The sequence below is a fragment of the Xenorhabdus doucetiae genome, assembly GCF_000968195.1.
GTDB classification, from domain to species: domain Bacteria; phylum Pseudomonadota; class Gammaproteobacteria; order Enterobacterales; family Enterobacteriaceae; genus Xenorhabdus; species Xenorhabdus doucetiae.
In genome coordinates this window covers 4,092,372-4,150,042 of the sequence record NZ_FO704550.1, presented here as the reverse complement: position 1 = coordinate 4,150,042, position 57,671 = coordinate 4,092,372, and the positions used below count along the sequence as shown (strand labels likewise).

General features: G+C 44.3%; 56 protein-coding genes and 3 pseudogenes (2 of these 59 cut by a window edge). 15 read left to right on the top strand and 44 right to left on the bottom strand.

Annotated features, from left to right (window positions below):
* Positions 1–958: the 3' portion of an MFS transporter gene (locus tag XDD1_RS18150; RefSeq protein ID WP_197540996.1), read on the top strand. Its footprint begins 185 nt before the window's first position; only the last 958 of its 1,143 coding nucleotides appear in the window; the start codon falls outside the window, past its left edge; its stop codon occupies positions 956–958.
* Between the two features lie 357 nt (positions 959–1,315).
* Here the strand turns inward: XDD1_RS18150 and paaK are convergent, their stop codons facing one another.
* From paaK to paaA, 11 genes are all read right to left on the bottom strand, one after another.
* Entirely contained in the window at positions 1,316–2,644 is a 1,329-nt protein-coding gene (gene paaK, locus XDD1_RS18145; protein WP_045973219.1) for a phenylacetate--CoA ligase PaaK, read from the bottom strand.
* 118 nt (positions 2,645–2,762) lie between these two features.
* Entirely contained in the window at positions 2,763–3,977 is a 1,215-nt protein-coding gene (gene pcaF / locus XDD1_RS18140; RefSeq protein WP_045973218.1) for a 3-oxoadipyl-CoA thiolase, read from the bottom strand.
* On the bottom strand, positions 3,974–4,426 hold the full coding sequence (gene paaI / locus XDD1_RS18135; protein WP_045973217.1) for a hydroxyphenylacetyl-CoA thioesterase PaaI: 453 nt from the start codon (positions 4,424–4,426) through the stop codon (positions 3,974–3,976). The genes pcaF and paaI overlap by 4 nt, the downstream gene beginning before the upstream one ends.
* On the bottom strand, positions 4,410–6,053 hold the full coding sequence (locus tag XDD1_RS18130) for a 3-hydroxyacyl-CoA dehydrogenase (RefSeq protein ID WP_045973216.1): 1,644 nt from the start codon (positions 6,051–6,053) through the stop codon (positions 4,410–4,412). The genes paaI and XDD1_RS18130 overlap by 17 nt, the downstream gene beginning before the upstream one ends.
* A gap of 2 nt (positions 6,054–6,055) precedes the next feature.
* Positions 6,056–6,853 (bottom strand): 2-(1,2-epoxy-1,2-dihydrophenyl)acetyl-CoA isomerase PaaG, encoded by a 798-nt coding sequence (gene paaG, locus XDD1_RS18125; RefSeq protein ID WP_045973215.1) that lies wholly within the window; start codon positions 6,851–6,853, stop codon positions 6,056–6,058.
* A 3-nt stretch (positions 6,854–6,856) separates the two neighbouring features.
* Positions 6,857–7,630, bottom strand: a complete 774-nt coding sequence (gene paaF / locus XDD1_RS18120; RefSeq protein ID WP_045973214.1) for a 2,3-dehydroadipyl-CoA hydratase PaaF — start codon at positions 7,628–7,630, stop codon at positions 6,857–6,859.
* A 19-nt stretch (positions 7,631–7,649) separates the two neighbouring features.
* On the bottom strand, positions 7,650–8,753 hold the full coding sequence (gene paaE / locus XDD1_RS18115) for a 1,2-phenylacetyl-CoA epoxidase subunit PaaE (RefSeq protein WP_045973213.1): 1,104 nt from the start codon (positions 8,751–8,753) through the stop codon (positions 7,650–7,652).
* A gap of 17 nt (positions 8,754–8,770) precedes the next feature.
* Entirely contained in the window at positions 8,771–9,304 is a 534-nt protein-coding gene (gene paaD / locus XDD1_RS18110) for a 1,2-phenylacetyl-CoA epoxidase subunit PaaD (RefSeq protein ID WP_045973212.1), read from the bottom strand.
* Between the two features lie 28 nt (positions 9,305–9,332).
* A complete protein-coding gene (gene paaC, locus XDD1_RS18105; protein WP_045973211.1) occupies positions 9,333–10,124 on the bottom strand; it encodes a 1,2-phenylacetyl-CoA epoxidase subunit PaaC in 792 nt (263 codons plus the stop codon).
* An 11-nt stretch (positions 10,125–10,135) separates the two neighbouring features.
* A complete protein-coding gene (paaB, locus tag XDD1_RS18100; RefSeq protein ID WP_045973210.1) occupies positions 10,136–10,423 on the bottom strand; it encodes a 1,2-phenylacetyl-CoA epoxidase subunit PaaB in 288 nt (95 codons plus the stop codon).
* 12 nt (positions 10,424–10,435) lie between these two features.
* Entirely contained in the window at positions 10,436–11,380 is a 945-nt protein-coding gene (paaA, locus tag XDD1_RS18095; RefSeq protein WP_045973209.1) for a 1,2-phenylacetyl-CoA epoxidase subunit PaaA, read from the bottom strand.
* Positions 11,381–11,708: 328 nt separating this feature from the next.
* Between paaA and paaZ the strand changes: the two genes are divergently transcribed.
* On the top strand, positions 11,709–13,781 hold the full coding sequence (gene paaZ, locus XDD1_RS18090; RefSeq protein ID WP_045973208.1) for a phenylacetic acid degradation bifunctional protein PaaZ: 2,073 nt from the start codon (positions 11,709–11,711) through the stop codon (positions 13,779–13,781).
* Between the two features lie 114 nt (positions 13,782–13,895).
* Here the strand turns inward: paaZ and XDD1_RS18085 are convergent, their stop codons facing one another.
* Entirely contained in the window at positions 13,896–14,582 is a 687-nt protein-coding gene (locus tag XDD1_RS18085) for a glycosyltransferase (RefSeq protein WP_167541641.1), read from the bottom strand.
* Positions 14,583–14,765: 183 nt separating this feature from the next.
* A complete protein-coding gene (locus XDD1_RS19585; RefSeq protein ID WP_156979669.1) occupies positions 14,766–14,930 on the bottom strand; it encodes a glycosyltransferase family 32 protein in 165 nt (54 codons plus the stop codon).
* A 386-nt stretch (positions 14,931–15,316) separates the two neighbouring features.
* On the opposite strand from XDD1_RS19585, the gene XDD1_RS18080 reads away from it, so the two are divergent.
* Positions 15,317–15,796, top strand: coding sequence for an Hcp family type VI secretion system effector (locus tag XDD1_RS18080; protein ID WP_045973206.1), 480 nt, complete (start codon positions 15,317–15,319; stop codon positions 15,794–15,796).
* 33 nt (positions 15,797–15,829) lie between these two features.
* Here XDD1_RS18080 and XDD1_RS18075 read toward each other — a convergent pair whose 3' ends face one another.
* The 12 genes from XDD1_RS18075 to XDD1_RS18020 form a co-directional block, all read right to left on the bottom strand.
* Positions 15,830–16,267 carry a DUF1240 domain-containing protein gene (locus tag XDD1_RS18075; protein WP_167541640.1) on the bottom strand — a complete coding sequence of 146 codons (438 nt, stop codon included), beginning with the start codon at positions 16,265–16,267 and terminating at the stop codon, positions 15,830–15,832.
* 88 nt (positions 16,268–16,355) lie between these two features.
* On the bottom strand, positions 16,356–16,799 hold the full coding sequence (locus XDD1_RS18555) for a DUF1240 domain-containing protein (protein ID WP_052705750.1): 444 nt from the start codon (positions 16,797–16,799) through the stop codon (positions 16,356–16,358).
* A 133-nt stretch (positions 16,800–16,932) separates the two neighbouring features.
* Entirely contained in the window at positions 16,933–17,817 is an 885-nt protein-coding gene (locus XDD1_RS18065; protein ID WP_052705749.1) for a hypothetical protein, read from the bottom strand.
* A gap of 57 nt (positions 17,818–17,874) precedes the next feature.
* Complete coding sequence (locus tag XDD1_RS18060; protein WP_231854436.1) at positions 17,875–18,075, bottom strand: hypothetical protein; 201 nt, start codon at positions 18,073–18,075, stop codon at positions 17,875–17,877.
* A 224-nt stretch (positions 18,076–18,299) separates the two neighbouring features.
* On the bottom strand, positions 18,300–19,385 hold the full coding sequence (locus tag XDD1_RS18055; RefSeq protein ID WP_045973826.1) for an aminotransferase class V-fold PLP-dependent enzyme: 1,086 nt from the start codon (positions 19,383–19,385) through the stop codon (positions 18,300–18,302).
* Between the two features lie 34 nt (positions 19,386–19,419).
* Positions 19,420–20,769, bottom strand: a complete 1,350-nt coding sequence (locus XDD1_RS18050; protein WP_045973204.1) for a YhfT family protein — start codon at positions 20,767–20,769, stop codon at positions 19,420–19,422.
* A gap of 10 nt (positions 20,770–20,779) precedes the next feature.
* Positions 20,780–21,157 (bottom strand): DUF2620 domain-containing protein, encoded by a 378-nt coding sequence (locus XDD1_RS18045; RefSeq protein ID WP_045973203.1) that lies wholly within the window; start codon positions 21,155–21,157, stop codon positions 20,780–20,782.
* Positions 21,158–21,173: 16 nt separating this feature from the next.
* A complete protein-coding gene (locus XDD1_RS18040) occupies positions 21,174–22,124 on the bottom strand; it encodes a phosphotriesterase-related protein (RefSeq protein ID WP_045973202.1) in 951 nt (316 codons plus the stop codon).
* 126 nt (positions 22,125–22,250) lie between these two features.
* The gene (locus tag XDD1_RS18035; protein ID WP_045973201.1) at positions 22,251–23,441 is read right to left on the bottom strand and encodes a YhfX family PLP-dependent enzyme; all 1,191 of its coding nucleotides are present in this window, start codon (positions 23,439–23,441) and stop codon (positions 22,251–22,253) included.
* Between the two features lie 103 nt (positions 23,442–23,544).
* The gene (locus XDD1_RS18030; protein ID WP_045973200.1) at positions 23,545–23,907 is read right to left on the bottom strand and encodes a hypothetical protein; all 363 of its coding nucleotides are present in this window, start codon (positions 23,905–23,907) and stop codon (positions 23,545–23,547) included.
* Positions 23,908–23,952: 45 nt separating this feature from the next.
* Positions 23,953–24,861, bottom strand: a complete 909-nt coding sequence (yhfZ, locus tag XDD1_RS18025; protein ID WP_084721083.1) for a GntR family transcriptional regulator YhfZ — start codon at positions 24,859–24,861, stop codon at positions 23,953–23,955.
* A gap of 536 nt (positions 24,862–25,397) precedes the next feature.
* Positions 25,398–26,069, bottom strand: a complete 672-nt coding sequence (locus XDD1_RS18020; protein ID WP_052705748.1) for a lipase family protein — start codon at positions 26,067–26,069, stop codon at positions 25,398–25,400.
* A gap of 52 nt (positions 26,070–26,121) precedes the next feature.
* On the opposite strand from XDD1_RS18020, the gene XDD1_RS18015 reads away from it, so the two are divergent.
* Positions 26,122–27,159 (top strand): IS630 family transposase, encoded by a 1,038-nt coding sequence (locus XDD1_RS18015; protein WP_045973823.1) that lies wholly within the window; start codon positions 26,122–26,124, stop codon positions 27,157–27,159.
* On the opposite strand, the gene XDD1_RS18010 is transcribed toward XDD1_RS18015, so the two are convergent.
* Positions 27,151–27,393: a hypothetical protein gene (locus XDD1_RS18010; RefSeq protein ID WP_045973199.1), complete on the bottom strand. Its 243-nt coding sequence runs from the start codon at positions 27,391–27,393 to the stop codon at positions 27,151–27,153. The two genes, XDD1_RS18015 and XDD1_RS18010, sit on opposite strands and share 9 nt — an antisense overlap.
* Before the next feature lie 342 nt (positions 27,394–27,735).
* On the opposite strand from XDD1_RS18010, the gene XDD1_RS18005 reads away from it, so the two are divergent.
* On the top strand, positions 27,736–29,070 hold the full coding sequence (locus tag XDD1_RS18005; RefSeq protein WP_167541639.1) for an adenosine deaminase family protein: 1,335 nt from the start codon (positions 27,736–27,738) through the stop codon (positions 29,068–29,070).
* A 2-nt stretch (positions 29,071–29,072) separates the two neighbouring features.
* Here the strand turns inward: XDD1_RS18005 and XDD1_RS18000 are convergent, their stop codons facing one another.
* The 8 genes from XDD1_RS18000 to gntX all read right to left on the bottom strand — a co-directional run bounded on the left by XDD1_RS18000 (position 29,073) and on the right by gntX (position 35,751).
* Complete coding sequence (locus XDD1_RS18000; RefSeq protein WP_045973198.1) at positions 29,073–29,633, bottom strand: GNAT family N-acetyltransferase; 561 nt, start codon at positions 29,631–29,633, stop codon at positions 29,073–29,075.
* Positions 29,634–29,647: 14 nt separating this feature from the next.
* The gene (locus tag XDD1_RS17995) at positions 29,648–30,205 is read right to left on the bottom strand and encodes an RBBP9/YdeN family alpha/beta hydrolase (protein WP_045973197.1); all 558 of its coding nucleotides are present in this window, start codon (positions 30,203–30,205) and stop codon (positions 29,648–29,650) included.
* A 226-nt stretch (positions 30,206–30,431) separates the two neighbouring features.
* Entirely contained in the window at positions 30,432–31,925 is a 1,494-nt protein-coding gene (glpD, locus tag XDD1_RS17990) for a glycerol-3-phosphate dehydrogenase (RefSeq protein ID WP_045973196.1), read from the bottom strand.
* 259 nt (positions 31,926–32,184) lie between these two features.
* Positions 32,185–32,943, bottom strand: a complete 759-nt coding sequence (locus tag XDD1_RS17985; protein WP_045973195.1) for a DeoR/GlpR family transcriptional regulator — start codon at positions 32,941–32,943, stop codon at positions 32,185–32,187.
* Positions 32,944–33,038: 95 nt separating this feature from the next.
* Complete coding sequence (gene glpG / locus XDD1_RS17980) at positions 33,039–33,878, bottom strand: rhomboid family intramembrane serine protease GlpG (protein ID WP_045973194.1); 840 nt, start codon at positions 33,876–33,878, stop codon at positions 33,039–33,041.
* A gap of 66 nt (positions 33,879–33,944) precedes the next feature.
* Entirely contained in the window at positions 33,945–34,268 is a 324-nt protein-coding gene (gene glpE / locus XDD1_RS17975) for a thiosulfate sulfurtransferase GlpE (RefSeq protein WP_045973193.1), read from the bottom strand.
* A gap of 164 nt (positions 34,269–34,432) precedes the next feature.
* Entirely contained in the window at positions 34,433–35,008 is a 576-nt protein-coding gene (nfuA, locus tag XDD1_RS17970; protein ID WP_045973192.1) for a Fe-S biogenesis protein NfuA, read from the bottom strand.
* A 59-nt stretch (positions 35,009–35,067) separates the two neighbouring features.
* Positions 35,068–35,751 carry a DNA utilization protein GntX gene (gene gntX / locus XDD1_RS17965; RefSeq protein WP_045973191.1) on the bottom strand — a complete coding sequence of 228 codons (684 nt, stop codon included), beginning with the start codon at positions 35,749–35,751 and terminating at the stop codon, positions 35,068–35,070.
* Between the two features lie 43 nt (positions 35,752–35,794).
* On the opposite strand from gntX, the gene bioH reads away from it, so the two are divergent.
* From bioH to XDD1_RS17950, 3 genes are all read left to right on the top strand, one after another.
* On the top strand, positions 35,795–36,577 hold the full coding sequence (gene bioH, locus XDD1_RS17960) for a pimeloyl-ACP methyl ester esterase BioH (RefSeq protein ID WP_045973190.1): 783 nt from the start codon (positions 35,795–35,797) through the stop codon (positions 36,575–36,577).
* 79 nt (positions 36,578–36,656) lie between these two features.
* A complete protein-coding gene (locus XDD1_RS17955) occupies positions 36,657–36,935 on the top strand; it encodes a type II toxin-antitoxin system TacA family antitoxin (protein ID WP_045973189.1) in 279 nt (92 codons plus the stop codon).
* A complete protein-coding gene (locus XDD1_RS17950; RefSeq protein WP_408068298.1) occupies positions 36,935–37,432 on the top strand; it encodes a GNAT family N-acetyltransferase in 498 nt (165 codons plus the stop codon). The genes XDD1_RS17955 and XDD1_RS17950 overlap by 1 nt, the downstream gene beginning before the upstream one ends.
* A 119-nt stretch (positions 37,433–37,551) precedes the next feature.
* On the opposite strand, the gene XDD1_RS17945 is transcribed toward XDD1_RS17950, so the two are convergent.
* From XDD1_RS17945 to XDD1_RS17930, 4 genes are all read right to left on the bottom strand, one after another.
* The gene (locus XDD1_RS17945) at positions 37,552–37,995 is read right to left on the bottom strand and encodes an OsmC family protein (RefSeq protein WP_045973187.1); all 444 of its coding nucleotides are present in this window, start codon (positions 37,993–37,995) and stop codon (positions 37,552–37,554) included.
* Positions 37,996–38,793: 798 nt separating this feature from the next.
* The gene (locus XDD1_RS17940; RefSeq protein WP_084721079.1) at positions 38,794–40,092 is read right to left on the bottom strand and encodes an aminotransferase class I/II-fold pyridoxal phosphate-dependent enzyme; all 1,299 of its coding nucleotides are present in this window, start codon (positions 40,090–40,092) and stop codon (positions 38,794–38,796) included.
* Between the two features lie 349 nt (positions 40,093–40,441).
* Positions 40,442–40,978, bottom strand: coding sequence for an IS630 family transposase (locus tag XDD1_RS17935; RefSeq protein WP_084720900.1), 537 nt, complete (start codon positions 40,976–40,978; stop codon positions 40,442–40,444).
* A complete protein-coding gene (locus tag XDD1_RS17930; protein WP_045973186.1) occupies positions 40,972–41,445 on the bottom strand; it encodes a helix-turn-helix domain-containing protein in 474 nt (157 codons plus the stop codon). Before XDD1_RS17930 ends, XDD1_RS17935 begins: the two co-directional genes overlap by 7 nt.
* Positions 41,446–41,751: 306 nt before the next feature.
* Between XDD1_RS17930 and XDD1_RS17925 the strand changes: the two genes are divergently transcribed.
* The 6 genes and pseudogenes from XDD1_RS17925 to XDD1_RS17900 all read left to right on the top strand — a co-directional run bounded on the left by XDD1_RS17925 (position 41,752) and on the right by XDD1_RS17900 (position 49,083).
* Positions 41,752–42,300 carry an AMP-binding protein gene (locus XDD1_RS17925; RefSeq protein ID WP_084721077.1) on the top strand — a complete coding sequence of 183 codons (549 nt, stop codon included), beginning with the start codon at positions 41,752–41,754 and terminating at the stop codon, positions 42,298–42,300.
* Positions 42,301–42,366: 66 nt separating this feature from the next.
* Complete coding sequence (locus tag XDD1_RS17920) at positions 42,367–42,840, top strand: helix-turn-helix domain-containing protein (protein ID WP_045968011.1); 474 nt, start codon at positions 42,367–42,369, stop codon at positions 42,838–42,840.
* 80 nt (positions 42,841–42,920) lie between these two features.
* Positions 42,921–43,368, top strand: a pseudogene (locus XDD1_RS19575) (IS630 family transposase).
* Complete coding sequence (locus tag XDD1_RS17910) at positions 43,337–45,655, top strand: non-ribosomal peptide synthetase (protein WP_045973184.1); 2,319 nt, start codon at positions 43,337–43,339, stop codon at positions 45,653–45,655. Before XDD1_RS19575 ends, XDD1_RS17910 begins: the two are co-directional and overlap by 32 nt.
* 85 nt (positions 45,656–45,740) lie before the next feature.
* On the top strand, positions 45,741–47,411 hold the full coding sequence (locus tag XDD1_RS18550) for a formyltransferase family protein (RefSeq protein ID WP_052705746.1): 1,671 nt from the start codon (positions 45,741–45,743) through the stop codon (positions 47,409–47,411).
* A gap of 629 nt (positions 47,412–48,040) precedes the next feature.
* Positions 48,041–49,083, top strand: a pseudogene (locus XDD1_RS17900) (IS630 family transposase).
* 104 nt (positions 49,084–49,187) lie between these two features.
* On the opposite strand, the pseudogene XDD1_RS19265 reads toward XDD1_RS17900, so the two are convergent.
* Positions 49,188–50,345, bottom strand: a pseudogene (locus XDD1_RS19265) (IS3 family transposase).
* Between the two features lie 244 nt (positions 50,346–50,589).
* On the bottom strand, positions 50,590–51,705 hold the full coding sequence (locus XDD1_RS17885; protein ID WP_231854530.1) for an MFS transporter: 1,116 nt from the start codon (positions 51,703–51,705) through the stop codon (positions 50,590–50,592).
* Positions 51,706–51,974: 269 nt separating this feature from the next.
* Here XDD1_RS17885 and XDD1_RS17880 point away from each other — a divergent pair, with 269 nt between their 5' ends.
* Positions 51,975–52,862: a LysR family transcriptional regulator gene (locus tag XDD1_RS17880; RefSeq protein WP_045973182.1), complete on the top strand. Its 888-nt coding sequence runs from the start codon at positions 51,975–51,977 to the stop codon at positions 52,860–52,862.
* A 388-nt stretch (positions 52,863–53,250) separates the two neighbouring features.
* On the opposite strand, the gene XDD1_RS17875 is transcribed toward XDD1_RS17880, so the two are convergent.
* The 4 genes from XDD1_RS17875 to XDD1_RS17860 all read right to left on the bottom strand — a co-directional run.
* Positions 53,251–53,490: a FeoC-like transcriptional regulator gene (locus XDD1_RS17875; protein ID WP_045973181.1), complete on the bottom strand. Its 240-nt coding sequence runs from the start codon at positions 53,488–53,490 to the stop codon at positions 53,251–53,253.
* Positions 53,491–53,512: 22 nt separating this feature from the next.
* Positions 53,513–55,825: a Fe(2+) transporter permease subunit FeoB gene (feoB, locus tag XDD1_RS17870; protein ID WP_045973180.1), complete on the bottom strand. Its 2,313-nt coding sequence runs from the start codon at positions 55,823–55,825 to the stop codon at positions 53,513–53,515.
* A gap of 110 nt (positions 55,826–55,935) precedes the next feature.
* Entirely contained in the window at positions 55,936–56,163 is a 228-nt protein-coding gene (feoA, locus tag XDD1_RS17865; protein ID WP_045973179.1) for a ferrous iron transporter A, read from the bottom strand.
* 581 nt (positions 56,164–56,744) lie between these two features.
* Positions 56,745–57,671, bottom strand: partial view of a Tex family protein gene (locus XDD1_RS17860; protein WP_045973178.1) — the 3' end only. 1,419 nt of this gene lie beyond the right edge of the window; the window shows 927 of its 2,346 coding nt (coding positions 1,420–2,346); the start codon falls outside the window, past its right edge; the stop codon is at positions 56,745–56,747.

Here is a 57,671-nt window from a genome sequence, read left to right as displayed (position 1 = left end):
CGCATTATTATCTCACATCGAACGTAAGCGTTTGTTTATAGTTATCTTGCTGATCTTTGCGGTTTCTAATGCTCTGGCCGCAGTTGCTCCTAATATTTGGGTACTTGCTATCGCCCGTTTTATTCCTGCGTTGATGTTACCCGTATTTTGGGGGACAGCGAGTGAAACGGCTGGACAAATTGTCGGCCCACAACGTGCAGGCCGAGCCGTTTCACAAGTTTACTTAGGCATCTCAGCCGCACTACTATTCGGTATTCCATTGGGCACTCTTGCCTCAGATTCCATTGGTTGGCGAAGCACATTCTGGGGGTTAGCCGGCCTGTCTCTTTTGATGGCAATTCTCATGTTTATCTTTATGCCTACCGTTGCACGACCGGAGAAGATAAAAATTAAGGAACAAACACGTATCCTAAAAGATCCTCGATTTGTAGCTAACGTGGCGTTATCTGTTGTTGTTTTTACTGCAATGTTCACCGCTTACACTTATTTAGCGGATACATTAGAACGCATTGCCGGGGTGCAACCTGCCTATGTCGGATGGTGGTTAATGGGCTTTGGTGCTATTGGCTTGATGGGAAATTGGCTCGGTGGTCGATTTGTTGATCGCAATCCACTAAGAGTTACTGCGATATTCACGTTACTGTTAGGTCTAGGAATGATTTTCAGTGTGCCACTGGCTAGCTCTTGGTTCCTTCTCGGAATATCGTTAGCGCTATGGGGTATTGCTTACACCGCGTTATTTCCCATTTGTCAGGTACGTGTGATGAAATCAGCGTCACATGCTCAAGCATTGGCAGGCACGTTGAATGTCTCCGCCGCTAATGCAGGGACGGGGTTAGGTGCAATCATTGGTGGGGTAGCAATCACACAATGGGGTCTGGGCAGTATTGGCTACGTGGCTACCGGTATTGCGGTTATCGCTATTCTTATGGTGCCGTGGATTGCGCGGTTAAAATAGTTGCAGCTTTATATCCGGTTTTATTGCAGACTGACAGCTGTGATGTGCGTTCAGAGAATGAGGTCATTCTGTTTCACCACAAATAGAGATGCGCCCGTCTGAGCAATATTCGGTAGTCAGTTTCTTATCGCCACGATGAATGTCGATTTTGCCATCTGCCGGTATAATGACCATAAGTTGTTGTTCTCAGAAATACACTGCGAACCGATAGGAATTCCAGAATATATATTTGTGACGTTCTGTGTTGAAGAAGATTGTTCCTGAATTAGACATTTTTGAAGGCACGATTTTATTTTCTTTAGCAAAAATTTTAATCGTGCTCTCAGACAATGGGGGCTTTCTTAGGTGAATTTCAAGTTAACCATGTGGCCGATTATCAATCACCCGCACCGCTTTCCCTTCTGAACGCGGGATAGTTCCGCAGTTGACAAGGCTGACTTCGGCATTGAGTCCTGTCATGGATTTAATGTTATGGCGCAACTGCTGGCAGATGTCGCTGCGTTGTTGCTCGTTCAACCGATCGGGATCTTTCAGTTCGACCTTGATGGATAATTGGTCATAATTACCGATACGGTTTACTTCTATTTGGTAGTGCGGTGAGAGCGCTTTGATGCGCATGATCTGTTCTTCTACCTGTGAGGGGAATAGGTTGATGCCACGGATAATCAACATGTCATCGGAACGTCCGGTGATCCGGTCCATACGGCGCATGTTGCGTGCCGTACCCGGCAATAAGCAGGTCAGGTCGCGGGTGCGGTAACGGATTATCGGCATGGCTTCTTTGGTCAGCGTCGTGAGAACCAGTTCGCCCGTTTCGCCATCTGCCAGATTATGCAGGTGGTCAGGATGAATCACTTCAGGGTAGAAATGATCTTCCCAAAGGGTAGAGCCGTCGGCGTGTTCCAGTGATTCCATCGCAACGCCCGGCCCGATGACTTCGGACAGGCCGTAGATATCCAGTGCCTTGATGCCCATGCGTGTCTCAATTTCAGTACGCAACGCGGCGGTCCACGGTTCTGCGCCAAAGATACCAATCCGTAAGGAGCATGTGCTGGCATCTCCACCCATTTGGCGTTCCAGCTCATCCAGTAAGGTCAGACAGTAAGAGGGTGTCATCATGATGACATCCGGCTGAAAATCCATAATCAGTTGCGCCTGCCTTACGGTGTTGCCGCTGGACATCGGAATGACGGTCGCTCCCAGCCGTTCGGCACCGTAGTGTGCGCCTAAGCCCCCCGTGAACAGTCCGTAACCGTAGGCAACGTGAACTTTGTCTTTGGCGCTGGCACCGGCAAAGCGCAGGCAACGGGCGATGATGTTCGCCCAATTGTCGATATCCCGTTGGGTATAACCGACGACAGTCGGTTTTCCTGTGGTGCCGGATGAGGCGTGAATGCGTACTACTTGCTCCATCGGGACGGCAAAGGTGCCAAAAGGATAATGTTCCCGCAGATCTTGTTTGGTGGTGTAAGGAAATTGGCTGATGTCATCGAGTTGCCTGAAATCACTCGGATGGATACCCGCTGCATCAAACTTGTGGCGGTACATGGGGACGTTATTATAAGCGTGGTTGAGCGTCCATTTTATTTGTTGAAGTTGCCATGCCTGAATCTCATCACGTGAAGCAAACTCAATGGAATCCGGGTGTTCAGAGGATTTTTTTAGATGTTGTACGCGGTTGCTCATCGTTTCCTGTCCTTTTGTTGATTTGTTTGTAACAGGTGGCTTTTGTCGTTATGTGCACGTCGTTGTCGGTCGTTATAGGTCGTTATTGCCGGTGTTGGTGAAGTCAGATCAGTGTGTATCAGTTAATGCGTTCAATAATCATGGCAATGCCTTGCCCTACGCCAATGCACATGGTGCACAAGGCGTAGCGTCCGGCGCGGCGCTCCAGTTCAAGGGTGGCGGTCAGTGCGAGGCGGGCGCCGCTCATCCCCAGAGGATGCCCCAAGGCAATTGCGCCTCCGTTCGGGTTGACGTGTTCGGCATCATCCGGCAGTCCCAGTTGGCGCATGACCGCCAGTGACTGCGCGGCGAATGCCTCGTTCAGCTCAATAATATCCATTTGGTTTAGGGTTAAGCCGGTGAGTTCCAGCACCTTGCGGGTCGCAGGCAGTGGCCCGATCCCCATGATGCGTGGTTCTACGCCACAGGTTGCGGTTGCGACGATGCGTGCCCGTGGTGTCAGCCCTTGGCGTACTACCGCCGTTTCTGAGGCGATAATCAGTGCCGCCGCGCCATCGTTGACGCCGGAAGCGTTGCCGGCGGTAATGGTGCCACCAGCCCGGAATGGGGTTTTGAGCCGTTGCAGTTGTTCGAGCGTGGTTGCTGGCCGGGGATGCTCATCCTGTGAGATGAACGTGGCTACGCCTTTTTTGTTGATTGGCGGCAGAGTCACCGGGAGGATTTCTTCGGCCAGTACGCCGCGCAGTTGGGCGCTGGCGGCACGTTGCTGGCTGCGTAGGGCGAAGGCATCCTGGTCAGCACGGCGAATGTGAAACCGGGCGGCGACATTTTCTGCGGTTTCTGGCATGGAGTCTGTGCCGAATTGCTGCTGTATCAACGGGTTAATAAATCGCCAGCCCAGCGTGGTATCAAAGATCTCAGCCTGTCGGCTGAATGCACTGTCTGCTTTGCTCATCACAAAAGGGGCACGGGTCATGGATTCAACGCCACCGGCCAAAATCAATTGGGCATCGCCGGATTTAATGCTGCGTGCGGCGAAAGCCAGTGCATCCAAACCGGAGCCGCACAACCGGTTGATGGTGGTGCCGGAGACCGAATCGGGTAATCCCGCCAGCAATACGGCCATGCGTGCGACGTTGCGGTTATCTTCCCCGGCCTGATTGGCGCAGCCGAGGATCACGTCATCAATTTGCGCCGAATCCAGTGCCGGATAACGCGCCATCAATGCCCGCAGCGGCAAGGCGGCCAGATCGTCAGCCCGCAGGCCGGCCAGCGCCCCGCCATAACGCCCGATAGGGGTGCGTATCCCATCACAGATAAATGCGTGGCTCATGATTGCTTTCCTTTGGTCAAAATAGGCTGACTGAGGCGATGGGAATGGCCGCGAAAAAAAGCCACCGGCTTGCCGTTTTGATTGGTGATTTCCACATCGTACAAGCCCGTGGTTTTCCCCTGATACTGCACGGACGCGGTAGCCGTAAGGCGATCGCCCGCTAAGGCCGGACGAATAAAATCAATGCTGCCACTGGACGCGACGGCGGCCAGCCCCTCGCTGTTGCAGGCGTAGGCGAAAGCGGTATCCGCCAGACTGAACAGAATGCCACCGTGACAACTTTGGTGGCCGTTGAGCATGTTGGGCGTGATCTTCATGCTGAGCCGGGCGAACCCGGTATCGATATGCTCGATGTGCATTCCCATCTCTTGCGCACAGGCGTCCTGGGCATACATGGCTTCAATATGGCGGCGAGCCTGTTGACTTGCCGTGTTATCGCGGTCTTGCATGGTCGTCCCCTTTCTGGTGTTTTGGGGTCTGGGGGAGGAGTAATTGGGTATACCCCGCCGCGAGCTGGCGTAGCAAGGGCGCAGGGCGGTAACGAGGCTCCCCGTAGAATTTTTGTAAGTTTTCCAGCGTGGTGAGAATGTGCTTCCAGCCCAATTGCTCTCCCCATGCCAGCGGGCCGAGGGGATAGTTCACACCGTAGCGCATCGCCAGATCGATATCTTCAGCACTGGCAATGCCTTTGTTGACGGCATCCAGTGCTTCATTGCACAGCATGGCGACGGTGCGCATCGTTAACAGGGCGGGGTAATCCGGCAGGAGGATCACTTGCTTACCGAGGGATTGCAGGAACCCGATTACTTTTGCGGTCTGTTGGGGCGTATTCTGGCAAGCGGCACTGAGCGTGATGATGGAAGCCGATTGGTGATTAGCAGAAAGATCGAACTGCATCACGGGTGACCTGATTTCATCAGCAATTTGGGCACAGGTTCTCCCTTTGGTCAGCCTTAAGAGAATGTCATCAATCTGCAACGTCGGGCAGTGGAATCGGTCATTGTTGTTTTCTTCGAAGGTGATCCCATATTGCTGTTGCAGCTCAGGTTTTTGTAACAGGGCAACAAAGTGCGGCAATGCGGCCCAATGTCCGGTCGCTTTGATCCGCATGGGTGGTTTCTGGGTTTTGGCATGGAGATATTTCGGCGCTATTTTGGGTTGTAGCTGAGTCTCTTTTTTGCCGTTGTTTCCTTTTGTGTCATGGGGGCTTATGTCATAGAGGTAAAAACCACGGCCGCGTTTTCGTCCGAGATGATTGGCGTCCACCAGTTCTTTCTGCCGCAGTGAAGGCTGGAAACGAGGATCGCAATAGAAAGCCTGGAACAGGGATTGCGTGACGGTGTAGTTAATGTCATGGCCGATCAAATCCATCAGTTGTAACGGCCCCATCGCGAACCCCCCGGACTCTTTGAGAACGGCATCCAGCGTAGCGGGATCGGCAATTTGCTCTTCCAGTGCGCGCAGGGCTTCGGCATAGAATGGACGGGCGATGCGATTGACGATAAACCCCGGTGTAGAACGGCAAATCACGGGCTGTTTTTTCCAGTGGGTCACGAGGGTGTTGAGCATTGCCACGGTTTGCGGCGAGGTTTCCAGCCCCTGCACGATTTCCACCAGTTTCATCAGCGGGGCGGGGTTGAAAAAATGTAATCCTGCCATGCGTTGTGGTGCCGACAGAACACCGGCAATGGCGGTAATCGATAATGATGAGGTGTTGCTGGCAAACAGGGTTTGGGGTGAACAGATAGATTCCAGTTGTTGGAAGAGATGCTGTTTGGCGTCCAATTGTTCGACAATCGCTTCAATCACCAGACCACACGGTGCCAGGGCATGTAACGAATTCACCGGTGTGATGCGCCGTAACAGGGCTTTTGTTGCATTGGCGTCGGCTTTGCCTGCTTCCACACGGCGATGCAGTCGGGCGCGCAAATTGTCCAGTGTCTGACCTGCCGCTTCGCGATTGGCATCAAACAGCAGGACGGAATGTCCTGCTTGCGCTGCGACCTGAGCAATGCCGATACCCATTGTTCCCGCCCCAATAACGGCGATGGGGCCGTGAAGGTGAGGCGTGTTCATGATCATTTCCCCTTAAACGTCGGCTGGCGTTTTTCAATGAACGCATTAACCCCTTCACGAAAATCTTCGCTATGCCCGCACCGCTGTTGTAAATCACATTCGAGAGCAAGCTGTTGTTCCAGTGAATGGGTTGCGGCGGCATACGTGGCCTGCTTGATGCAGGCAAGCGCGAGGGTCGGTTGGGTGGCAAGGTGTTGTGCCAGTTGCTGGGTTTTGTCTTCCAATTCTTCCGGCTCCACCACCTGCCAGATCAGCCCCCAGCCCAGTGCCTGTTCAGCGCTGATTTTGTCGCCCAAGAGCGCCATGCCCATGGCCCGTGCGTGCCCAATCTTATGCGGCAGAAACCAGCTACCGCCGGAATCGGGCATCAGGCCAATGCGACAGAAAGCCTGAATAAAGCTGGCCGTGCGGGAGGCGATAACGATGTCACAGGCCAGCGCAAGGGAGACGCCGGCACCGGCGGCTACGCCGTTGACGGCGCAGATAATAGGCTTAGGCAAGGCCGTCATGCGCCGGATGAGCGGATTGTAGTAGCGTTCAATGGATTGGCTGAGATCGGGAATACCCCCATCTGAAATGATGGCATTGCGATCATGTAAATCTTGTCCGGCACAGAAGCCGCGCCCGGCGCCGGTGAGCCGGACACAGCGTACCGATTCATCCTGTTCGGCAATGTTCATCGCCTGACTGAGTTGTTGATGCAGCTCCTCGTTAAAGCTATTGAGGCATTCTGGACGGTTGAGAGTAATGCTTAGGACACCTGCTGTAATATCAGTGAGTACCATTGACATGTTTTCCATCTATCAGAACCCCTTGAAGGTTGGTTTACGTTTTTCCAGAAAAGCGGTGATGCCTTCCTGACGATCGGTGGTGCCCGCCAAAGCAACAAAGTGCTGGCGTTCGGCGAGTAGCCCTTGTGACAGGCCGGTTTCTTGTGCGGCGTTGAGGGCGGCTTTGGCTGCCCGCAACGCCAGGGGAGAAAATGCACTGATGCGTTGTGCAATCTGTTCTGCACGTTCTAATGTCAGGGCATCAGTGCAAACTTCGCTGACCAGCCCCGCTTCTTTGGCGCGTTGGGCATTAATAGCCTCGCCGGTCAGTACCATTTGATAAGCCAGTGCCTTGCCGACGCTGCGGATGAGGCGTTGCGTTCCCCCCGCCCCCGGCATCAGCCCTAAGGTGATTTCTGGCAGGCCAAAACGGGCATTTTCGCCACAAATCACCAGATCACACGCCAGGGCCAGTTCGCAGCCAGCGCCCAGTGCGTAACCATTGACGGCGGCGATCAGCGGCTTGCTGATATGGTTTAAGCGCTGCCAGAGTTGGGGACGGCGATCCGTCATGGCGGTGGCAACGCTTTGTTGTTGCAGCTCTTTCAGGTCGGCACCTGCCGCGAAACAGTGTGACGATCCCGTGATAACCATAGCGCCGGTTTCGTTATCTGCTTCCGCGTGTTCCAAGTGCTGCACGAGTTGTTCCAGACAGTCATTGCTGAGGGCATTGCGGACTTCTGGACGGTTTAGGGTTAATGTCCGCACTCTTTGTTGCTGGTGGCATAAAATCCATTCCTGACTCATGGTAGCTCCTCACTTTTGACTAGACATCGAAATCCACAACGACGCCATCCCCTTTCGGCCATGACTGGCAACTTAAGAGGTAGCCCGCCGCCAATTGTTCGGGTTCGAGGCTGTAGTTCAGCCTCATGTCTACTTCACCGGATTTAAGCCGGCATTTACAGGTCGCACATACTCCTCCCTTGCAGGCGTAGGGCAAATCAGCCCCTTGGCGTAGCGCGGCATCGAGGATGCTGTCATCGTCGGCGAGCATGACAATGTTGAGGGTGCGACCATCCAGATGGATCTCAACACGGGTTTCACTGCGTTCTGCAAGATTGGCAGGATGGGAACCCATCGCGGTTTTTTGGGCTTGTCCGGTATTGAAACGTTCACTATGAATGCGTTCGGCAGCGATTCCTGCCTGCTCCAGCGCAGAATGAGCATGATCTAACATGGCTTCCGGCCCGCAGAGAAAAGCCTGATCAAATTGGGCAAAATTGAGCAAGGTTTTGCCGATGCGGTTCAGGTGTTCCGTATCAATGCGTCCGTTAAACAGCGGGCTGTCGGTGGCTTCCTGACTGAATAGGTACAGCACCTGAAAACGGCACAGGTAGCGATTTTTGAGATCGGCCAGCGCTTCTTTGAACATCACGGAGCGGCTGGTGCGATTGCCATAAATCAGGGTAAAAGTGCTATCGGGTTTCAGTGCCAGCGTACTTTTGATGATTGATAAAATAGGGGTGATACCCGAACCGGCGGCGACAGCCAGATAATGCCCCGGTTGGCCTGTGTTAGGGGGATGGCTATGGGGGTGATGTCCGAAACTGCCCTGTGGCGGCATGACGTCCAGTTCATCCCCCACTTTTAATTGCTGGTTGATAAAGGTTGAAAAACGGCCCTGAGGGATAGCCTTGACGCCAATTTGTAATACGCCCTCCAGCGGTGAGCTACAGATGGAGTAGCAACGGCGTAGTTCTTCGTTATTGACGGTCGCCTTGAGTGTCAGGTGTTGGCCGGCGTGATAGCAGAAATGGTTTTTCAACGCATCGGGAACATACAGGGTGACGGTCACGGCATCCGGTGTTTCTCGTTCGATGGCAGCAATCGTTAATCGATGAAATCTGTGTCTATGAAAACCAGACATCTTCTTCTACTCCCTAGCTAGAGACATTTGAAATAATCAAACGGTTCCAGACAAGCGCAACAGCGATAGAGCGCTTTGCAGGCTGTGGAACTGAATTCGCTGATTTTTTCGGTTTCATGGCTGCCGCAGTACGGACAGGTGATGGGTTCCATGTCCGCCGTTTTTTCACACACCCATCCCTGTGGGGGCGCAATGCCGGATGCGCGTAAGCGTTGCCTGGCCTCGGCATTTATCCAGTCTGTGGTCCACGCAGGGGTGAGACTCACTTCAATGTACACCGGAGAAAAGCCGGCTTGTGCCAGCGTTTCCTGCATGATTTCGATCAGGTATTCCGTTGCAGGACAGCCGGAATAGGTGGGGGTAAATGTCACCTGCCAGCCGTGTTGCAATGGCGTCACCGCCCGTATCATGCCGAGATCGGTAATGGAGAGCGCAGGCAGTTCAGGATCAGCAATTTGCTGGAGACATTGCCAGATTTGATGAATTTCCGGCGGCTGTATTGCTGAATGCAAAATTGCCGAATGAAAGCGTGTATTGCCTTGCTGTGCCATGATCGCCTCCCATTATTCTCTGTTTTTATTACCAATTGCAGTTTGGGTAGGTGCGTTGCAGGTACTGCATTTCCGCCAACAGGTAGCCCAAATGTTCCGTATGCAGCCCTTGTTTGCCGCCTTGTCGATAGGGCGATGCCTGTGGCACGGCTAACGCGGCTTCGGCGAACGTTTTGTTGATGATTTGCAACCAAGGTTCATGCAGGGTGCCGGGATCAACGGCGATGCCTTCTTCTGCCAGTTGTTGCTCAATTTCGTCGCACTGGAAGAGTTCACCGGTAAAGCGCCACAGTTGATTGACGGATTGCTGGATTTTTTCGTGGCTCAGTGCGGTGCCACCCCCCAATCTGATCATCCAGCCCCGGCTGAATCTCAGGTGATATTCCACTTCCTTCAACGACTTGGCGCTGATCGCCGCCAACTGGGGATCACGGCTTTGGCTTAGCGCCTGATGCAGCAGGACGTGATAGGCATCGATAAAAAACTGGCGTACCAGTGTGTCGTTAAAGCCGCCATTGGGCTGTTCCACCAGCAGCAGGTTGAGGAATTCGCGCTCATTACGCCCAAACGTCAGATGATCTTCATCCCGCCCGGTTCCAGCAAGGGTGGCGGCGTAGCTGAGGAAATGGCGGGCTTGCCCCAACAGGTCGAGGCCGATATTGGACAGAGCGAGGTCAATTTCCAGCTCCGGCGCATGTCCGCACCACTCGCACAGGCGCTGTGCCAAAATCAGCGGCGTATCTCCCTGGCGGAGAACATACTGGCGGAGAACATCGTTGAACCGAGCCTGTTTGGGGGATGAAACGCTGGGTATATTCATCTTCTTGTCCCCTACATATTCTTGATGCCGTCAGGAATGGCGTAGAAAGTCGGATGACGGTAAATCTTGTCCTCCGAGGGGTCGAAGAAAGCCCCGCGATCTTCCGGTTGTGAAGCCACCAAATAGCGGGATTTCACCACCCAGATGGAGCAGCCTTCATTGCGCCGGGTGTAGGCATCGCGTGCGTTCTCCAGCGCCATTTGATCATCTGCCGCATGAAGACTGCCGACATGACGGTGCGCCAGTCCTTGTTTACTACGGACAAACACTTCATACAGTGGCCAATCGGTATTGTTCATTGGATGACTCTCCTAATCCCGGCGCTGTTTCAGGGCGTGAACCAAAGCCGCCTCTCGTACCCAACTCCCGTTCTCCCAAGCCCGGCGTTTGGCTTCCAGACGTTCGTGATTGCAGATCCCCTGTCCTTTCAGCACTTGGTAAAATTCATCCCAATTGATTTCACCAAAACGGTAATGCCCGGTTGTTTCATCCCAGGCCAGTTCAGGATCGGGGGCTGTCATGCCCAGCGCTTCCAACTGTGGCACGGTGTTGTCGATAAATTTTTGCCGCAGTTCATCATTGCTGAATCGCTTGATTTTCCATGCCATGCTCTGGGCGCTGTTGGGGGAATCACTGTCATTGGGGCCGAACATCATTAGTGTCGGCCACCAGAAGCGGTTAATGGCATCCTGTAACATGGCGCGTTGGGCTTCGCTGCCCTTTGCCAGCACGGTGACTGCTTCATAACCTTGCCGCTGGTGGAAACTTTCTTCCTTGCAGATTTTTACCATCGCGCGGGCGTAGGGACCGTAGGAGGCACGGCACAAGGCAACCTGATTAACAATGGCTGCGCCATCCACCAGCCAGCCAATCACCCCAACATCCGCCCAACTGAGGGTGGGATAGTTAAAGATTGAGGAATATTTCATCTTGCCATCTAACAGGTTTTGGTAGAGATCCTGTCGGGAACAGCCGAGTGTTTCGGCGGCGCTATAGAGATACAACCCGTGCCCGGCTTCATCTTGTACTTTCGCCAGCAATACCGCCTTGCGGCGCAGTGTCGGGGCACGGGTGATCCAATTGGCTTCCGGTAACATGCCGACCACTTCCGAGTGTGCGTGTTGACCGATCTGGCGTATCAGATTTTGGCGATAGGCTTCCGGCATCCAGTCTTTGGCCTCTATCGCAAGATCTGCAGCTATTTTTGCGTCAAAACGCTTTGTATCAAGATCTTCCTGACATGGATCAGTTGTCATAGGTGACTCCATTATGATTCTTAATTGTTTAAATAAAACATAAAAATGAATCACTTTTTATAACCACAAATCTACAAATTAGTAACAGAAATGGCAAACACCAAAGTTGTATATTTGTTGTTCATGTCACAATATGAATATTTATTCTTTATAAAACAATGGGTTTATTATTTTTATTGAGTAGCGGAAAGAATATTAATAAGTGACTAGGTGCAAATGTTTTTATTTTGTTAATTTTATGGGTGGTTTTGTCAATCCTATATGTGATACATAAATAGCATTTTGTTACCTCATGATTGTTTCATTGATTAAATCGGTGGAGAAGAAAATGCAACAGTTAACGAGTTACCTTTGTGGCGCTTGGGCTGATGGGCAAGGCAACACAAGGACGATCCATCATGCCGTCAGCGGCGAAGCCTTGTATCAGGTCTCTTCAGAAGGCTTACCCTTGGCCGAAAGTTTAAAATATGCCCGTGAAAAAGGAGGAAAAGCGCTGGCTGCGATGACATTCCAGCAACGCGCGCAGATGATGAAAGCAGTGGCAAAACACCTGCTCGCTAACAAAGAAGCCCTGTATGCCATTTCCACGGAAACGGGCGCAACCCGTGCGGATAGTTGGGTGGATATTGAGGGGGGAGTCGCAACGCTTTTCTCCTATGCCGGATTAGCCGGGCGTGAGTTGCCGGATGATACCCTGTGGCCGGAGGATGAGATGATCCCGCTGTCTAAGCAGTCTCAGTTTGTGGCGCGCCATGTGCTGACTTCCCGTTCCGGTGTGGCACTGCATATCAATGCGTTTAACTTTCCGTGTTGGGGGATGCTGGAAAAATTGGCACCCACGTGGATGGCCGGTATGCCGGCGATTATCAAACCCGCGACGGCATCCGCCCAACTGACACAGGCGATGGTGAAAATGATCATCGACAGCGGTCTGGTGCCGGAAGGGGCATTGCAATTAATCTGCGGGGGTATTGGTGATCTGTTTGATCATCTCGATTATCAGGACGCCGTGACATTTACCGGCTCGGCACAGACAGGATTGAAGTTGCGTGCCCATCCCCGGCTGATAGAAAAATCCATCTCTTTTACGATGGAAGCGGATTCGCTCAACTGCTGTATTTTAGGCGAGGATGTGACGCCTGATATGCCGGAGTTTGGTGTTTTCATCAAGGAAGTTACCCGTGAAATGACCGTGAAAGCGGGTCAAAAATGTACCGCTATCCGGCGTATTATTGTGCCCGCGAACCAAATCGAAGCGGTCAAGCAAGCGTTGCTCAAACGGCTGGCAGGCGTGACAGTCGGTGATCCCGCTTTGCCGGAAGTGCGCATGGGGGCGTTGATTAATAGAGAACAGCGTGATGAGGTGCAGGCGAGGGTTAACGAGTTGCGCGATAGTGGTTGCGAGGTTTTGTGTGGCGGTTCACTGGATAAATTGGTGCTGGCAGGCAATAGCAACCGCAATGGGGCATTTTACCCGCCCACGTTGCTCTATTGCGCTGATCCCGTGACAAATCAGGCGGTACATAGCACGGAAGCCTTTGGGCCGGTTTCCACATTAATGGCGTATCAGGATACCGGGCAGGCGATTGCCTTGGCGATGATGGGACAGGGGAGTTTGGTGGGTTCACTGGTGACGGCAGATGAGCAGATTGCGCTACAGGTGATCCGTGCGACAGCGTGCGCTCATGGACGTATGTTGGTGTTGGATGAAGCGGCATCGGCGGAGTCCACGGGGCACGGTTCTCCGCTGCCTATGCTGGTACATGGTGGGCCGGGGCGTGCCGGTGGCGGAGAAGAATTGGGGGGCTTGCGTGCCGTGAAACATTATATGCAGCGCACCGCGATCCAAGGCAGCCCAAGTATGCTGGCTGCGATTGGCCGTGAGTGGGTTCGTGGCGCAAAAGTGAAAGAAGAGCCGATACACCCATTCCGCAAATATTTTGAACAAATTGACATTGGTGAAAGTTTGCTGACTGCCCGCCGGACGGTGACGGAAGCGGATATTGTGAATTTCGCCTGCCTGAGTGGCGATCATTTTTATGCCCATATGGATAAAATCGGTGCGGCGCAATCCCTGTTTGGTGAACGTGTCGCACATGGTTATTTTATCGTATCGGCAGCAGCGGGCTTGTTTGTTGATGGTGCGGTTGGGCCGGTGCTTGCCAACTATGGGATGGAAAATCTGCGCTTTATTGAGCCGGTCAAAATCGGGGATACCATTCAGGTGCGTTTGACGTGCAAGAAGAAGGTCAAGAAAGTTCAGAAAACCCCGGAAGATAAGCCACATGGTGTTGTCATGTGGGATGTACAGGTATTGAATCAGGAGCAACAGCCGGTGGCGCTTTACAGCATTCTGACACTGGTGGAGCGGCAACCGGGGGATTTTGTGGCGTCGGTGTAACTACGGTCATAGGTTTAGGATAAACCCATTGAGATTTGCTAAGCCGAAAGAACAGAAGAGCCTGGGGATATTAAGGGTTGCGGTAATCCTCAGGCTGTTTACTCCCATCAGATGCTAAGTGAATGGATCTTCATCAAAATCAGGCCCTGTTATGTCAGTCGTATAATCAATTCGCCTAATCTCACGACTATATGCAACATTACGTTGATGAGGATCAATACCTGTTCTCCATACAGGATCTTGTATACCGCATCTTGTATCCAGATTGATTTGGTTAGCGTTGTTTAATTTCAATGCCAAATCGACCCTCTTATCGACCTCATGATATTTATTGAATCTTTTGACTCTACAGATTTCATCCGCTTTAGGTGATTCATACATTTGAATAGACAGATGATGTTTTTTTATCTGAATCGCCATTTTTAATAAAATTTTAAAAATCTCTTTTGATTGAGCAAGGGAGGCAATAATGGCATTGCCAAACCTATTATATGGCGCACCAAAATGCTGCCAGCCTTGCCCACTACAATCACCAATTCCTATACCAGACTTAAGGCGTAAATCGGCAAATCTAGCACTGCCTCTGCCAAGCATATTTTTTATGCTTGTATCACTCAATTCGACATCAGCATCCAGATATATTCCTCCTTCCATATATAAGATAACCAAGCGGGCAATATCACTGGATGAGGCATAATTATGATAATTACCTTTCAGATTAATACGATATATATGTTGCAGATAATTCATTAAATCAACATATTCCCCATAGCGCCTGGCGTTATCACTTTTCTTCTTCATTTTAGTAAAATAACTGAAACAGTTTAACATGGGATCTTGAATGGAACCCAAGTGATGGGCTTGCCTGGATAGAAATTTGAAAGCAACGTCAACATTTTTATAATTGAAATTAATGGGTACTTCACCAATATCAAATTCAGTTCCATGATATCCAAGTTTTATTTTCCTTAATGTATTAATGTATTAATGTATTAATGTATTAATGATTAATGCGTTGCTATCGTTTTCTCCCCAAATATTGACTTCAAAACCTGGATTGGCACATTTGATGGTGATAATCTTTTTCAAATCTTCTTCTGGTATGTTATTGCCAGCCCAGAAATAATGGATTTTTTTAGGGATATCCATAAGTTACCTCCTAATTATCCTAAGTTTAGGAAAAATCCCATAATGTATATTATTGTAATGTCATTATATTATTGTGATATTTATCACATTATAAATTATCAATGTTATTGATGCTTTATGACAAAATTGTCATCAAAACTTGTATGTTTCATTTTTCAATACAACTTTCAGTACAACTACGGTATGGAAAATCTGCGCCTTATCGCATTCTGACACTGGTGAGTGGGTGTGGCATCGGTGTGACTATGGTCAGGGTTAAAAGATGATTTAAATAGCTATTTTTTATCTTATTAATGCTATTAATATATTTTTTATATGATAAATTGCTTTTTCTGGCTTAGAGACTTAAGCCGTTGCGTTTAAATAAAAACTAGGATGGTGATATTATGTCATATATGATTTATTTATCGTTAAATGGTAAGAAGCAAGGTTTAATATCAGCAGGGTGTTCAACTCTCGATTCGATAGGAAACCGATACCAAAAAGGACACGAAGACCAAATACAGGTACTTAGTCTAAATCACTCAATATCGCGTCAGCAGAATGTAAGCCATCAACCGATACAGTTTATCAAACCTGTAGACAAATCTTCTCCACTATTAGAAATGGCCATTGATTCTAATGAATCGCTAGATGGTAAATTTATTTTTTACAGAACCAGTCAAACAGGACAGTTAGAACTATTTTATAAAGTAAAAATCACGGAAGCAACTATCACGGAAATTTCCTGTACTTATCCGAACTCTATAAATGATTTTGATGCCATGCCATATGAAAGAGTTATACTTAACTATAAATCAATCTCATGGAACCATGTGACGGCAGGTACATCTGCCTATAGCATATGGGAAGACCGAGTTTATTAAAAAAATATTTCTAAGCATATATCTAATATATGCTTAGTGACATAAACTTGGATCTTTTACATATTTACTCGGTGCATTCCATGATGATTTATAACAAGTGGAATATCCTAGGTTCTTTAATTTATAATCAGCATACCAAGACACAGGGAAACTAATAACAAAACCTAAAATTCCAATAAAAGTGAGGATCTTAAAAATTGAATTATTGTTTTTTGGCATTTCTAGAAAAAACAAATAATAAATTGGGGCAATACAAAAATAACATACCAAAGGATAAGAGAACAATATTACAAACATCCTCCATGAACACACAACAACATTCGAAAGATTATACACAGATAAAAAATCATCAATAACAAAAAAGAGCACCGCATTCATTATTAAAAGTAAAAACAATGAACTTATTGCTACAATTGCTTTGTTTTTATTGTCCACACTTACCTCTTTAACAATGGTTTTTTCTACATTCATAGTAATATTACAAAAAATTATAAATATCATGTTAATCTACAAACGCTATTTCAAGTTGAAAACTAAATATATATATTAAATATATATTTTAGTTACATAACTTTGAATTTTTCACATATTCATTTGGTGCAATTAAAGACTTTTTACTGCACGTTATATAGCCAGAATATTTTAATTTATTATCAACATATAAAGACACAGGAACACTCAATAATAAAGCCACAAAAAATATCCATACCAGAAAATTAACGACACGCCCCCTATATGGACGAGGACTATCTGAAAAACAAGCACACATAATGGAAAACAACAAATGAAAACTTATCGGAAATCCAAAAGAAATAAAAAACACTCGCCAAGAAAAATACACTTTTTCTTTTAAATTGATGAGTGACATAAAATCATGCCATGAAAATAAAACCACTATGGACATAATAATCATAACCAACAACAACATTAGTATATAAAACACCCTGCTCCAAAAAGGAAGAATAACTGGTTTTTTACATTTATTTTTAACCTTATTTGACATACGGAAACCCCATCGTAATAACAATAAAAAACACCTAAATACGTTTTCATAATAGTGATAGTTTGCAATCTTGTCCTGAGCGACATGTGGGACAAGATTTATTCTTATCATGTTGAAACGATATTTAGAATACTTAATTCCATGGCCAAATAGCTGGAGTACTCAACGCCATAGCTTGACGATTAATCTCATAATAATCCCCCTGTATTTTTTCATCCACTTCTCTAATACTTTTTATAACTTTATCCGTTATCCCGAACTCATTATCAAGATAATATAAAGCGACTGCTATTCCAACACCAATAAAAAATAATCCAACAGAAATGCCAATTATACTTACACCAGCAGCTAAGAAATAACTTGACGCTACTTTACCAACAGCGGTAGTTACTAACGTAGTAATTAACAACTTGGCTGTATCAACTGTTATATTTCCCAAAAATTCAGCAAGAGCGTATTCATCTTTTGTCATCAACTCAACAGCTCTATAAGCAAGAGAAAAAATTATACAAAACTTAGCTCCTGCAACTATGCCATTTGCTATACTTTTTGAACCAATACCTATTTTTAATATTTTTTGATTATCAAGACGATAATTTGTTCCTGTGATAAATTTTCTCACACTTTCTTTACCTGTTATCTTAATGTATGTAGCTCCTCCTCTTCCTTTATACTCTTTAGCTTCAACACCCAGGCTCTTAAACTCCTTTATTATTTTCATCACACCAATAGACTCAAGAATATTTCCCACAAACGAAGATGCAGGGTCAGTACATGAAAATACCTTATCCTTCCATGCCTTATGTTCACCATTTTTACAAAATGCAGATTTTAAAAACCCAAGAGCCTCCTCTAAAGTAATTAGAGCGTAATGCTCTTCATTTTCATTTAACTTTCTTTCAAGCTCAGCAAATTGGTTCTTTCTGTATTCTTCTAACTGTGAAAAATGCTTTAATTTTCCATCGTCACCATCAAATATAACCATACCATCAACAAAATCGCCTGAAATTCGCTTCATATTCATTCCCTCATAAGTTGATATAAATTATTAATAATAATCTAGAACAAATCAGCTTTAATGTGTTAAATTACCTGATTCAAACTTTAATGATAAAACCCTGCCATCCGAAACCCGCATGTTTATCCCGTCAGCCTGAGCTGATGACAATAGTTGAAAACAAAACATCATCATCACAGCCAGTTTATCTTCTGATCTGGCCGGGCTATTGGTTAATACGTTACTTATTTTCTGCATCAATTCTTCTTTGTCATCCATACGAAAAAACCTTATTGTTAATCATTAGGTTATTATATGACAATTTTACACAAAAAATGTCCATCTCAATCACATAATAAAAAGCATAAATCCCTAATGACTCATCAATAACGCGTAATTTTAAATAAAAAGACGTTTAATCTTACCTACCAGAAAACAACAGAAATTAAGTCACGCGAATAGATAATTTATCTATTTAATTATTTATATTTCAACCGACAGTTTTATTCCAACAAACAACTTGCCCGCAAAATACGCATAACAGTATCCGCACCGCTACGATTAGGGTTGATGCGGATCATACGTTGTTCCAGGGTGGGATCGGTTTGGCGGAAGGTGCCGGAAATGCGGTAAAACAGGGGCGGGATTTCAAACTTTGATTCTGCGCCGACCGGATAAGGCAGTGCACCCAGTGTATGGGCTGTGGTGAGGACTTTTTCTGCAATCGGATCGTGAAATTCGACTAATAACACTTTTGATTGCGCATTGGCGAGAAAGGCGTGTTTTACTTGTGGCAACTCCCCTTGATTTAAACGGGTCACCAGTTCGTCAGTCACTTGTGCTTGTACGGCGTGCATAACTGGCGCGAATACCATCCCCCGCAAGGCTTCCATTGCCTGATAACCTTGTATCTGACAGCCGCCGGAGTACATGCTGTGGCGCAGGTTATCAATGGCGGCTTGTTTTCCCACCACCATTCCAACGCCTTGTGGCCCCAATAGCTTGAAACACGAGAAGGTGGAAAGGGTCGCGCCGTACTGACAGCCAATGTGTGCCACTTTCATGGCGGCGTAGTTGTCATCGATCAATGAAGGAATGCCATGTTGAGTCAGGGTGTCGATCACGGATTGCAGGGAATAACGGTCAGAGATCTGTTGGCGGGTATGTTGCACCAGGCTGGCGGCAGGCTGGTATTGCTGAATGGCTGCCACCATTTGTTCTGGATGGTTGAAATCTGCCCGAATGACACGAAGTCCCATTTGTTCAATGGATGTTTTGGTCGTGGGATAAATCGGTGCGTTATGCACAAGTAATGTGGAGTTGGGACTGACCAAGGCGGCCAGCCCCGCGCGCAATGCGCCTGTTCCGGCTCCATTGACAAAAGCGGCGGTTTCAGCGCCAAAAAATTCTGCAATTACCGCCTCAATGCGTCGGGTCATTCGCGGTTGGTGTAGATCTGGGACCAAGCCCAGATCACCTTGCGAAAGAAAATCAGCACCCGGAAAGTGACGACAGATGATATCCACCAGCTTAAACTGCTGCTGCTGTGCTTGTGCCATCGTCATACTTTGCAATGGATAAGTTTGCAATGAATAGCTTTGCAATGGACCGATTTGCATTTTCTTATTTGATTCCCAGCAAAAAGAGCATGTTGGCAAGAATGCCCACCATGATGGTTGCGATTGGGCCGATCGCCATTTCGACTAAAGGACGCTTGGATGTACGGTTAAGCAGGTAGATACCCGCCACGATCATAAAGCCCATTCCTGGCAGGATCGCGTTGGAAGCAATCATGGCACCAACCAGCAAGGCAACTTCGAGCATTTTGGTGATCGCGGTACGAATATGCCCGCTGCACGCCTTCACGCCGGGGTATTTATCCAGCCAGATGGCGATTTTTGCCAGTAGCTGAATTTCAATGAACATGGTGATACCGCCCGCGACAAAGGCAATCCACGGGTTGTTAGTTGCCAGCCCGGCCACAAACACAAATTTCATGCCATTTGGGCTATAAACGCCGGTGGCTATCGCCGTCGTACCCACTAATGGGATAAAGCTGATGGCACGTGCCAGTGCGACCAGTAAAGCATTGGTCTGCTCACCTTGCGCCATTAGTTGGAGGGAGACAGGGCCTTCCGCCAGCAGGCTAAAAGACATGGTTGCCGCACTGGCGGTCAGGCCGCCGCACAGGATCAGCAACCATTTGTTTTTCTGGATGCGTTCTATGCGGGTGGAAAACAGGCCGACCAAGACTTCATTGGCCCCTTTTTGCTCCGCTGGCTGTGTTGGGCGTTCGCGCATGGCAAAGTAAAACATGGCAATCATCGACAGCAAGAGTGCGGCACCGTTAGGGTCAACGCTGACGGGTTTTTCGATCATGCCGCCAAAGCTCAATGGGCCAATGGCTTTAGTTGCCAGATAGCCGGCCAGCGCGGTGAACATGACCAAAAGCCCTTTGCGATAGCCATATTGGTAGCCGACGACCATCGCAGGAAACAGGGCAAAACAGGCCACAATCGGATCGCCGACTTTCTTGAGGTCATCGGTGAAATTAACGGGCAGCATGGCAAACAGTTCCACCACGGAACGCAGGCCGGCCAGTAAGGCGATGGCATAGAGGGCACCAATGATGCCGGAGGCGATAAAGCCTCTCCGGCTGTTGGCACACCAAATCCCGATCATGTCTGTGCCGAGTAACAGGCTGTGAACCAAGACAATGGGGGCGGTGAGTGAGAAGGGAATGCCGAAACCGACCACCAAGCCGATGCTCAGGGCGAAACTGGTGGCGGCGAGTGCTTTGCGGCTCATGCGGCCTTCAAGGTATTCCGGCAACAGTGGGCGCAGGCCATCATGGAAAACGGCGATCCCACGGTTTGCCATCATCGCGGCAATGGCGCCAATGACGGCCAATAATCCAGCTTTAAACGGATCGACTTCCATCAATCTCAGCAGGAAATCATGGAAATGTTGCATGACAGCCTCCTTACCGTGAGATGATGGTTTGTGAGAGGATCGTGTTGATGATCACCGGCAGGACGATATCAATATCCTGACCGGTGAAACCAAATGCCTTCTTGCCGGCTTTCACATGGGCAATGATCTCATCATTAGACAGGATTTTTCCCGGCATGCCGATGGTCGCACATTGATCTAATCCGATAAGGGCAATGGCCATGGCCAGAGCGCCTCCGCCACCGGTATTGCAGGCACCGAGATAATAATCTGCTTCGCCATTTTTGATTGCCATTGCCGCTTCAATGTCATTCATGATTGTCACAGAAGTGGCTTTGTTGCCTGCCAATCGCCGAATTTCCCCGGCTATTGCCTCTTTTTCTATTTGTCCACCAACGACAAATTTCATGTTGTTATCCCTCTCTTTATCTCTTCATATCGGATTGCTTTTTGAAAATTTGGAAAAATCGTGCAGGATTATCACGCAGCATTTGGTCTGTCTGTTTTTGGGAAAAACCCGCTTCCAGTAACCTGGGAACGAATACGGTTAACAGATAATCGAAGCCATTGCCCCCATTGCTTTTCAGATGCGATCGGCGGGTGATATCTTGGGAAAGCATCACCCGATCGAGCAACCCACGCCTGGCGACTTCTTGTAACATGGTAATGCGTCGGCTATCGGGATAGTAATTATTCTTGCCGATCGTATCGAATTGCACCCATGCTCCGGCTTCCAGCAGCGGAATAATGGTGTTCAGGTTATCTCTCAGATCACAGTGGCCGATCGCCACATATTCGGGGGAAACGCCAAACGCTTTCAACAGTGCCAACTGTTCACGCCCCATGGTGCTTAATGTGGTATGGGTGGAGATGGGACAGCCTGTCGTCTGATGTGCCAATGCGGCTGCCGCAAACACTTTCTGCTCATCTTCCGTGATTTGATCGAGGCTGGAGCCAATTTCTGCAATCACCCCGGCTTTTAATTCGGTGCCATCAATACCCGTTTCGATTTCCGCGATCATGTCATCGGCGATGGCCTGTACACTTAATTCGCTGAAATGGGCAGGGAAGAAGGGTTGTTTATAGTAGCCGGTCGAGGCAATGATATTGACGCGGGTATCACGCATCAGATCCAGCAGGAAAGCCGCATTGCGTCCCATATACCGATTGGTCATCTCTACGATGTTCCTTACCCCAAGGGTGTAGAGATAACGAAGCTCCTCGACGATCAGATCGTATTGATCCAACCGACAATCGAGGCTTCCTTTCGCATCAGAGAGGTCGATATGCAAATGCTCATGGACATAGGTGTAACCTGAAACGTCAAGCAAGTTATTTGTTTTTACGGCCAAGTGATCATTAACCTTCAACGGCATCAATGCTGGATGAGGTTGAGTATTCCATAAAATAGGGTTCGCCGGATCATGCGGTAAATCCACGATAGCGAAAATAACATTATTTAATGCGGGAATAATATTATTTGTAATACCTCTGTTGAGGGATTATTTAGCATAGCCACTATTTTTCCAATTGCCCTGACTGTCATAAATGCCTTCAAGTTTTGGCGAGCCAGACTGAATGCCTGAAACGAGGGCAACATCACTGCGCGTTGTGAAAATTTGGGCGCGAAAACACATAACTACCGGGCTGCCAATAGGGTGAATGCCTGATAATGGGATGTGGTAATCAATGCAGGGTTCACCCAAACGCAGTATGCGTGCTTTTTTAGCGGGGATGAGGCCAGAGGATAGGGGGCGTTCAGGAAAAACTAACGCATGTTTCATATGTCCGCGTTTATAGTAGCCGCCTCCATAGCAGTAACTATTGCCATCGTGGTGATGAGATATTTCTGTGAGATAGACCATCGCAATATGTTCCGGCTCCCGGCCGCAAAAGTTGGCGGGAATAGTTCCGGTCAAAGCATGGCCGGGTTCCAGATGGGTGGCTCCGTATTTGGCCAATAATGGAATGGTATTACAGCTTGAAGCCGCCGGCGCATTGATTTGCGAAAGTTTGATGCCGAGTTGTTCCAGTCGGTTTCGCGCCCGAATGAGCGTGAGCAAATTGATGGTGGGTAAGGTTATCTGATAGCGAGAATCCCATGACAGGCAAGGAAAATGCGTCAGTCCGCTCAATTTGATGCCTGGCATTCTTTTTAAGGCTTCTACGACGGTATCGAGTTCATCAAAGGGAATACCTGCTTCTTGGCTGGGAAAAGCGATGTCCCGTTGATCAAATACTTTTAGCATGACGGGCTGAATTCGCCCCAATTTCTCCGCGATATCTGAAATCGCTTGTGCTTTTTCAAGGGAAAATACGGTGATGATATTCGGCTCCTGCCTGAGCATGGTTTCGATTAAATGGGTGGGGATTTGCACCAAGTGACCGATATGGCACAGGGGTATACCCTGCTGGCTCAAGCTATAAGCCTCTCTGAAATCGACAGCCACAACACCGCAATAACCGAGTTCAATCAATTTTTGCGTTAGCCACGGGTTACGCCCAATTTGCTTGGTCATTAAATAGAGCTCAATGCCGTACTGTTTTGCGGTTTGCAGCAAATTTCGACCATTATCCAAAACCTGATCGACATCAATGATGTAGGTATCTGGCAAGATAGACCCTTGTTGCCAAAGGGTTTTTGTAACTTCAATCAATTTGGGGTTTTGTTTTTTTAATGCCTCAATAAACATACGGCTCCCTTCATATCTGCAAAACAGTAAGGCTGTGTGAAACTCAAAAATTTTTGTGTTGATAAATTTTCATTTTTTTGAATATTTATATAAGAATCAGACGCTAATCTCTTTCAAGTGAAAACATTAAACCATATAAATTGGCTAACAGATAGCCTTCTTCATTGGGATGCAAGTCCACGGTAAATTTTTCGATGAGGGAGCGATGAACGGTGAGTAATTGATCGTAGTATTCAGATTGCTTAAGTTTTGCCAATATTTCTTTATCCAACGGGGAAACTATTTCGCCACGGCGTGAGCGCATAAAAGCACTTGCCATATGGGTAAGCGCCATTTCGCCTTGCGGATGGCGGATAGGGATGAGCCAGATATCTTCCAGAATATGCACAACATCCAACATGCTATCGTAGATATCTTGATCGATAACGCCACCTTGCAGCAGGATAGTTAACCGTTGTTCTATCATTGCTTTTTGTTATTCGTAGGTGTAAATCAACAGGCTGATCGAGTCTCAATAAACGGGCTCGATGGTGCCAGCTATAACGTTTTGTTGATGGGTCAGCAACAGATCCCGATCGACCAGAGTATGCAGGAGTTGCTGGATGGGAATATTATCCTTGCGGGCAAGGATAACGGCTTCAGATGCTTTAATAAAACATCCGCTGTTATCGGGAAGCTGGGTCATCAGGCCCTGTGCGATAAGTTCATGGCCTTGCCCAACGTTCCAGATGGCCGCATCAATGTGGCCTTTTATGATTTGATTCAGGCATTCATGGTAGGAGACCTCGACCAATTCAATCTCTTTTCCAGCAAAGTATTGCTTTGTCATTATTTTTTGGTCTGCTGAGGTGCTATCTAACCCAACGCGACGAATCGTGTCCATTTCGCCATGACGAAAGATTAACCTGTGCCTGTCTGTATAACTTTGTGTCCCTAGTGAAAGCGCAATATATAGATCTTTATTTTCTGGGTGCTGCTCTGCGGCAAGTCTTGATGTTACTGCCAAGTCGTAAACGCCTTTCAGTAAACATTCAATGCGGATATCTGAGCCACGCATATGTGCAAAGTAAAAAGGAATGCCCGCACACAATGCTTTTAAACCACTTGCCAGCCCTTCATAAGCACGGGTATAAGGGAGGGGCATCGCACAGACCACATTGCCGATATCGGCATACTCCAAGAGTAATTTGTGGTTTATTTGTGCAAGAAAGCTACCATTACGACCACGACGCTTAATGCCAACCGCCTGTGCCTGTTCGAGAGATTTTAACGCTGCTTGCATTAAACCCACCGATAACCCACATTCTTTAGACAGTAATTCTATGGTTTTCAGGCGATTACCGCATTGTTCAGAGAGGAGATAACGAGCCAGAAATGACTGAGCTATCCCCTCTTTCTTAATGAATGTTTGACTCATCATTACAAGTTTTTATCCATTCCTATTTATTTTCATAAAATTGAACATAAATCGCAATGAGCGAATTAGAGAAAGGAGATTAATATCACAATTGCGAAAAAAATGAAAATTTAAAAAATGATAAAGTCTAATATTATCAATCTTTTGAAGATATATTTTAATTTTGCATTGAATATATAAAAATCGCTGTTACGGGAGAATATAGGGAAGGTGGAGGGTTTATCTCTGTCTGCTCACTGTATTTTTCTGTATGAATAGTGATTTTTGCTGCGCTATTTATCACGCTACCTAATAATTAGGCTATATTCTGCACCTTATTCTTACGTGAATCAATAAAATATCTTATAGGGTGGATCTTATTTAAAAGCATCAATCTTAAGTTTTTCTGTTGTCATACCTAATAATAAATCTGGTTTATATTTTTAGTTGCTTATTTATATATGACATTTCAAAATCAGCGTTCACTTCCTTACTCCTCTCGATGCGAGGAGTAAGGAAGCCTTATAATCATAAAGATTATGCTCACCATTTTTTATTATTTAACTTTCTAATGACACGCGTAGACAGTTATTCCATGTTTTATGTTCTACCGGGTAATCACCATCAAGTACGTCGAAAAATTTATATTTATTTATTAAAGCAAGGTAAGTTAACATAGTATGTTTGCAACTTATTGAATTTTTAATTATTACATCGTCTCTCGGATACAGTGTAATGACATTTGGTAGCTGTTCAGAATTCGGTGGGAGTGTAGGAATGAGATCATTTATATAATTAAGAACGTTGTAATCCTTAAACTGTTCACTCACATATTTAACAAAAGCATAATTTCCTACTTTTGGGCTGGCAAATAAGCAAGATCTACAATGAGCGGCTTTATTGTAGATATCTCTCATAAGATAAGTTCCCATGGCAGCGCCAAGGCTATGACCTGATATCGTACAATAGCCATTTACACCGATAAATTGTGCGATAGCATCTGCAAGTTCGAGTTGGGAGTAATCAATACCTGCCGTATTGTCAGGAACAATCAGATCTAGTGATTTATACATGGAATAAAAACCTTCAAAAACCGATTGCTCCGGTGTATCAGGCCAGGGTTGTATATATCCTACATCAAGATCCTTTATAAATTCTTCAAAGGTTTTGGTTCCTCGGAGAGCGAGGACGTATTCTCCGGGATTTTCTATTCTCTCTACTATATATACCAATCGCCATTGAAGATGCTTGATTTCTTATCCAAACCCGATCATGCTTGCAATCATGAAAATTCATCTGACACCAGAACAAAAACGTGCCCTCGAATTGATGCATGATACCACTCGTGATAGTCGAGTCTGTGATCGCATCAAGGCCGTGCTTTTGGCGTCAGAGGGCTGGACAGCTCAGATGATTGCTCAGGCCTTACGTATTCATGAAACTACGGTAAGCCGTCACCTAAAAGATTTCACCGCGCAGGAAAAACTCACCCCCGAAAATGGCGGTTCTGAAAGCCATCTCTCTGCCAAACAAACCGCCGATCTGGTTGATTATTTGACGGCAAATTTGCTGCATACGACCGCTCAAATTGTGGATTATGTACGAGCTCGTTGGCAGGTGTCTTTCAGCGTGGGAGGCATGACGAAATGGCTTCACCGACAAGGTTTCAGCTACAAAAAGCCAAAGGGCGTTCCTCATAAATTCGATGCGGATAAGCAGCAACAATTTATTGATGACTACCAGTCTCTGAAAGACCGGGCAGGTCAGAATGAACCTATCCTATTTATTGATGCGGTGCATCCTTCGCAGTCCACAAAGCTCAGCTATGGTTGGATGAAAGCGGGGAAAAATCAGGTAAAAGTGGTCGAAACCACCGGCAGTCGTACCCGTCTCAATCTTCTGGGCGCCCTCAATTTACAACGAATTGAAGACACCGTGATCCGTGAATACCCGAGTATCAATGCCGAAAATATCGCGTATTTTTTCGGCGCTATTAGAGAAACTTACCCACTTTCGCAAAAAATTCATATTATTCTGGATGGGGCGGGTTACCACCGGGCAGAATTGGTGAAAGAGGTGGCATATGTCCTTAATATTGAACTGCATTACCTACCGCCTTACAGCCCAAACCTCAATCCAATAGAGCGATTGTGGAAGTATATGAATGAGCAAGTACGTAACAATGTTTATTTTCCGGATGCGAAGACATTCCGTGAAACCCTTCGTCACTTTTTTCATGTCACTTTGCCAGAAAAAGCGAAAGAACTCACGACTAGACTGACTGACAACTTTCAGATTTTAAAACCTGCATCTTCAAGTTAGATTGGTATATCCATGATTTACTCTATCATCAGAAAATATTAATTCTTTCTTATTGGTTTTGGCATCCATAAGGGTGTAATAATAATTACAGGAAATATAACCTTTCAGTTTCCAACCATCTTTTTCTATGCGTGGATCTGGCGGAGGCATAATGTTATCCGGATATTGGTCATACATCGTTGCTGCGTATAGATCTAATGCTGCAAAATCATCAAAGTATTTCACTGTGAACATTTTCTATCTCCTTTGTATTGGTGTTATTAAAAATTAAAGAGATAATTAAAGTATATTTCGCATTTAAAAGTTTGCCTAAAATTCAGGTGGATATTTTATGTTTTTATTCGTTTATATATTATTGTTCTTGGATTCATATAATAAGTTACCAAACAAATATCAAGATCAGGAAGAAGGATTATGAATGTCTTATCTATTGTCATCATTTTATTAATGTTATTTCCTTGTCAGGTCAATGCGGGTGAATTAAGTACCGCTTTAGCCAAGGAAAATGAGACAGCGACTGCATACTTTTTTAGTCATCTAATTGAAACCCCTGATCCGGATATTGCAGAGTTAACAATGGCATTGAAAATGATGCCTAAAGGCGCAGATGTCCATATTCATTATTCTGGTGCAATCTATGCCGAGACCTATCTTGACTGGGTGGGGAATAAGGGATACTGCATTTATGATCGATCTGACCCAAAACTTAACATCGAAATTTATCAAATAGAAACACGGCAGAAAAATCAGCTCCCGCGGGAAAATCGGCCATTTTGCCTCGATAAGCGTGCGGTTATCGCAAACAATGTTTTCTACCGGAAATGGTTGAAAGCATGGTCAGACAAAGACTTCTATAACCACTATCACACGGAGAAGGCACCGGACCAGCAGTTTTTTGACACCTTTAATTATTTCAGTCCGTTGTCGCATCAAATTTTAATGGAAGGGCTTGCGAAATTAAAAAACCGTGCCAAACATGAAAATGTTCAGTATCTGGAAATCATGTTGAAAAAGGCACCCGCTTTTGAATATCCCGATTTGGCTAAAGCGCTTGATGCGTTAGATCCGGATGCCGATGAAAATCGCGTTTTCGCAGTGCTGGCACCTTATGCGAATTTTATGGCTAAGGACCCATTTGTTGCGAAGGGCATCTCTGATTATATCCAAACTGGAGAAGCGGCGATCTCAGGGTTGGACGATGATAAATTTCGTATCCGGCTTCAATCCTATGCTGTTCGTAATATGCCACGCGCCGCGGTATTCTCAAGTTTATATTCGGCATTTTCGGCAGCACACGGCAGCAAAAAAATTGTCGGCGTGAATATTGTCGGGCCGGAAAACGGTTACATCGCAATTCGTGATTATAAGCTGTACATGCTGATGTTTCGCTATTTAAAACAGCTCTTCCCCGATGTTCACTTATCCTTGCATGCAGGGGAATTGGCGAGCGGAATGGTTCCGCCAGAGAATCTGGCAAATCATATTCGCTATGCGGTAGATATCGCAGGGGCAAATCGAATCGGCCACGGCGTTGATATTGCTACGGAGGTGAACGCATTGGCATTACTCAATGAACTGAGGGAAAAGGACATTCCGATTGAAATTAACCTGACGAGTAATGACTTTATTCTGGGTGTTAGAGGGAACGCGCATCCGATAAAACTTTATCAACGTTATGGCGTGCCTTTTGTGATATCAAGTGATGATCCCGGGGTTTCTCGTAGTGACTTAACGCACGAATTTTTAATTTTTGTCACAAATTACAAACCGTCATATGCCGATATTAAAACGGCTGTATTTAATAGCCTCCGATACTCTTTTCTCTCTCCAGAGGAGAAATTGGCGGAGTTACAGGATCTGCGGTCTCGATTTTTAATTTACGAATCGGAGATTGCGAAAATAGCAAACTGAATCTACTCGGATAAATTTTTAGCCATGATATGCAATATGCTTTGCTGTTTTGGGCTGGAAAAAATAATATCCTTTTGCCATTTCAGCCCTTTTCTCACATAAAATTTGATGGCAGAAGTGTTCTGCTCCATGACTTCCAACCAAAGCCACTTTTCCCCCTGTTTATGACAAAATTTCACTATATGATCAAATAATTGATCCCCCTGTTTTTGTCCGGTTAGTTTTGGCATCAGATAAAGTTTATGCAAATAGATGCCAGTAATATCTTTATCAGGAACAGGTTGGTTTAAGACGATTTTGCAGAAGCCAACAATGTTGGAACGGTTTGTATCTGAAGCCACTCTATTTGATCCGATAGCAGGTTGGGATTCGGCAATAAACCATTTATGATCGGGAGATTGTAATGAAGTCGATATTTGCGCTATGGAACATTCTCCTGCGATATACTCTTCCAATTCATTCTGGTCATGCCATAAATAAGAAAAGTGAAAACGATAGCTTGTTTCAAATAGTTGAGAGAGTAGCATAGCGTCTTCTATCGTTGCATCCCGGATCGTTAACATAGATTTTCCCGAAATTATTGATTAGTGATCAAGCCGTGATTTGATATCTCGTTGATAAGTTGTTCACCTGCCAACCATTCGCCATAACCCGCAGCAGTATGGATATGTCCTGCTCCAGATAAAACAATGAGAGATGAGTTCCAACAATTGGCCAGAGTATGGGCTTTTTCTAAAGGTAAAAATTCATCATTATCACTACAGACCAGTGTAGAAGGAAAGGGCAGGGGAGACGTAGCTAAAGGGCGTTGAACCTGAATTTCTAATGGTGCACCGAGGCTGTCAATATCAGCGGGAGCAACCAGTAAAGCGCCCTTAATTTTATCGGATTTTCGTTCCGCTGCCCACTGAGTGATGGTAACAGCACCGCAGCTATGTCCAATAAGAAAAATGTCACCTGCTATTTTGTCGATAGTTTCATGCAGGCGGTGTATCCATTTTTCCCTAACGGGAGATTGCCAATCATCCTGTTGTACTCTGACCACGTTCAGATATTTTTTTTCTAAATGAGATTGCCAGTGATCTGGCCCAGAATTGGTATACCCTGGGACGATCAAATAGGTTATTGCTGCCATTATTTGTTCCTAAATTTTTAGTTTAGATATATGTCAGTTTAATTTCCAACATACTATCACGATGGCAAAAATAGGTGCGTCAAACAACCAGTTGAATAAAATAAAAAATCAGCAGATTTCAATAGAAAATAGGGATGGTTGATTTCGAAAATTTACAGTAGGAATAAAGCGAAATAGAAAACGGCGATAATGGTTATCGCCGTTTTCCACGAAATTAATCTTGCAATTAAGCCGCTTTGACGTTTTGTGTCAGCCAGTCCGCTACACGCTGTTTCTGTTCATCGGTGAGCCACATGCCCAGTTTGGTTCGGCGCCAGATAGCATCATCTAACTGCGTCACCCATTCGTGTTCAACTAAATAACGCAGTTCAGCTTCATATAAACCGTGGCCGAAGCATTCGCCGAGATCGGTCAGTGCTTCTGCGTTTTTCAGGATGACTTGGCTGTTGCTGCCGTAAGTACGGGCGTAACGTAGTGCCGTCCCTTCTGGCAACCAGTTGTGACGCTGACGCAGCAGACGCGCATAACCATCGCGATCACAGCCTTCCAGCTCACCACCCGGTAATTTGCCATTTTTAGTCCATGCCTTGCCCGCATTGGGGTAGTACTGGGTCAGTTTATCCATGGCGTGTTCAGCCAATTTACGATAAGTCGTCAGCTTACCGCCAAATACGGACAGTAATGGTGTCTGACCTTGTTCATCCTGCACATCCAGTGTGTAGTCACGGGTGATCGCTTGCGGTGAATCGGATTCATCATCACACAGGGGACGAACACCAGAGTAAGTCCAGACAACATCATTGCGGCCAAGTTGTTTCTTGAAGTGGTCGTTATAGACTTTCAGCAAATAGTCGATCTCTTTATCGTCAATTTTGACTTCTTTTGGATCGCCTTTGTACTCAACGTCTGTCGTACCAATGATGGAAAATTCGTCATTCCACGGGATCACAAACACGATGCGATTATCTTCATTTTGCAGAATATAAGCCTGCGGTTCATCGTGCACTCGCGGCACAACAATATGGCTGCCTTTGATCAAACGGATGCCGTAAGGCGATTTCAGTTGCAGGCCGTTATCAAAGAAATTTTTCACCCACGGGCCAGTTGCGTTGACCAAACCTTTCGCACGCCAGGTATAGGTTTCGCCGGTTTTAAGATCTTTGGCTTCAACCATCCAGTGACCATTTTCACGCCATGCGCGGGTAACTTGAGTGCGGGTACGCACTTCGCCACCGTGTTTTTGCACTTCCTGAGCGTTCAGAACAACCAGACGCGCATCGTCAACCCAGCAGTCGGAGTATTCAAAACCACGGGTGATTGAGGGTTTTAATACTGAGTTTGCACCAAATTTCAGCCCCTTACTGCCCGGTAAGCTGACGCGTTTACCTAAATTATCGTACAGGAACAGGCCAATGCGGATCATCCAGGCTGGGCGCAGGTGAGGTTGATGCGGCAAACGAAAACGCATCGGGAATGCAATATGGGGAGCCAGTTTCAAAAGCACTTCACGTTCTGCCAGTGCTTCACTGACTAAACGGAATTCATAATGTTCCAGATAGCGTAAGCCACCGTGGATCAGCTTGGAGCTGGCAGACGAAGTTGCGCTGGCCAAATCTTGACCTTCCAACAATAGGACAGAAAGCCCCCGGCCAGCAGCATCTGCTGCGATACCGGCGCCGTTAATTCCACCGCCGATGATAATCAAGTCTTTGGTTTCCATTGCATCCCCTCTGAAATGTTCGAAACAGTTCTTTAATGTTCGTTTTCGCTCAAGGATTGTAATCAAAAATTCATCAATCGCCAACTATTAACGCAGAAAAAACATCTTCACGTGATATAGCTAACAAAACCTTACCATATATATAAGATTAATAAGGATTTTGTGGGATACAAATTTGAGAGGGGAATATTGATGAGAGCGACCCCCACCCGAATTTCAGGTGGGGGCATTGATTACGTAGCTATTGCGTAAAAAGTAATTAGCACAATTCCAGCTTAACGCTGTGTTGCTCGATAATTTTCTGGATACCGAGAGGAGGTGCTTTATCCGTGAACAAAAAATCAATCAGGTTCATGTTACCGAGATTAACCATAGCACTGCGGCCGAATTTTGAATGGTCGGCAACCAGCATGACACAGCGGGAGTTCTCGATAATGGCGCGTTTGGTACGCACTTCGTGGTAATCGAACTCCAGCAGCGAGCCATCATTATCGATGCCGCTGATCCCAAGGATGCCGAAATCAAGGCGGAACTGGGAAATGAAATCCAGCGTGGCTTCACCAATGATACCGCCATCGCGGGAGCGCACTTCTCCTCCGGCTAAAATCAGACGGAAGTCTTCTTTGCCCATAAACAGGGTGGCGACGTTGAGATTGTTGGTGACAATCCGTAAATCGCAGTGGTTGAGCAGGGCATGTGCCACGGCTTCTGGCGTGGTTCCAATATCGATAAACAGGGTTGCGCCGTTTGGAATTTGGCTGGCAACTTGTTGTGCAATGCGGGCTTTTTCGTTCGACCACATGATCTTACGGTCATGGTAAGCGGTGTTGACGGAGCTGGAGGGTAACGTGGCACCACCGTGATGACGCTGGATTTTATTCTTATCGGCGAGATCATTTAAGTCACGTCGGATAGTTTGCGGGCTAACATCAAAATGTTCAACCAACTCCTCCGTGCTGACATAACCTTGAAGGCGCACTAGCTCGATTATTGCATCATGTCGCTGAGTTTGCTTCACAAAATTCCCCTAATATTTGCATAGATGGATTATCGTTGACCAAAATTATCCCCTTCTATTTCAAGCCGATGCCGAAACTTGAAATCTATTGGTATTTATTGCTTTTTTTGTTTACGCAAATTATCCCATAACCCCATTAATAACCCGAGAATTAATCCTGAAACGTGGGCAGCATTGGCGATCTTTAATGAAAATAGATTGAAATAACCCACCAATAACCAAATGACAGAGATAGCAATTAATCCTCTGGGCGCGCTGATCCCGCGTTTGGGTGATATTTCACCGGTTAGCCAAACATACCCGATCAGGGCGTAGACGACACCGGACAGCCCGCCGAAATGAGATCCGCTGAACAAGGATTGCGCCCAACCACTGAAAATGGCGGAGACTATCGTGATTTCAAACAATTTGCCTCCGCCAATCTTCCGCTCTACCTGACTGCCGAAATACCACCATAATGCAAGATTAAACAGGAGATGGGTCAGGGAGAAATGCAGCAGGGCAGGGCTTAAGTAGCGCCATAACTCCAGATACTGATCACTGTGAGCTGGCCACGCCAGCCATTTCATGACATTCGGCATGCCCGCCATCTCCATCCAAAGGTAAACGAGGATACAGATCAGGGTTGTGGCAATTGTCAGCGGACCAGACTGGTTTTTGAGCGTACTTAAGTTAAGGTTGTTGCGATAGTTGAAGGGACTGACAGATTTACCCGCTTGCCAACTGGCAGCCTGATAGCGTTTATTGAGCGGGTCATGGGCAAAGTAGCGAAGTTCCAGTTCAACCTGACTGCGTTGGCTGGCATCTTCTAACCAGAGTTCAACTAAAGGGGGTTCATTGGTGGGGCGCATGGTCAAATGAATGCCCTGCGTCGCCATATAATCAATAAAGGCCTGAGCCAGTCGAGGGTTAGATACTGAGGTTATATGGATCATGACTCGTCTTATCTCTGCCTTAAGTTGAAATGAATTGCACAGGGTTAAATTCAGTATATTAAATATTCATTGAGCATGGACAGCGTGAGGATAGTCCCTTTGCCAGACTTCAAAACCGCCATTGACACTGTAAACCGTCTCAAAACCCATATTGATCAGGTATTGTGCCGCTCCCTGACTGCTATGCCCGTGGTAGCACATCACCATGACGGGTTGGTCAAAATCCGCGCCTTGTAGAAAATGATTGAGTGTTTCATTGGTGAGATGAAACGCCCCGGTTACGTGCCCGGCATGGAAACTTTGTGGGTCGCGGATATCAACCATGACTGCGGTTTTATCGAGCCAATGTTGGTAAGCTTGTTCAGGCGTTATTGTTTGAAAATGGTCCATAAATACTCAACGTCGTTTCTCAAATTTTCATTTTCAATCTATTCATTTCTTAACCGCAGTCAGGTCATACCTGACTGCCTTCCCAATATCAGCATTGGGAAGGCGTAGAAATACCGAGAGAAAATGTTGGAAACAGAAAAATGGTTAAAACAAGAATAAAAAACTCAGTAATATGAATGCTCACCGCGCTGGTGTTCAGTCAGATCTCTCACGCCCTTTAATTCAGGGAATAACTGTAATAACTGCTTTTCAATTCCTTCTTTCAGCGTGACATCGACCATTGAACAGCCGTTGCATCCGCCTCCGAATTGCAAAATAGCATAACCATTATCGGTGATTTCCATCAGGCTGACACGGCCACCATGCCCGGCCAACTGGGGATTGATCTGCGATTGCAGGACATATTCAACACGATCAATCAGTGGTGCATCATCCTCCACTTTACGCATCTTGGCGTTCGGAGCTTTAAGGGTCAGTTGAGAACCCAGTTGATCGGTGACAAAATCAATAACGGCTTCTTCCAGAAAAGGAGCACTAATTTCATCAACATAGGCAGAAAGTTGATCGAACTTCAATTCGGTGTCAGTGGCTTCAACAGCATCCGGTGGGCAATAGGAAACGCCGCATTCAGCGGTCGGGGTTCCCGGATTAATGACAAAAACGCGGATCTGGGTACCCGGTTCTTGATTTGCCAGTAGCTTGGCAAAATGTGCTTGCGCTGCTTCAGTAATATTAATCATGGCATTTGCTCAATAGTTGACTGTTCTAGTTGGTTATAATACGCCCATTTATAAAGGAACTACAAGGTTCGGCATATTGCCCAAGCCTGTACAGAGCGAGCGCCAGCACGAATCAACAACTGTGAAACCTCATGCAGCGTTGTGCCCGTGGTGATCACATCATCGAAAATCGCGACATGTTGATCGGTAAAATCGCCCTGCAACTGAAAGGCTTGCTTAAGATTGGTTCTCCTTTGGGCGGCGGATAACCCGCGTTGTGGGAGTGTAGCACGTGAACGGCGCAAAAAACCGGATTGATACGGGCATCGCAGCCAACGTGACAGAGGATGGGTAATCAGCTCAATCTGATCGAACCCGCGTTGCCAGCGTTTTCTGCTGTGCAGGGGAATGCCCAGTATGCTGTCCGGCTTATGCCAGCGGCCTTCACGATAGCCTTGCAACCAATGCAGCAGGAAGATGCGCGCCAGCACCGGCGCAAGTTGTGGGGTACTGTGATATTTATACCGTCGGATAAGCTGGCTTAATGGTGGGGTGTAATCCGTAATGGCGATCAAATATTGCCACGGCGGGGGATTTTTCACACAGCGGCCACAGGGAAAATTGCCGGATTCAGCAGGCAGTGCACAGCGCGGACAGACATGTTGCAGCCGCTTTAAGTGACGGAGGCAGATGTAGCAGATTCCGTGATGGGCAAAATACAAATTTTGATGGCATAGCCAACAGTAGCCAACCATTGTTAGCATAGTTCCCTTCCTTGGTGACACATAAATAAAAGAGAGAATAACAATGGATCAGTTGTTTTGGCAGACAATTGGTGAAGCACCGCGTGATCTTGTGATGCTGCACGGATGGGGATTAAACGCTGAGGTTTGGCGTTCAGTGGAAACGCGATTGGCTTCGCATTTTCGTTTGCATCTGGTGGACTTACCGGGCTATGGACGCAGCCAACCGTATCCGGCCATGTCATTGGCGGACATGGCTGATATTGTATGGCAACAGGCGCCGGAAAATGCCTTGTGGCTCGGCTGGTCTTTGGGAGGATTGGTCGCCAGCCGGATTGCGTTGGATCACTCGGCACACGTTGCGGGCTTGGTCACCGTGGCTTCTTCGCCGAAATTCAGTGCCGATGGCGATTGGCCGGGGATTAAGCCGGCGGTCTTGAGCGCATTTGAACATCAATTGAGTGCTGATTTTCAGAAGACGGTCGAACGTTTTCTGGCTTTGCAGACCTTGGGAACAGACAGCGCACGCCAGGATGCCCGTGTACTGAAATCAGTCATTCTCAACCAGCCGATGCCGACCGTCGATGTGCTTAATGCTGGTTTGGAAATCCTGCGCACGGAGGATTTAAGAGCGGAATTGTCCCAGCTTCCATTACCTTTCCTGCGTCTTTATGGTCATCTTGATGGTTTGGTGCCGCGTAAGATCGCTTCGCAGCTTGACAGGGCATGGCCACAAACCCATTCCGTTATCATGCGCAACGCTGCCCACGCCCCTTTTATTTCCCATCCTGATGAGTTTGTTGAGGTATTAACGGATTTTACTTCTGCTATTAAGAATTGGTTGTAAAGTCAACGATTGTAATGACTTTGACATTACAATCGGGGGTGCTATGCTTAACCGCAACTCGTCTACTCCGAGGTGAATTATGCAAACAACAAAACGCGACACATTGAATATTCGTATCAAGCCCGAAATCCGCAACCTGATAGACAGGGCAGCAGCCATTCAGGGGAAAAATCGGACGGATTTTATGTTGGAAGCCGCCCGTCGTATGGCAGAAGAGACGTTAATTGAACAAGCGATTATTACGGCCAGTCCAGAAGCCTATGCCGAATTTTTGGCACGTTTGGACATGCCCCCACAGCCCAATAAGCCGTTACAAGCAACCCTGCAAATGGAAACGCCTTGGGGCAAAGAGCTATGATAATTTCGGAACCAAAACTTCTGGCTGACTATCATCATCTGGAATCTTTTGATTCAGGAGTTGTGACGTTCGATCAATGGCTGAAAAATCGCGCACTAAAAAATAACTTAACAGGCGCATCAAAAACCTATGTGGTGTGTGATGAAAATCGGGTGATGGCTTACTATTCTCTGGCAGCAAGTGCGATTGTTATGGGTTCTGCTCCCGGCCATTTTAAGCGGAATATGCCTAACCCGATACCAGTGGTTGTGTTGGGGCGTTTGGCGGTTGATCGGCGATTGCAGCGAAAGGGAATAGGACGGGCATTGGTGAAAGATGCGGCTTTAAGGGTAATACAAGCCGCTGATCTTATTGGTGTTCGCGGCATGATAATTCATGCACTCTCAGATGAAGCAAAATCATTTTATGAAGCAACCGGATTTGAACCATCGCCTTTAGATCCCATGTTATTGATGGCGACATTGATGGATTTAAAAAGCGCCTGTACAGATAGCTGAGTCTATATTCGTCGTCATTCAAGAGGCCTTTATTATCTCCCCGCGTAGCGGGGAAGATAATAAGCGGCTTCCGTCTTGCGAGCTGCAACAAAAAAGGCTGCTCACCTTGTTCTACCCGTTTATTTATCCGAATAAACCTCAGTCACAATTTCTGGCGTATTAACGAGAGTATCGAGAACAGGGCAATGACTTTCGACAAAAGCAATAAAATCGCGGATCTCTTGTTCGGTATTATCTGCTTTAACATAAAACTTGGAGGTAATTTTTGAAAACCCCAGTTTGGCGTTTTTATTTTTCCCGGTGAAGCCATCGGTATCCAGTTCTCCTTCCATTTTTACCTGAATATCGATCAAATTGATTTTATGCTTACGGGCAAAACTTTTTGCCACAATACACTGACATGCACCAAATGCAGAAAGTAATGCTTCGACTGGATTCATCGCCTCATCGGTTCCACCAAGGCTTTTGGGTTCGTCCACATGGAAGGTAAAATCCCGTGATGAACATTTCATTTTGAGCTTGCCAACCGACTCGACTGTTGCAGTGAATAACTCTTTAGGCATATTATTGTCCTCGGGCTATTAATATAGGGATACTGCATCTCGGATAATAAAGAGGTGATTTTTATTTTTCAATTTATTCAATTGAGTTGTAGAGGGTTTATTTAGTTGGAATAAGTCAAATTCCTATGATCCTCTTCCCCGCATCTCCGTGATAATTCAAGTGTAACAGGCATATTTGGGGTGAAAAATAACCTTATACTGTAGCTATGTTGTGGCTACGATGCGATTGTACGAGTCAGAGTTTCACCGGAATTAAAAGTTGCCGCTATGGAGAACGCAAAATCTTTGGGTCTTGATTTATCTACAGTTATTTGAATGGTTGTTAAAAAATTAGCAACATAGGGTCAGATCCCTGATGGGCTGATTCAGCCAAATCGCGAAACTTTACAGGCAATCCATGAGCTAGACAGCGGGAAAAATAGTCATCGTACAAACAGTGTGGAATCCAGGGTGAGAGCATGAAAGTCTAATTTTTAATCAATTCATCCAAATAAAACACTACTTGATACTTTAATAAGGCTGAGTTGTATGATATTTGACCAAAATTGAATTTCATTGTATACAGTTTTAGCGTAAAAAACGTTCATGCATCTCGCCCTGTTGTGGAATCAGTTCCCTGTGAATCGAAAAAATAGTGTAGTCTGCTAAGATTGTTAATCTATAAAGGGCAAAAAGTGCGGATTTTTATCAGGATTCGTTGAAACCGAATATATGTTTATGGTGACGTTGTCAGATAGTTTTTATTCGCCAATTTAAGTTAGGTTGGTATCCATATAAATATTTCGAAAAATTATTTATTCAAATAGACATTTGTTCTGACACAGCCATAAGAATAGCTGTTACGATTCCCCTAGCTGCAAGTGAGACTTCGTCGGTAGATAAAAAACTAGGCGCAATACGGATATTTCCATCCTGAGGATCTTTCCCATATGGGAAAGTAGTTCCTGCTGGTGTTAACTCAATACCGAGGTTAGCAGCCAACTCTACAGTACGTTTAGCGCATCCATTTGGAACATCCAGTGAAATAAAATAACCTCCAAGTGGTTCACTCCAATTTGCTATTGAAAATTGATTTAGTTCTTCTTTAAATATTTTAATTATAGTTGAAAATTTTGGGGCTAATATCTCACGATGTCTAGCCATGAGGATTTTGACCTTCTCATGGGATTCAAGAAAACGAGCGTGTCGAAGTTGATTCATTTTATCTGGTCCCACAGTCCTAATCGCAGATCTTTCTAGCCACCACTTTATATTCGATTCTGAAGAGGCAAAAGCAGCAATACCGGAATTAGGTAGAGTTATCTTCGATGTTGATGTAAAAACATAAGGTCGATTAGGATGCCCTGCTGAAGAGCAAATGGATATTATTTCATCAATTTCTATTTCTTTATTTGTTAGGTGATGGACAACGTAAGCATTATCCCAGAATAACCTAAAATCATGTGCTGCAGATTTTAATGATGCCAGACGCTTTATTACTCCTGATGAATATATCACTCCTGTTGGATTACTATATTTTGGAATGCACCAAATACCTTTAATAGAAGGATCGTTAGATACAAGATCTTCAATAATATCAATATCTGGACCATTATTTCTCATTGGCACTGATATCATATTTATTCCCATTTCTTCACAGATTTTGAAATGCCTATCATATCCTGGTACAGGGCAAATAAAACTTATTTTCTCATAGGATGACCATGGAGGTGAAGAATCATCTGGGCCATGAATCATTAGTGCAGCCAGTACTTGGTACATGATTTCTAGACTAGAGTTTCCAGTGGCTATTACATTATTTTTTTCGATATTTAAAATATTAGCAAGTAGGATTCTCATTTCAGATATTCCTGCTGGCTCTCCATAGTTTCGACAATCGACCTTTTCGTCAGAAATAAAATCACAAATTAGATTCCACTCTAGCATAGGTGAAGATAATTCTAGTTGTTCAGGTGAAGGTTTTCCTCGCGCCATATTTATATTGATATTTAACTTGGATATTTCTTCCCACAACTTCTCTGCTTTTTGTTTAATAACTTTAATTGTCTTAGGATCTAGAGGTAAAGTTGGCAAACTTCGGCGGTAAATATTTTCCATTGACATTCACTTAGTATAAGAAAATTAGATTAGACTAACTATACCTGTCATCTTTCAAGTTAAGGCTTTGTCGACTACACTCACCTACCTTAGTGATATGATTATATTCCCTATCGATAAAATTTTTACTGTCGTGCTTTATCTTGAAATCTATTGGGTATATGAACTTTCATGATTTCTAAAAACATAGATTCATATCGCCTATTTTCTCAGAAAATTATTTTATGAGAATAGATCTGTTTTTCATAAGTGTTGTGACAAATTAGTCTTTAATGTTTTAGAGGAAAATTACCATAGAAATAAATTCACAATTAAATTATTTCGAAAAATAGCCATTTATTTTAAGTACTCAAGAGAAATTAATTGCAAATTGGTTACCATAACCGCCCAATAACGTATTTAATTCATTCTCCATTGTCTCCTGAGTCCAAGTGATAAAACGTCGCCAATGGTATTTGGCTTGTTTCCAGACGATTTCAATCAAATTCAGCTCTGGGCTGTAGGCGGGAAGGTAGAATAAAAACAGGTTGTGTTCTCGTAACCAGCTATTTCTGATTTTTTCTTCAATCCCGTGATGGATACGCGCATTATCCAACACTAAAAATGTCAGGCGGTTGTCCCCTTGTTGGGCGAGCTGCTCTAAAAAATCAATCACGTCATCTCGCGTGATACTGCCTGACGTTGTCTGGTAAAACAGCGTGTTATCCGTGTAATTTAACGCCCCCAGAACTGACCGCCTGTCATGCTCTTGAGGCTCAGTTTCATGGGGCTTACCCCGTGGACTCCATCCATATTGCACCGGAGGAGATGCGGCAAAACCCGCCTCATCAAAATAGACCAAACGGTAATGGCCTAACTGTGCTCCAGCCTTAATTTTATTCAGCAAGGCGGATTTGTTAGCAAACTCCGTTTCGTTGCGCTTTTTTTAAGCGATAGACGGGTGCGTTTATAGGTGAGCCCCTGCTTTTTCAGGGTATTTGCCAGCGTTTCAAGCGTACAACGCAGGGGCCCATGCTTTGCCTCAACGCACTGGGCTATCCGTGCGAGAGTTAGGGACTCTGCACAGGCAGCTTCGACCGCAGTGGCAATCATTTCAGGCGTCATAGCGAGATACCGGCCTCCAGCATGACCGCCTAATAATCCCGCTATCCCTGAATTGTGCCACATGTGAACCCAATTATAGATAACCCGGAGACTGCATCCTATTTCAGCGGTGATCTGGGACGGCTTGCTCCCTCTGGCAAGCATGAGCAAACCCGTTCCTCGCGTACGGATATCCCGGTGGGGATGATTCAAAGCGAGTTGTTGCAATGTTATTCGTTCAGGCTCAGAAAGTATTATCTTCGATTTCATAAGGACAGGCAGAAAATCAGGTTATCGTGTTATCGATTGTAACAGTAATGCAGATAGTTTATCTGATTAACTTAAAAATATACTTATTGAGTATATAAATAGTATTGATTTTAAAATCTCAGATAATGAATTAAAGGCGTTGAAAGGTATAGGAATTAATGATAAATCTTCTTTGTATTTCGCAAGAATGTATTTGAAAAATGGGTATTCTTTTCCTAAAGTAAGATTCAAAGAAGCAGGTAAAGACTATTCTGAATCAGGGTATTTTAATTTCATATCTTAGTTAATTAAGAGGTTGTTTTAATTATGAATAAAATAATGCATCCAGTAATATATAATAAATCTTGGGAAAAATTATTAAATATAAAAAACTTCGAAATGAAGATTAATGAATCAATGGCTCTAGATCATTCTTTGCATGATAATAAAGTAAGCATTTTTTGGTCTAGTGATAAGGAAAAATATTTTGAGTATAAAGTAAATGGTTGCCTTCCTGGTCTTTTCTTATCAAATGTACGTTATACACCGGATAATATAGCTGTTGCACATGAAGAAGATAAACTTAGTTTTTGGCAATTGGCACACTTAAGTTTACATGTTGCAAATTATTTACGTTATTTAAATTGCAATGAAAATGAATGCATAGGTGTTTTTGTTGAACCATCATTAGAACAATTTATTGGCATATGGGGTATTCTTTTTTCTGGCTCTGCTTATTTAGCATTGGCACCCGATTATCCACCTGAACGTTTAAAGTATATGATAGATGATTCTTCTATTAAGTATATATTTGTTCAGGAGAAATTAAAATCAAAGGTTTCTAACCTTGTTAGCGAAGAAATAATTTTAAGTTAATCAGATAAACTATCTGCATTACTGTTACAATCGATAACACGATAACCTGATTTTCTGCCTGTCCTTATGAAATCGAAGATAATACTTTCTGAGCCTGAACGAATAACATTGCAACAACTCGCTTTGAATCATCCCCACCGGGATATCCGTACGCGAGGAACGGGTTTGCTCATGCTTGCCAGAGGGAGCAAGCCGTCCCAGATCACCGCTGAAATAGGATGCAGTCTCCGGGTTATCTATAATTGGGTTCACATGTGGCACAATTCAGGGATAGCGGGATTATTAGGCGGTCATGCTGGAGGCCGGTATCTCGCTATGACGCCTGAAATGATTGCCACTGCGGTCGAAGCTGCCTGTGCAGAGTCCCTAACTCTCGCACGGATAGCCCAGTGCGTTGAGGCAAAGCATGGGCCCCTGCCTTGTACGCTTGAAACGCTGGCAAATACCCTGAAAAAGCAGGGGCTCACCTATAAACGCACCCGTCTATCGCTTAAAAAAAGCGCAACGAAACGGAGTTTGCTAACAAATCCGCCTTGCTGAATAAAATTAAGGCTGGAGCACAGTTAGGCCATTACCGTTTGGTCTATTTTGATGAGGCGGGTTTTGCCGCATCTCCTCCGGTGCAATATGGATGGAGTCCACGGGGTAAGCCCCATGAAACTGAGCCTCAAGAGCATGACAGGCGGTCAGTTCTGGGGGCGTTAAATTACACGGATAACACGCTGTTTTGCCAGACAACGTCAGGCAGTATCACGCGAGATGACGTGATTGTTTTTAGAGCAGCTCGCCCAACAAGGGGACAACCGCCTGACATTTTTAGTGTTGGATAATGCGCGTATCCATCACGGGATTGAAGAAAAAATCAGAAATAGCTGGTTACGAGAACACAACCTGTTTTTATTCTACCTTCCCGCCTACAGCCCAGAGCTGAATTTGATTGAAATCGTCTGGAAACAAGCCAAATACCATTGGCGACGTTTTATCACTTGGACTCAGGAGACAATGGAGAATGAATTAAATACGTTATTGGGCGGTTATGGTAACCAATTTGCAATTAATTTCTCTTGAGTACTTAATAACAATTAGTGATATAATTGAGTATGTAGAAGGGATGTCAGATTCAGATTCAGATTATTTGTATGTTGCAGAACCAAGAAAATCTGAGTCTTCAAATATTTCTTATATTGTATATACATCAGGTAGTACTGGAAAACCTAAAGGAGTGATGATAAGCCATAATTCTATAATTAACCAACTATCATGGTTAAAAAAGGAAGGTTTTTTAGGTGTAGGTAAAAGTATTATACATAAAACTCCTATAAGTTTTGATGCGGCTCAATGGGAAATGCTATCTATTTGTTGTGGTAGCAAAATAGTAGTTAGTAATTTTAGTATAAATAAGAATGTTGATAATTTAATAGATGATATTATAGATAATAATATTTCTTTGATACAATGTGTACCTACTTTATTACAAGCATTAGTTAATAGAAAGAGGTTTGATAAATGTTTTTCCCTTTCTCATATTCTTTGTGGTGGGGAAAGTCTTACTAAGAAATTAGCATTGCAATGTTTGAATACATTACCTAACTGTGAGTTAATTAATGTTTATGGTCCCGCAGAGTGTACTTGTAATGCGTCATTTTATAATGTTTCTATTGATATAAAAAAAGAACATAATGAAGGTGTATCTATTGGTCAACCAGTTGATAATACTGAATTTTATGTTTTGGATGAAGTTGGTGTGCCTGTTTGTAATGGCAATATTGGAGAATTACATATATCTGGCGCTCAAATAGCACGAGGATATTTGAATCAGAACGATTTGACAAATCAACGTTTTTTTTCTTTTATTCCTCCTTGTTCAAATATTCCTACTATAGTCTATAAAACAGGGGATCTAGTTTATCAAGATAAGAATGGGGAATTTTATTTCATCGGTAGAAAAGATTCTCAAGTAAAAATTAGAGGTATGAGAGTTGAATTAGAGGAAATAAAAATAGAACTGGAAGCATTACTTCTAATTAATACTGCCGCTGTAATAAACAAAGTATATATTGATGATCAATATATACTTATTGCATATATTGAGCTTAATAAAGAGGGGGTGACATTAGAAGAGAAGCGTACCCATCAAGATCTTATTTATCTTATAAAAAGTGATTTATCTAAACGTCTTCCCGATTATATGATTCCTGGCTTATTAATTTTTGTTGATATAATGCCTTTAACGATAACGGGAAAAATTGACTTTCATATGCTTGAAAAATTAGGAGATAAACATTACGGAAAGGAAAATATTGCTCCAAGATCTATAAATGAAAAGAAGATTCAAGATATATGGATTAAACACCTTAAAAATAATAATATTTCTATTGATGATGATTTCTTTTCTCTGGGAGGAGATTCATTAAGTGCAGTTGATATTATTCTTTCTATAAATAAAGAGTTTGGTTCTAATTTGCCTCTTCATATTTTATTTGAAGTATCTACAATTGAAAAATTGACTTGTTTGATTAGTACTAATTCTAACGAAATTTCTTCTAGACTCATTTCTCTACAAACATATGGAGAATTATCCCCAATTTTTTGCTGGCCAGGTTTAGGTGGATATCCGATGAGTTTGAAATTACTTGCTGAAAAAATTGGTAAAATTCGACCATTTTATGGAATACAGGCGTCTGGTCTTAATGAAGGTGAGCAGCCATATAATTCTCTTCAGAAAGCTGTTTCTATTGATATTGTCGAAATAATAAATAAGCAACCCCAAGGTCCTTATGTACTTTGGGGATATTCATTTGGAACAATTTCAGCTTTTGAGGCAGCTTATCAGCTTGAAATGATGGGAGAAGAGGTTGAGGAACTTATATTGATTGCTCCTGGTATGACAAAAGGATATTCTTTTCAATTTAAATTAACTGATGAAGTTAATATTTATGAAAATAAGGAGGTGGTTTCCCTATTATTTTCTGTTTTTTCTAGAGATTCAAATCATCCAGAGCTCTCAGAATGTTTGAGAACAGTAACAGATGAAGAGAGTTTTATTAAATTCATTAGAAAGAGAAATCATGGTCTAAGTCATGATTTAATTAGAAAAATCTCAAGAGTTGTTATCGAAATGTCTAAAAGTCTACAGTCAGATATAGATAGTATTTTTTATAATAAACGGATTTCTGCTCCTGTGAAAATATTTAGTGCTGAAGGTGACCAACTATCTTATTTTGAGACTAATAATGATTGTTTTGTTAATTGTCCAGATATTTATAAAATAGAATCCTCTCATTTTGAATTATTAAAAGAATCTGGAGTTGCAAATCTATTATCAAATATGCGTATGCTAATTTCTTGGATGTAATTAGTGTTTAAGAAATAAATTTAAATAAAGGTATAAAATATAAATAATATGGGAAGTGTGTACTTTAAATAGAGTGGTTAATATCATGAAATTACATAAAAATTACCATTGTGTGATTGTTGGACAAGGCACTTTAGCTATTAGGTGCTGTCAATTTTTAATTGAATTAGGTATTAATATTGATGCTATCCTCCCTTTGGATTCTATTTTTTTCTCATGGTCTAAAAAGGAGGGAATAAAACATTTAAATACTATTAATGAATTAGAGGTGTTCGTATCTGACAATTATGTTGAATGGTTGTTCTCTATATCAAATCCTATTATTTTGGATTCTAAATTATTAAGTAATATTAAATTAGGGGCTTTTAATTATCATGATGCACCATTGCCTAAGTATGCTGGAACTCATGCTACTTCATGGGCCATCTTGGCATTAGAGAAAAAATATGCAGTTACTTGGCATGAAGTTATTTCTAAGGTAGATGCTGGAAATATAGTTATACAAAAAAATGTGGAAATTAACCAATCAGACACTGCTCTTTCATTAAATATGAAATGTTATCATACAGCATTTGAAGGATTTAAAAATTTAATAGTTCTTCTTGATAGTGATAATATAGAATATATAAAACAAGATTTGTCAGAAAGGAGTTTCTTTTCAAATAGAAAACGCCCATATTCATTAGCTTGCTTACAGTGGAACAAATCAGCGGAAGAATTGTCAGCTTTAGTACGAGGATTATATTTTGGCGAACGTTATCGAAATCCATTATGTATGCCAAAAGTTTATTTAATGAATACTGTTGGAATAGTTAAGTCTCTTGAAGTACTTTCTAATTCTTCACATGAGAAACCCGGTTTTGTGGTTGATATTTCAAGAGATTGTTGGGTTATAACAACTGCGACTACAGATATTCGAATCGAGTTTATGTATTTGGCTGGAGAGTATCTTAGAGCTGATATTTTTGCTTATCAGCTTGATATAAATGTGGGGAACCTTTTACCTAATCTTAGTGATTCTGATTCAGTAAGTATAACACAGAAACATGAAGATTTAGTTTCTTATGAACTATTCTGGGTTGAACGCCTTGAATTTTGTAAACCACTAAAATCTATTTTAACGAATCAAAAATATCTTAATCAAGATTGTGCTTTTGATATCTATTATAACTGGAACTTATATGATGAGGTTGTTGAATTCAAAAGTGAAGAGAGATTGTGGCATATATTGAGTGCATTGGCTATATATTTATCATTATCTAATGATGTTCAAAATTTCCATTTGGCTTGGAAAGTTGGTTTATTTAAAAATAAAAACTTAGATTACTCTTGTTTTTTTTCTGACAATGTTCCTTTTGAATTTTGTGTTAATTTTGATAATTCTGCGCTTGATTTGTATAATTTTATTTCAATTGAATGTGACAAAGTGAACAAATATAAAACATTTACTAAAGATATAGTTTTTCGTTATCCTCAATTGAGATTGGCAGAGTTTTTTCATTCTAAATTTATTTTTGGGATTGATGTTATTAATTGTGAAAATATTGAAAATAGTCTAACAAGCCCTGAGTTGTACGAAAAAACAAATTCTTTTTTGACAATGCAAATAGAACCGAATAAAAGAGCTTTTCGTTGGATATCTAATTTATCAATGTTTGACAGTTTTGAACTGAGGAAAATGACAAATGAAATAATAAATATAGATAGAATTCTTTTATCTAACCCAAGTGTGCCTTTGAAGAAACTATTTTCTTAAAGGAATTTATTTTATATACTCTATGAACTTCAAGTTGCAGCTTGGAAGACGAAAAAAGTTATTATCTCCTCTCCTCGCGGGGGAGATAATAAATGCACCTTGAAGTATAATAAATATATTATTACACGTAAACTTTAGTTAATATTTTATATCCGTTTCCATTGAGGCTACCTGATTTATAGTTTAAATTCCATCACTCTAACTGACATGAAAGTTTATCTGTCCATAGCGCCAAAACGTCATCATTCATTAACCATTTATTTACCTTAGGCCAGAAGTAAGGTTAACTATATCTGGGTAATGTTGTATTCGTGCCACTGCTATGGTAGTTCCCCCATTTTTATGAAGAATAAAAATAGAATTCAAGCAGTTCGTACTTAACTACCACCTACTGAAGTAGGTGGGTTAGCGTACTTCAGGTGCCGACGACTGAAAGTCGTCGAACCACGCACCTCGTAAACGCGCATAGGTCAAAGAATTAAAGTCAAAGTCACCGTCTAAAGACGGTGGTTTTTACCAATGATATTGAAATAAATGCTGCTCCGGTATAATCTAATAATGCCTTTACCTATACCAATCGCCATTGAAGATGCTTGATTTCTTATCCAAACCCGATCATGCTTGCAATCATGAAAATTCATCTGACACCAGAACAAAAACGTGCCCTCGAATTGATGCATGATACCACTCGTGATAGTCGAGTCTGTGATCGCATCAAGGCCGGGCTTTTGGCGTAAGAGGGCGGGCCAACTTAGATGTATTCTCCAGGCCTTACGTATTCAAAAAATTACGGGAAACCCTCCCCTAAAAGAATTCATCGCCGCAGGAAAAACTCACCCCCGAAAATGGGGGTTTCTAAAACCATTCTCTTTTCCCAAACAAACCCCCGTTCGGGTTGATTATTTGACGGGAAAATTGCCTGCATACGGCCGCTCAAATTGTGGATAATGTACGAGCTCGTTGGCAGGTGTCTTTCAGCGTGGGAGGCATGACGAAATGGCTTCACCGACAAGGTTTCAGCTACAAAAAGCCAAAGGGCGTTCCTCATAATTTCGATGCGGATAAGCAGCAACAATTTATTGATGACTACCAGTCTCTGAAAGACCGGGCAGGTCAGAATGAACCTATCCTATTTATTGATGCGGTGCATCCTTCGCAGTCCACAAAGCTCAGCTATGGTTGGATGAAAGCGGGGAAAAATCAGGTAAAAGTGGTCGAAACCACCGGCAGTCGTACCCGTCTCAATCTTCTGGGCGCCCTCAATTTACAACGAATTGAAGACACCGTGATCCGTGAATACCCGAGTATCAATGCCGAAAATATCGCGTATTTTTTCGGCGCTATTAGAGAAACTTACCCACTTTCGCAAAAAATTCATATTATTCTGGATGGGGCGGGTTACCACCGGGCAGAATTGGTGAAAGAGGTGGCATATGTCCTTAATATTGAACTGCATTACCTACCGCCTTACAGCCCAAACCTCAATCCAATAGAGCGATTGTGGAAGTATATGAATGAGCAAGTACGTAACAATGTTTATTTTCCGGATGCGAAGACATTCCGTGAAACCCTTCGTCACTTTTTTCATGTCACTTTGCCAGAAAAAGCGAAAGAACTCACGACTAGACTGACTGACAACTTTCAGATTTTAAAACCTGCATCTTCAAGTTAGATTGGTATAGAGAGGATTACTATACGTAAATCAGATTCTGATATTATGTTGGAATTAAGTAATGATCTGTAAGCGTACGGGGAACCCCACCTAGCCTGTAGTGATCAAGAACTTCCGGACACATTTTTAGCCTTTTCCCACTGCTTTTCGTATTCAACGGGAGAACTGCCCCCATTGAAACGATGAGGACGGACGTAGTTATAATATCCGCCCAGATATTGCGTGATATCCCCATCGCTTCATGCATATCCTGATAGCCTTCCGGTGGCACCCATTCGCTTTTTCAGACTCCGGAATACCCGTTCCATCGGCGAATTATCATAGCAGCAGCTCCTGCGGCTTATGCTTTGGATAATCTTGTGTCGCCAAAGTAAGCGGCGGAACTTTTTGCTACTGTATTGGCTGCCTTGATCTGAATGAAAAATCAGCCGCCCTTCTCTATGGCGCATTTCCAGGGCATGACTCAGTGCCCGACAGACCAACTCCGCATCCGGTGAGGAAGAGATGGCCATACCCACCACGCGGCGGGAAAATAAATCCATCACCACCGCGAGGTAACGCCAACCTTCCTGCGTACGAATGTACGTGATGTCCCCGCACCACCGGGTATTTGGGCTGGCCGGGGCAAAGTGCTGCTGCAAAAAATCCGGCGACGCCACATGTTCTTTCCCCGGTGGACGATAACGGTGGGCCCCCGGCTGACGACTTTGCAGGCCGCATTCCTGCATGAGCCAGCCAGCGCCCAACCGGTGTGCCCTCATTGGTCAGCAAGTGGCTCAGGGAGCGGCTGCCGATGGCCCCCCTACTTTGGTTATACAATTCACGGGTCCGGATGCGCAGCCGCAGACGTTCTGTATCGACAGGACGTTTCCGCCAATCGTAATAGGCGCTGCGTGACACCTTAAATGCCTGACAGAGTTCCGTGACCGGCCATTGGGCGCTCAGCCGTGTGATCAACGAATAGCACCACGGCGTATCTCGCTCATCAACACGGCCGCCTGCTTTAGGATTTCTTTTTCCATTTCCAGACGCCTGACCTGTTTTTCCAACGCCTGTATCTGGCGTTGTTCGGGCGTTAAGGCTTTACCGGCAGGCGTTACCCCCTGTATTTCGGCCTTATACTGGCGGATCCATTTTCTCAAGGTACTGGCATCAACAGCCAGTGAACGGGCGATATCAATAACCCGTTGATGATGGAGAACAACCTGCTGAACCGCTTCCAGCTTAAATTCAACGGAATAGTGGCGTTTGGTCGGTTTCAATTTCATTGTCATACCTCATTGTCATGTTAATAACATTAGCAGGCTTTTGAGGTGTCCGGATTTAATGTACTACTACAAACAATATGGGGAACAATTTTGCCCGCCATAGCGGGCAAATATATTGCAGGTATTACCAATAAAATGGAAATAGGCAGTAAAAAAAGGAACAGTGGAGTAACTTATCGTAGTGAAACTGCTTAAAACAGGTTGATGAAGTGTCAGAAATCATCATATCACTACGTCTCTATATTTTAATTGGAAATCCATGTTTTTTAGCCAACCAGGTTGTTACTAAACCAATTACAAGCAAGCCAAACAAAGTCCAAGGAAAAGAATAAACACCTTGGGTATCTAACAAGACTCCTCCCAATATCCCTCCCGCAGCTATCGATAAATTCCAGACCGTGACCAGAATTGATTGAGCAACATCTGCACCTGAACCAGCGGCATCAGCTGAAGCCGTTTGTAATAATGGGGCTGCTCCTCCAAAAGTTATTCCCCATACAGCCATAGATAAATATATCACGAGGGGAACAGTTCCAGCTAATCCTAACCCCAATGCCACCAAAGCAAATAATCCTATGCTAACCAAAACAAGTAATCGTAGGTATTTATCAATCAATATTCCCACCAACCATATACCAAGAACTGAGAAAATACCGAAAATCAATAAAATTATGTCAACTCTATGGGAAAGCCCTGCTGGAACAAGGAATGGCATGATATAAGTATAAAGTATACTGTGTGCTAATACCCAGAAAGTAAGTACTATGAATACTGATCGTACACCTGGTGTTTGCAATACGGTTCTAATCGATAACCGTTTTTCTAAAGATTGTCCAGGATAATCAGGTACGAATAGACGAATCCAAATCATGACTCCTAAGGTAAGTAATGAAAGAAGGCCAAATGTCATGCGCCAACCAATGAGTGATCCAAGAAATGCCCCCAAAGGAACGCCCAATGAAAGAGCCAAAGGTGCTCCCACACCAGCAATAGCTAAGGCTCTTCCTTTCAAAGGTTCTGATGCCATTCGTCGAGCATATCCGGCCAACATTCCCCAAATTAGCCCTCCTGCCATTCCCGCAAATAATCGGGTAGCAAGTGCAAAAATATAATTGGATGTCAATACAGTCAGGGTATTGAAAATGAACAGTGCACTTAAAACAGCAAGCAAAAGTGGGCGACGTCGCCAACCTTGGGTGGCTGTTGTTAATGGGATAGCCGCGATAAGTGAGCCTATTGCATATAGTGTAACGAATTGTCCCGCCATAGACTCAGAAATATTTAATCCTTCACTGATTTGTGACAACATACCTGCGGGAACAGTTTCTGTCATAAGCGCTAAAAAGCCGGTCATTGCAAGTGCAAGCAATGGAGTTAATGGTAAAGTATTCTTATCGTTAGTATTATTATTAGTGGTTGGTATCACCTCAGCTCTCCTTCCTTTTTCAGTCATATTCAGTATCTGAAGAGCCATGTATTAATGCCATCCCACATAATATTCAGTAGAGTCTATGGGTTGTCAAATAGGCTCACCTATATAGTATGAGGGAACATATTAGAATAAAAAACACACTAAATTTCATAACATATGTGACACTTACGTCATTAATAGGGAAAATAGCAATGGATAATCTTGGTGTTCTCGAAGTCTTTGTTCGTGTCAGTGAAGCAAGAAGTTTCACTGCGGTAGGTAACCAACTAGGTATATCATCTTCAGCTATTAGCAAAGCAATAGGTCGTCTTGAAGAAAAACTACGGGTGAGACTTTTTCATCGTTCCACGCGTATAGTAACTTTAACACCAGAAGGTACTCTATTTCTTAAACGTTGTCGGCGCATTCTTGATGAAATAGAAGAAGCAAAAAATGAACTTTCCAAGTCACAATCTTTGCCATATGGAAAATTAAAAGTGAGTATACCGTCAATTGGTATACAATTTATGACCCAGTTCGTAGAGTTTAGTCGGCAGTACCCCAACATTGAATTAGAAATAGACAGTACTGACAGTTTGGTGGATTTAATCGAAGAAGGGTTTGATGCTGTAATACGCACAGGAGAACCGACTGATTCACGATTAATGGCTCGTGTACTTGGTTCTTACAAAAGAGTTCTTGTTGCTTCCCCTGATTATTTCCAGAAAGCAGGACTTCCTGAAAAACCAGAAGATCTCATTAAACATACCTGTATGATGTATCGTTACAAGAGTACAGGAAAACTGGATATTTGGCCAACCAGTCAATATAGCCAAATCTTACAGACAGAAAGGCCTATAAGAATGGTGACTAATACTCTTGAGCCATTGGTTTCTTTTACGGAAAATGGGCTTGGTATCGCATGTATTCCTGATTTAGCTATTCATGGTCAACTAAAAACAGGAAAACTTGTCACTGTTTTGGATAGTTTTAATCATGATATAACAACGTGTAGAATACTTTGGCCTTCAGGAAAGTACTTATCACCCAAGCTGAGGGTATTTATCGATTTTATGGTAGAAAATTTATTTAAAAATTAATAAAATATAAAAGTCAGGATCCTGATAGATTAGGATCATATAATAGAAAAAGGGGAGACTACTGAAAGGTTACTTCGCTCATAAAAAGATAAATATGAATACTGAGTAAATGAATTAACATTTTCCATATGTACCTAACCCAGACTTGATCTGATGGACGCACCGTATAACAGCAGTGAGTGTTTAATTATCAGGTCAAAAGTAACACCAATTTGTAACGGTGTTATCAAATCATAGAAAAACATCCCTTGATGGGCAATTATATTGACTATCAAAGGATGTTACGGAACACCAGATTGACTTCTAATTTATCAGCGTAACGATATCGAATTAAAATTATATCGCGTTGATAGCCATTCCAAATTATTCGCTTAATGAAATAAGCGCCCTATTTCTTCACCGCAAGCTGATACGCCTTAGTATCACATTTCTGCGTTTCCGGGCACTGCTTGCAGCCCCCGCTGAGGCAGGAGGAAGTATCCACTTCCTCCAGTTTACCCATTATGACAAGCTGCTTGAGCATGGCTTCCATCATCGGCAGCGGTGCTGAAAACTGATGGCTCAATGACCTTGCGTCAGTACGCCCATTAAGGGCAACCGCGTCTCTGATTTTCAGCAGGTTAATCATGTCTGGCTCCTCATGGCTTTGGTTAGTGGCAGCTATTGTCTGAGCATTCGCAGCTACGGTCAGTCGCGTTGTTAAACGTGACAGTGACTCGGCTGCGTGCACGGCGTAAGCCAATAATGATCAGAATGTTAAGCAGGATCACGGCAGCAATGGTGATTAAGCTACTTTGTGGGTGAGCGGAAAACGTTGTCACTTGATAAAACAGGGCTGACAGCGAATAAGCGACGTTCAATCCCCACAGAATGGAGAATATCATCCAGCCACGGCTGGTTTCACGGGCAATGGCACCCATGACAGAAACACAAGGCACGTACAGCAGGACGAAAATCAGGTAACTGTAAGCGGAAATGGCAGAGCCAAATTTGGTGCTCATCATTCCCATCGAACTGCGATCCATATTGCCGTCACCTTTGCTGGCTTCAATCGGGTTAGAAAGAGCACTTAAGGTAAAGGTGTCTTTCAGGCTATCCCAGGTTTCTGCGACCGCACCTTTGAGTTGATCCAGCAGATTGAACTCATCGGGGTTAAATGGCCCTTGCGTAAGGTTTTCGGCGGTATATAGCGTATTCAGGGTGCCCACCACCACTTCTTTCGCCATCGCGCCGGTAATCAGCCCGACGGTTGCTTGCCAGTTATCGGGATGTACACCAATGGGATGCAAGACAGGAGTGAGCACTTTACTGACGGAAGCCAGCGCCGATTCGTTGATATTGTCCACGGTCTTACCGGAGAAAGAGAAACTGTTCAGGGCACCAATCAACATGCTCGCAGCGACAATCACTTTACCCGCACGTATCACAAAACCTTTCAGCCTTTGCCATGTCTGGAGCAGCAGGGTTTTGGCATGGGGAACGTGATAGACCGGCAGTTCCATGACAAAAGGCGAGGCTTCACCACGCATCAGGGTGTATTTGAGCAGCAGCCCCGTCAGGATAGCAATGACAATCCCCAATATATACAGGGAGAAAACGATGCTGGCGCCATCTTTGCCGAAGAAAGCCGCAGCAAAGACGGCAAAGATCGCCAACCTTGCCCCGCAGGACATAAACGGCGCCATCATAATGGTAATCAAACGCTCACGAGGAGCATCCAGCGTCCTTGACCCCATCACGGCAGGGACGTTACAACCAAAGCCAACAATCAAGGGCACAAAAGATTTACCCGGCAATCCGATGGCCTGCATCAGCCTGTCCATGACAAATGCCGCCCTCGCCATGTAACCGGAGTCTTCCAGAAAGGAGAGGAACAGGTACATCATGCCAATTTGGGGAACCAGCGGCAGTACCGTATTGATGCCGCCACCAATGCCTTGGGCAAGGAATACCGTCAGCCAGTTCGGGAAATGGAGCGTATGGCCAAGCCATTGCATGCCATCGATGAAAATGGCGGAAGAAGCGCCGTCAAAGATAGGCTGTAAGGCACCACCAATATTAATGGCGAGCACAAACATCAGGTACATGACAAACAGGAAAACAGGCAGACCCAGCCAGCGGTTCAGGACAACGGTATCTAACGCTTGGGTCAGTTTGTTCGGTATGGCCGTGCGGATATCAATAACTGCCAGACAAATTTCACTGATGGTTTGATAGCGTGAACCTGCAATGGCGAGATCAGGTTCTTCAATCTGTTGTTTTTGCAGGCGCTCTTGGCTTTCCGTTAGTTGGGTGTGGGTCAGGCCAGCGACCTCACGGCCGTAAATATCCCCTTCCAAGACTTGCAAAGCCAGCCAGCGGCGCTGTTGTGGCTTAAATTGCGCTGTGATCTGGCCGGAAAGGAGAGAAATTTCCTGCAACAGCGCCTCAGGATAATCAACCTGTACAGGGTTAAAGTGCTGCGGGTAATTATCGATGGTTTTTTTCAGGGTATCGATGCCGGTGGCACGGGTGGAAACCAGCGGGATAACCGGACAGCCGAGGCGTTTTTCCAATGCGGGAATATCAATATTGATGCGTTGACTTTCGGCAATATCCAGCATATTCAGCGCAATAATGCAGGGAATACCCAGTTCAATCAATTGCAGTGAGAGATAAAGATTACGCTCCAGATTCGACGCATCAACAACATTGATTAACATATCCGCGTCACCACTGAGAATATAGTGGCAGGCAATCTGTTCATCAATGGAAGTTTGCTCAGAAATCGTGGTGAGAGAATAAGTACCAGGCAAGTCGACAAGATCGACTTGATGGTCATGGGTGGTAAAGTGGCCAGTTTTGCGTTCTACCGTAACGCCAGCCCAGTTTCCCACTCGTTGGCGGGAGCCAGTGAGCTGATTAAAAAGCGTTGTTTTGCCGGCATTGGGATTACCAATCAGGCCAATGGTTAATTGTTTCATCATACTTTCTGCCAATCAGGAAAGCGAATTTCGTACCTTAGTTATACTTTAGTACTCTGTAAGCGTGCCTGAACAAGGGTTATTCTGAACCCAGTTGATTTAGGGCTTTGTTAGTTCAGATCTTCATGCAACATGAGAAATGCTAAGTCTTGTTTACGCAGAGTCAGATTGACTCTGCGTGTTTCGATTTGTATTGGATCGCCTAAGGGAGCGAAGCGAATGACTTGAAATGTTGATCCCGGCAACATGCCGAGTGACAATAATTTTTGTCGGTAAGCTGGGCTAATCTCTGGAGAAAATCCCAGAATTTTGTACCTACGTTCTGGAATAAGAACCATATAACTCTCCATTCAAACTGAAAAAATAAGTGATTATAAGAATTATCCTCAATAAGGGGAGAACCACAAGAAAAAAGTACGGTAATTTCTCTGAATTCTAATTATTAATGATAATAATACGCAACTGCGATGTTGACTCTTTATACCGGATAATAAGGGAATGAATTGATATTAATCAAATTAATAGTCATTTTATTGTAAATAATGCACTATCAAGACGGATTAATATTTGGGGGAATTTCTTTATTGATTAGTCTCATTGATAAATTCGACTTATTGATTTTTGTTGTTTCATTAATTTGGTCAATAAATACATTCTGAAGTACGACGAGGATATATAAAACATTAATAAAAATAGTCAGATGTTATCACTTATTCAAATTTATAATGTCAGCAATAAATAGAATCATGATAATGAAAATTATCACTTTCTTACGGATAAATAACGGATAGTCAGTGAAGGATATTTTATTTATTCTGATGTTGGGATTTATTTAAATGAAAAATATATTGCGCGATCCCGAACTGGCGTTATTGACCAGTTCGGGAAATCATTTAAGTAAGCTAACGTTTTTGGTTAATTAACGTTTTTTACTAAAGGCCGCAGCTAATGCGTCACTCATGGCGCTGTTGGTTACCGATGCAGAACCTGAACGCGAAGTTTGGCGGTTTCTGCCGTTGCTGTTGCGGTTATTGCGGCTTGGGTCATTCTGGCGGTTGTCACCTTGAGAGCCGCGGCGTGCTTGTGTTTCACCGGGTTGCTCATCAAGGCGCATGGTCAGTGCAATACGCTTGCGGTTGAGATCAACATCCATCACCTTCACTTTCACGATGTCGCCTGTTTTGACGATGGTATGTGGATTTTCCACAAAGCGATCGGAGAGCGAGGAGATATGCACCAGACCATCCTGATGGACACCGATATCGACGAAGGCGCCGAAATTGGTGACGTTAGTGACAGTTCCTTCCAAAATCATGCCCGTTTGCAGGTCATTCATGGTTTCAACGCCATCGGCAAAGGTGGCGGTTTTGAATTCAGGACGTGGATCGCGTCCCGGTTTTTCCAGCTCTTTCAGGATGTCAGTCACCGTCGGAATACCGAATTTTTCGGTTGTGAAATCCTGCGCGTTCAAGTTACGCAGATTGGCAGAATTGCCCATCAGTTCAGACAGGGTCTGCGCGGTTGTTGCCAGGATCTTCTCAACCACCGGATAAGCTTCCGGGTGAACGGTTGACGCGTCCAGCGGGTTATCACCCTGATTGATGCGCAGGAAGCCCGCACATTGCAGGAAGGCTTTGGGTCCCAGACGGCTCACTTTCAATAATTGATTACGGTTGTCGAAACGACCGTTTTCATCGCGCCAGTTAACGATATTTTGGGCAACCGCGCGAGTCAGGCCAGCAACGCGAGTCAGCAAGGCGACCGACGCGGTATTCAGGTCAACGCCGACGCCGTTGACGCAGTCTTCAACGACGTTATCCAGTTTTTTGGCAAGTTGGGTCTGGCT

Excerpts from the sequence above, each read along its gene's own strand:
- yhfZ (WP_084721083.1), bottom strand. The coding sequence starts at position 24,861 with ATGATGAGTCAAACATTCATTAAGAAAGAGGGGATAGCTCAGTCATTT.
- paaI (WP_045973217.1), bottom strand. The coding sequence starts at position 4,426 with ATGCAAGACCGCGATAACACGGCAAGTCAACAGGCTCGCCGCCATATT.
- XDD1_RS17885 (WP_231854530.1), bottom strand. The coding sequence starts at position 51,705 with ATGACCGGCTTTTTAGCGCTTATGACAGAAACTGTTCCCGCAGGTATG.
- paaD (WP_045973212.1), bottom strand. The coding sequence starts at position 9,304 with ATGGCACAGCAAGGCAATACACGCTTTCATTCGGCAATTTTGCATTCA.
- XDD1_RS18045 (WP_045973203.1), bottom strand. The coding sequence starts at position 21,157 with ATGAAATTTGTCGTTGGTGGACAAATAGAAAAAGAGGCAATAGCCGGG.
- XDD1_RS17945 (WP_045973187.1), bottom strand. The coding sequence starts at position 37,995 with ATGCCTAAAGAGTTATTCACTGCAACAGTCGAGTCGGTTGGCAAGCTC.
- XDD1_RS18555 (WP_052705750.1), bottom strand. The coding sequence starts at position 16,799 with ATGTCAAATAAGGTTAAAAATAAATGTAAAAAACCAGTTATTCTTCCT.
- paaK (WP_045973219.1), bottom strand. The coding sequence starts at position 2,644 with ATGAGCAACCGCGTACAACATCTAAAAAAATCCTCTGAACACCCGGAT.
- XDD1_RS17930 (WP_045973186.1), bottom strand. The coding sequence starts at position 41,445 with ATGAAATCGAAGATAATACTTTCTGAGCCTGAACGAATAACATTGCAA.
- XDD1_RS18015 (WP_045973823.1), top strand. The coding sequence starts at position 26,122 with ATGAAAATTCATCTGACACCAGAACAAAAACGTGCCCTCGAATTGATG.
- XDD1_RS17940 (WP_084721079.1), bottom strand. The coding sequence starts at position 40,092 with ATGGAAAATATTTACCGCCGAAGTTTGCCAACTTTACCTCTAGATCCT.
- feoB (WP_045973180.1), bottom strand. The coding sequence starts at position 55,825 with ATGAAACAATTAACCATTGGCCTGATTGGTAATCCCAATGCCGGCAAA.
- XDD1_RS18005 (WP_167541639.1), top strand. The coding sequence starts at position 27,736 with ATGGCATTGAAAATGATGCCTAAAGGCGCAGATGTCCATATTCATTAT.
- XDD1_RS18040 (WP_045973202.1), bottom strand. The coding sequence starts at position 22,124 with ATGCCGTTGAAGGTTAATGATCACTTGGCCGTAAAAACAAATAACTTG.
- XDD1_RS17955 (WP_045973189.1), top strand. The coding sequence starts at position 36,657 with ATGCAAACAACAAAACGCGACACATTGAATATTCGTATCAAGCCCGAA.
- paaF (WP_045973214.1), bottom strand. The coding sequence starts at position 7,630 with ATGAGTCAGGAATGGATTTTATGCCACCAGCAACAAAGAGTGCGGACA.
- XDD1_RS18130 (WP_045973216.1), bottom strand. The coding sequence starts at position 6,053 with ATGAACACGCCTCACCTTCACGGCCCCATCGCCGTTATTGGGGCGGGA.
- XDD1_RS17880 (WP_045973182.1), top strand. The coding sequence starts at position 51,975 with ATGGATAATCTTGGTGTTCTCGAAGTCTTTGTTCGTGTCAGTGAAGCA.
- XDD1_RS18060 (WP_231854436.1), bottom strand. The coding sequence starts at position 18,075 with ATGGATGACAAAGAAGAATTGATGCAGAAAATAAGTAACGTATTAACC.
- XDD1_RS17925 (WP_084721077.1), top strand. The coding sequence starts at position 41,752 with ATGAATAAAATAATGCATCCAGTAATATATAATAAATCTTGGGAAAAA.
- paaC (WP_045973211.1), bottom strand. The coding sequence starts at position 10,124 with ATGAATATACCCAGCGTTTCATCCCCCAAACAGGCTCGGTTCAACGAT.
- paaB (WP_045973210.1), bottom strand. The coding sequence starts at position 10,423 with ATGAACAATACCGATTGGCCACTGTATGAAGTGTTTGTCCGTAGTAAA.
- paaE (WP_045973213.1), bottom strand. The coding sequence starts at position 8,753 with ATGTCTGGTTTTCATAGACACAGATTTCATCGATTAACGATTGCTGCC.
- XDD1_RS17995 (WP_045973197.1), bottom strand. The coding sequence starts at position 30,205 with ATGGCAGCAATAACCTATTTGATCGTCCCAGGGTATACCAATTCTGGG.
- paaG (WP_045973215.1), bottom strand. The coding sequence starts at position 6,853 with ATGGAAAACATGTCAATGGTACTCACTGATATTACAGCAGGTGTCCTA.
- gntX (WP_045973191.1), bottom strand. The coding sequence starts at position 35,751 with ATGCTAACAATGGTTGGCTACTGTTGGCTATGCCATCAAAATTTGTAT.
- XDD1_RS18050 (WP_045973204.1), bottom strand. The coding sequence starts at position 20,769 with ATGCAACATTTCCATGATTTCCTGCTGAGATTGATGGAAGTCGATCCG.
- XDD1_RS18065 (WP_052705749.1), bottom strand. The coding sequence starts at position 17,817 with ATGAAGCGAATTTCAGGCGATTTTGTTGATGGTATGGTTATATTTGAT.
- XDD1_RS18010 (WP_045973199.1), bottom strand. The coding sequence starts at position 27,393 with ATGTTCACAGTGAAATACTTTGATGATTTTGCAGCATTAGATCTATAC.
- XDD1_RS17920 (WP_045968011.1), top strand. The coding sequence starts at position 42,367 with ATGAAATCGAAGATAATACTTTCTGAGCCTGAACGAATAACATTGCAA.
- paaA (WP_045973209.1), bottom strand. The coding sequence starts at position 11,380 with ATGACAACTGATCCATGTCAGGAAGATCTTGATACAAAGCGTTTTGAC.
- XDD1_RS17910 (WP_045973184.1), top strand. The coding sequence starts at position 43,337 with ATGGTAACCAATTTGCAATTAATTTCTCTTGAGTACTTAATAACAATT.
- XDD1_RS18030 (WP_045973200.1), bottom strand. The coding sequence starts at position 23,907 with ATGATAGAACAACGGTTAACTATCCTGCTGCAAGGTGGCGTTATCGAT.
- glpG (WP_045973194.1), bottom strand. The coding sequence starts at position 33,878 with ATGATCCATATAACCTCAGTATCTAACCCTCGACTGGCTCAGGCCTTT.
- glpE (WP_045973193.1), bottom strand. The coding sequence starts at position 34,268 with ATGGACCATTTTCAAACAATAACGCCTGAACAAGCTTACCAACATTGG.
- XDD1_RS18000 (WP_045973198.1), bottom strand. The coding sequence starts at position 29,633 with ATGTTAACGATCCGGGATGCAACGATAGAAGACGCTATGCTACTCTCT.
- XDD1_RS19585 (WP_156979669.1), bottom strand. The coding sequence starts at position 14,930 with ATGGATATCCCTAAAAAAATCCATTATTTCTGGGCTGGCAATAACATA.
- XDD1_RS18080 (WP_045973206.1), top strand. The coding sequence starts at position 15,317 with ATGTCATATATGATTTATTTATCGTTAAATGGTAAGAAGCAAGGTTTA.
- feoA (WP_045973179.1), bottom strand. The coding sequence starts at position 56,163 with ATGGTTCTTATTCCAGAACGTAGGTACAAAATTCTGGGATTTTCTCCA.
- XDD1_RS18550 (WP_052705746.1), top strand. The coding sequence starts at position 45,741 with ATGAAATTACATAAAAATTACCATTGTGTGATTGTTGGACAAGGCACT.
- glpD (WP_045973196.1), bottom strand. The coding sequence starts at position 31,925 with ATGGAAACCAAAGACTTGATTATCATCGGCGGTGGAATTAACGGCGCC.
- paaZ (WP_045973208.1), top strand. The coding sequence starts at position 11,709 with ATGCAACAGTTAACGAGTTACCTTTGTGGCGCTTGGGCTGATGGGCAA.
- XDD1_RS18085 (WP_167541641.1), bottom strand. The coding sequence starts at position 14,582 with ATGAAGAAGAAAAGTGATAACGCCAGGCGCTATGGGGAATATGTTGAT.
- bioH (WP_045973190.1), top strand. The coding sequence starts at position 35,795 with ATGGATCAGTTGTTTTGGCAGACAATTGGTGAAGCACCGCGTGATCTT.
- nfuA (WP_045973192.1), bottom strand. The coding sequence starts at position 35,008 with ATGATTAATATTACTGAAGCAGCGCAAGCACATTTTGCCAAGCTACTG.
- XDD1_RS18035 (WP_045973201.1), bottom strand. The coding sequence starts at position 23,441 with ATGTTTATTGAGGCATTAAAAAAACAAAACCCCAAATTGATTGAAGTT.
- XDD1_RS18075 (WP_167541640.1), bottom strand. The coding sequence starts at position 16,267 with ATGAATGTAGAAAAAACCATTGTTAAAGAGGTAAGTGTGGACAATAAA.
- pcaF (WP_045973218.1), bottom strand. The coding sequence starts at position 3,977 with ATGAGCCACGCATTTATCTGTGATGGGATACGCACCCCTATCGGGCGT.
- XDD1_RS17875 (WP_045973181.1), bottom strand. The coding sequence starts at position 53,490 with ATGATTAACCTGCTGAAAATCAGAGACGCGGTTGCCCTTAATGGGCGT.